This window comes from Duncaniella muris (assembly GCF_003024805.1).
Lineage (GTDB): Bacteria > Bacteroidota > Bacteroidia > Bacteroidales > Muribaculaceae > Duncaniella > Duncaniella muris.
The window spans coordinates 115,343-173,013 of sequence record NZ_PUEC01000001.1; the positions used below are offsets into that span (position 1 = coordinate 115,343).

At 51.8% G+C, this 57,671-nt stretch carries 45 protein-coding genes and 2 tRNA genes (2 of these 47 running past the window's edge); 11 read left to right on the forward strand and 36 right to left on the reverse strand.

What is annotated here, in order from left to right; genetic code table 11:
• Positions 1 to 468 carry the 3' portion of an anaerobic ribonucleoside-triphosphate reductase activating protein gene (nrdG, locus tag C5O23_RS00445; RefSeq protein ID WP_107030981.1) on the forward strand. 9 nt of this gene lie to the left of the window's left edge, so 468 of the gene's 477 nt are visible here — the last part of the coding sequence; its start codon lies off the left edge, out of view; the stop codon is at positions 466 to 468.
• Positions 469 to 513: 45 nt separating this feature from the next.
• On the opposite strand, the gene C5O23_RS00450 is transcribed toward nrdG, so the two are convergent.
• From C5O23_RS00450 to hisS, 3 genes are all read right to left on the reverse strand, one after another.
• Positions 514 to 1,296 (reverse strand): ABC transporter ATP-binding protein, encoded by a 783-nt coding sequence (locus C5O23_RS00450; RefSeq protein WP_107030982.1) that lies wholly within the window; start codon positions 1,294 to 1,296, stop codon positions 514 to 516.
• Entirely contained in the window at positions 1,293 to 2,036 is a 744-nt protein-coding gene (locus tag C5O23_RS00455; protein WP_172480175.1) for an MlaE family ABC transporter permease, read from the reverse strand. Before C5O23_RS00455 ends, C5O23_RS00450 begins: the two co-directional genes overlap by 4 nt.
• Positions 2,037 to 2,165: 129 nt before the next feature.
• Positions 2,166 to 3,539 (reverse strand): histidine--tRNA ligase, encoded by a 1,374-nt coding sequence (hisS, locus tag C5O23_RS00460; RefSeq protein ID WP_107030984.1) that lies wholly within the window; start codon positions 3,537 to 3,539, stop codon positions 2,166 to 2,168.
• Positions 3,540 to 3,677: 138 nt separating this feature from the next.
• Here hisS and nfo point away from each other — a divergent pair, with 138 nt between their 5' ends.
• Both nfo and C5O23_RS00470 read left to right on the forward strand, forming a co-directional pair.
• Positions 3,678 to 4,532: a deoxyribonuclease IV gene (gene nfo / locus C5O23_RS00465; RefSeq protein WP_107030985.1), complete on the forward strand. Its 855-nt coding sequence runs from the start codon at positions 3,678 to 3,680 to the stop codon at positions 4,530 to 4,532.
• Positions 4,533 to 4,658: 126 nt separating this feature from the next.
• Positions 4,659 to 5,978 carry an SLC45 family MFS transporter gene (locus tag C5O23_RS00470; RefSeq protein WP_107030986.1) on the forward strand — a complete coding sequence of 440 codons (1,320 nt, stop codon included), beginning with the start codon at positions 4,659 to 4,661 and terminating at the stop codon, positions 5,976 to 5,978.
• Positions 5,979 to 6,052: 74 nt separating this feature from the next.
• Here C5O23_RS00470 and C5O23_RS00475 read toward each other — a convergent pair whose 3' ends face one another.
• From C5O23_RS00475 to C5O23_RS00495, 5 genes are all read right to left on the reverse strand, one after another.
• Positions 6,053 to 7,339, reverse strand: coding sequence for an MATE family efflux transporter (locus C5O23_RS00475; RefSeq protein WP_170068188.1), 1,287 nt, complete (start codon positions 7,337 to 7,339; stop codon positions 6,053 to 6,055).
• 19 nt (positions 7,340 to 7,358) lie between these two features.
• Positions 7,359 to 9,353 (reverse strand): OPT family oligopeptide transporter, encoded by a 1,995-nt coding sequence (locus C5O23_RS00480; RefSeq protein WP_107030987.1) that lies wholly within the window; start codon positions 9,351 to 9,353, stop codon positions 7,359 to 7,361.
• Between the two features lie 17 nt (positions 9,354 to 9,370).
• A complete protein-coding gene (gene lysA / locus C5O23_RS00485; RefSeq protein ID WP_107030988.1) occupies positions 9,371 to 10,522 on the reverse strand; it encodes a diaminopimelate decarboxylase in 1,152 nt (383 codons plus the stop codon).
• 36 nt (positions 10,523 to 10,558) lie between these two features.
• On the reverse strand, positions 10,559 to 11,875 hold the full coding sequence (locus C5O23_RS00490; protein ID WP_107030989.1) for an aspartate kinase: 1,317 nt from the start codon (positions 11,873 to 11,875) through the stop codon (positions 10,559 to 10,561).
• Between the two features lie 166 nt (positions 11,876 to 12,041).
• The gene (locus C5O23_RS00495) at positions 12,042 to 14,132 is read right to left on the reverse strand and encodes a tetratricopeptide repeat protein (protein ID WP_107030990.1); all 2,091 of its coding nucleotides are present in this window, start codon (positions 14,130 to 14,132) and stop codon (positions 12,042 to 12,044) included.
• A 142-nt stretch (positions 14,133 to 14,274) separates the two neighbouring features.
• On the opposite strand from C5O23_RS00495, the gene C5O23_RS00500 reads away from it, so the two are divergent.
• The 3 genes from C5O23_RS00500 to C5O23_RS00510 all read left to right on the forward strand — a co-directional run bounded on the left by C5O23_RS00500 (position 14,275) and on the right by C5O23_RS00510 (position 16,919).
• Positions 14,275 to 14,919: a M15 family metallopeptidase gene (locus C5O23_RS00500; protein WP_240597539.1), complete on the forward strand. Its 645-nt coding sequence runs from the start codon at positions 14,275 to 14,277 to the stop codon at positions 14,917 to 14,919.
• Positions 14,920 to 15,004: 85 nt separating this feature from the next.
• Positions 15,005 to 16,582, forward strand: coding sequence for a peptide chain release factor 3 (locus tag C5O23_RS00505; RefSeq protein ID WP_107030992.1), 1,578 nt, complete (start codon positions 15,005 to 15,007; stop codon positions 16,580 to 16,582).
• Between the two features lie 250 nt (positions 16,583 to 16,832).
• Positions 16,833 to 16,919 (forward strand) — tRNA-Ser (locus C5O23_RS00510).
• A gap of 343 nt (positions 16,920 to 17,262) precedes the next feature.
• On the opposite strand, the gene C5O23_RS00515 is transcribed toward C5O23_RS00510, so the two are convergent.
• Positions 17,263 to 17,336 (reverse strand) — tRNA-Pro (locus C5O23_RS00515).
• 139 nt (positions 17,337 to 17,475) lie between these two features.
• Positions 17,476 to 18,609, reverse strand: a complete 1,134-nt coding sequence (locus C5O23_RS00520; protein ID WP_107030993.1) for an AI-2E family transporter — start codon at positions 18,607 to 18,609, stop codon at positions 17,476 to 17,478.
• Between the two features lie 187 nt (positions 18,610 to 18,796).
• Between C5O23_RS00520 and C5O23_RS00525 the strand changes: the two genes are divergently transcribed.
• Entirely contained in the window at positions 18,797 to 20,242 is a 1,446-nt protein-coding gene (locus tag C5O23_RS00525; protein ID WP_240597542.1) for an MFS transporter, read from the forward strand.
• Positions 20,243 to 20,358: 116 nt separating this feature from the next.
• Here the strand turns inward: C5O23_RS00525 and C5O23_RS00530 are convergent, their stop codons facing one another.
• The 11 genes from C5O23_RS00530 to C5O23_RS00580 form a co-directional block, all read right to left on the reverse strand.
• Positions 20,359 to 22,452, reverse strand: coding sequence for a TonB-dependent receptor (locus tag C5O23_RS00530; RefSeq protein ID WP_107030994.1), 2,094 nt, complete (start codon positions 22,450 to 22,452; stop codon positions 20,359 to 20,361).
• 158 nt (positions 22,453 to 22,610) lie between these two features.
• Entirely contained in the window at positions 22,611 to 24,284 is a 1,674-nt protein-coding gene (locus C5O23_RS00535) for a helix-turn-helix transcriptional regulator (RefSeq protein WP_107030995.1), read from the reverse strand.
• Positions 24,285 to 24,400: 116 nt separating this feature from the next.
• Complete coding sequence (gene rodA, locus C5O23_RS00540) at positions 24,401 to 25,864, reverse strand: rod shape-determining protein RodA (RefSeq protein ID WP_240597544.1); 1,464 nt, start codon at positions 25,862 to 25,864, stop codon at positions 24,401 to 24,403.
• A gap of 75 nt (positions 25,865 to 25,939) precedes the next feature.
• Positions 25,940 to 27,802, reverse strand: coding sequence for a penicillin-binding protein 2 (mrdA, locus tag C5O23_RS00545; protein WP_107030996.1), 1,863 nt, complete (start codon positions 27,800 to 27,802; stop codon positions 25,940 to 25,942).
• A complete protein-coding gene (locus C5O23_RS00550) occupies positions 27,786 to 28,307 on the reverse strand; it encodes a rod shape-determining protein MreD (protein WP_136408838.1) in 522 nt (173 codons plus the stop codon). The genes mrdA and C5O23_RS00550 overlap by 17 nt, the downstream gene beginning before the upstream one ends.
• 69 nt (positions 28,308 to 28,376) lie before the next feature.
• Complete coding sequence (gene mreC / locus C5O23_RS00555) at positions 28,377 to 29,231, reverse strand: rod shape-determining protein MreC (protein ID WP_107030998.1); 855 nt, start codon at positions 29,229 to 29,231, stop codon at positions 28,377 to 28,379.
• Positions 29,232 to 29,246: 15 nt separating this feature from the next.
• Positions 29,247 to 30,266 carry a rod shape-determining protein gene (locus C5O23_RS00560; RefSeq protein ID WP_107030999.1) on the reverse strand — a complete coding sequence of 340 codons (1,020 nt, stop codon included), beginning with the start codon at positions 30,264 to 30,266 and terminating at the stop codon, positions 29,247 to 29,249.
• 24 nt (positions 30,267 to 30,290) lie between these two features.
• Positions 30,291 to 31,838: a bifunctional phosphoribosylaminoimidazolecarboxamide formyltransferase/IMP cyclohydrolase gene (purH, locus tag C5O23_RS00565; RefSeq protein ID WP_107031000.1), complete on the reverse strand. Its 1,548-nt coding sequence runs from the start codon at positions 31,836 to 31,838 to the stop codon at positions 30,291 to 30,293.
• 334 nt (positions 31,839 to 32,172) lie between these two features.
• On the reverse strand, positions 32,173 to 32,448 hold the full coding sequence (rpsO, locus tag C5O23_RS00570) for a 30S ribosomal protein S15 (protein WP_107031001.1): 276 nt from the start codon (positions 32,446 to 32,448) through the stop codon (positions 32,173 to 32,175).
• A gap of 206 nt (positions 32,449 to 32,654) precedes the next feature.
• A complete protein-coding gene (locus C5O23_RS00575) occupies positions 32,655 to 32,993 on the reverse strand; it encodes a DNA-directed RNA polymerase subunit omega (RefSeq protein ID WP_107031002.1) in 339 nt (112 codons plus the stop codon).
• A gap of 56 nt (positions 32,994 to 33,049) precedes the next feature.
• Positions 33,050 to 33,862 carry an outer membrane protein assembly factor BamD gene (locus C5O23_RS00580; RefSeq protein WP_255201550.1) on the reverse strand — a complete coding sequence of 271 codons (813 nt, stop codon included), beginning with the start codon at positions 33,860 to 33,862 and terminating at the stop codon, positions 33,050 to 33,052.
• A gap of 149 nt (positions 33,863 to 34,011) precedes the next feature.
• Here C5O23_RS00580 and C5O23_RS00585 point away from each other — a divergent pair, with 149 nt between their 5' ends.
• A complete protein-coding gene (locus C5O23_RS00585) occupies positions 34,012 to 35,532 on the forward strand; it encodes a glycoside hydrolase family 10 protein (RefSeq protein ID WP_107031004.1) in 1,521 nt (506 codons plus the stop codon).
• A gap of 12 nt (positions 35,533 to 35,544) precedes the next feature.
• Here C5O23_RS00585 and C5O23_RS00590 read toward each other — a convergent pair whose 3' ends face one another.
• The 8 genes from C5O23_RS00590 to panC all read right to left on the reverse strand — a co-directional run bounded on the left by C5O23_RS00590 (position 35,545) and on the right by panC (position 43,461).
• Positions 35,545 to 35,769, reverse strand: coding sequence for a hypothetical protein (locus C5O23_RS00590; RefSeq protein WP_107031005.1), 225 nt, complete (start codon positions 35,767 to 35,769; stop codon positions 35,545 to 35,547).
• A 146-nt stretch (positions 35,770 to 35,915) separates the two neighbouring features.
• Positions 35,916 to 36,428 (reverse strand): NUDIX hydrolase, encoded by a 513-nt coding sequence (locus C5O23_RS00595; protein ID WP_107031006.1) that lies wholly within the window; start codon positions 36,426 to 36,428, stop codon positions 35,916 to 35,918.
• A gap of 118 nt (positions 36,429 to 36,546) precedes the next feature.
• Positions 36,547 to 38,589, reverse strand: coding sequence for a molecular chaperone HtpG (gene htpG / locus C5O23_RS00600; RefSeq protein ID WP_107031007.1), 2,043 nt, complete (start codon positions 38,587 to 38,589; stop codon positions 36,547 to 36,549).
• A 202-nt stretch (positions 38,590 to 38,791) separates the two neighbouring features.
• Positions 38,792 to 39,856, reverse strand: a complete 1,065-nt coding sequence (locus C5O23_RS00605; protein ID WP_107031008.1) for a CapA family protein — start codon at positions 39,854 to 39,856, stop codon at positions 38,792 to 38,794.
• 109 nt (positions 39,857 to 39,965) lie between these two features.
• The gene (gene folD / locus C5O23_RS00610; RefSeq protein ID WP_107031009.1) at positions 39,966 to 40,847 is read right to left on the reverse strand and encodes a bifunctional methylenetetrahydrofolate dehydrogenase/methenyltetrahydrofolate cyclohydrolase FolD; all 882 of its coding nucleotides are present in this window, start codon (positions 40,845 to 40,847) and stop codon (positions 39,966 to 39,968) included.
• Positions 40,848 to 40,906: 59 nt separating this feature from the next.
• The gene (ffh, locus tag C5O23_RS00615) at positions 40,907 to 42,241 is read right to left on the reverse strand and encodes a signal recognition particle protein (RefSeq protein ID WP_107031010.1); all 1,335 of its coding nucleotides are present in this window, start codon (positions 42,239 to 42,241) and stop codon (positions 40,907 to 40,909) included.
• A gap of 24 nt (positions 42,242 to 42,265) precedes the next feature.
• Entirely contained in the window at positions 42,266 to 42,616 is a 351-nt protein-coding gene (gene panD / locus C5O23_RS00620; protein ID WP_107031011.1) for an aspartate 1-decarboxylase, read from the reverse strand.
• On the reverse strand, positions 42,613 to 43,461 hold the full coding sequence (gene panC, locus C5O23_RS00625; RefSeq protein WP_107031012.1) for a pantoate--beta-alanine ligase: 849 nt from the start codon (positions 43,459 to 43,461) through the stop codon (positions 42,613 to 42,615). The genes panD and panC overlap by 4 nt, the downstream gene beginning before the upstream one ends.
• A gap of 201 nt (positions 43,462 to 43,662) precedes the next feature.
• Here panC and recR point away from each other — a divergent pair, with 201 nt between their 5' ends.
• A complete protein-coding gene (recR, locus tag C5O23_RS00630; protein ID WP_107031013.1) occupies positions 43,663 to 44,289 on the forward strand; it encodes a recombination mediator RecR in 627 nt (208 codons plus the stop codon).
• A gap of 46 nt (positions 44,290 to 44,335) precedes the next feature.
• Here recR and C5O23_RS00635 read toward each other — a convergent pair whose 3' ends face one another.
• The 5 genes from C5O23_RS00635 to C5O23_RS00655 form a co-directional block, all read right to left on the reverse strand.
• The gene (locus C5O23_RS00635) at positions 44,336 to 44,860 is read right to left on the reverse strand and encodes a GNAT family N-acetyltransferase (RefSeq protein WP_107031014.1); all 525 of its coding nucleotides are present in this window, start codon (positions 44,858 to 44,860) and stop codon (positions 44,336 to 44,338) included.
• A gap of 17 nt (positions 44,861 to 44,877) precedes the next feature.
• Complete coding sequence (gene trxB, locus C5O23_RS00640; protein ID WP_107031015.1) at positions 44,878 to 45,822, reverse strand: thioredoxin-disulfide reductase; 945 nt, start codon at positions 45,820 to 45,822, stop codon at positions 44,878 to 44,880.
• A 147-nt stretch (positions 45,823 to 45,969) separates the two neighbouring features.
• Entirely contained in the window at positions 45,970 to 46,584 is a 615-nt protein-coding gene (locus tag C5O23_RS00645) for a LolA-like putative outer membrane lipoprotein chaperone (protein ID WP_107031016.1), read from the reverse strand.
• Between the two features lie 39 nt (positions 46,585 to 46,623).
• A complete protein-coding gene (locus C5O23_RS00650; RefSeq protein WP_161553522.1) occupies positions 46,624 to 49,650 on the reverse strand; it encodes an FtsK/SpoIIIE family DNA translocase in 3,027 nt (1,008 codons plus the stop codon).
• A gap of 252 nt (positions 49,651 to 49,902) precedes the next feature.
• Complete coding sequence (locus C5O23_RS00655) at positions 49,903 to 53,625, reverse strand: rhamnogalacturonan lyase family protein (RefSeq protein ID WP_107031017.1); 3,723 nt, start codon at positions 53,623 to 53,625, stop codon at positions 49,903 to 49,905.
• 291 nt (positions 53,626 to 53,916) lie between these two features.
• Here C5O23_RS00655 and C5O23_RS00660 point away from each other — a divergent pair, with 291 nt between their 5' ends.
• Both C5O23_RS00660 and rpmH read left to right on the forward strand, forming a co-directional pair.
• Positions 53,917 to 54,420 (forward strand): flavodoxin, encoded by a 504-nt coding sequence (locus C5O23_RS00660; RefSeq protein ID WP_107031018.1) that lies wholly within the window; start codon positions 53,917 to 53,919, stop codon positions 54,418 to 54,420.
• Positions 54,421 to 54,563: 143 nt separating this feature from the next.
• Positions 54,564 to 54,719 carry a 50S ribosomal protein L34 gene (rpmH, locus tag C5O23_RS00665; protein ID WP_107031019.1) on the forward strand — a complete coding sequence of 52 codons (156 nt, stop codon included), beginning with the start codon at positions 54,564 to 54,566 and terminating at the stop codon, positions 54,717 to 54,719.
• Positions 54,720 to 55,442: 723 nt separating this feature from the next.
• On the opposite strand, the gene C5O23_RS00670 is transcribed toward rpmH, so the two are convergent.
• Positions 55,443 to 56,051, reverse strand: coding sequence for a porin family protein (locus C5O23_RS00670; protein ID WP_107031020.1), 609 nt, complete (start codon positions 56,049 to 56,051; stop codon positions 55,443 to 55,445).
• Positions 56,052 to 56,185: 134 nt separating this feature from the next.
• Positions 56,186 to 57,671 carry the 3' portion of a biotin/lipoyl-containing protein gene (locus tag C5O23_RS00675; protein WP_107031021.1) on the reverse strand. It continues 410 nt past the right edge of the window, so only the last 1,486 of its 1,896 coding nucleotides appear in the window; its start codon lies off the right edge, out of view; it ends in the stop codon at positions 56,186 to 56,188.

The window sequence follows — 57,671 nt, forward strand, 5'->3', positions numbered from 1 at the left end:
CTCGATATAGTTCCGGGGACGTCGGTTGACGGCCCCGGACTTCGTACGGCCATCTATGTGGCCGGTTGCTCTCACGGATGTCCAGGCTGTCACAATCCGCAGTCGTGGAATTTCGGGGCAGGGCGTGAGATGAGCATCGATGAGGTGATGCTCGAAGTGATAGAAAATGATTTCGACGTCACTCTGACCGGCGGCGATCCGATGTATAGCGCCGAGCAGCTGATACCGCTTGCCGCCAGAATAAAAGAAGCCGGAAAGAGCATCTGGTGCTATTCCGGTTTCAGCTATGAGGCTGTCATGGGCAATGAGCCTATGAGGCGTCTGCTTGAATATGTCGATGTGCTTGTCGACGGGCCTTTCATCGAGGCGCAGCGCGATGTGCATCTGCTTTTTCGCGGCTCGGCCAATCAGCGGCTGGTCGATGTGGCACGCTCTGCGGTCGGCAATGTTGTCGAGTGGGAGTGGTAAATACAGAGACTGTATAGCCTGGTTCCGTTACAGGGTGGCCGGGGTTTACTTCAGCTGCCGGTCGCTGGCGTTTGAGATTACGTAGGCGCGGACTTTCTGGAAGAGGTCGTTGGCGAAAACGAATTCGTTGAGGGCCTCGTTGGACGTCTGATAGATCTGGTGCATGTCACCAACCCATTCGCGGTGGCCCTTGTTGATGAAGATAATGTTCTCGCCGATGCCGAGCACCGAGTTCATGTCGTGGGTATTGATGATGGTGGTGATGTTGTATTCGTGGGTGATGTCACTCAGAAGTTCATCGATCACTATCGAGGTTCTCGGATCGAGACCTGAGTTTGGTTCGTCGCAGAAAAGATATCTGGGGTTGAGGGCTATGGCGCGAGCTATGGCCACACGTTTCTGCATACCGCCTGATATTTCCGACGGATATTTCGAGTCGGCACCTTTCAGTTTCACACGCTCAAGACAGAACTGCGCGCGGTCTTTGATTTCGGCCGGTGTCATGGATGTGAACATGGTGAGCGGAAACATCACGTTGCCGAGCACGGTCTCCGAGTCGAAGAGGGCCGAGCCCTGGAAGAGCATGCCGATTTCCTTGCGCAGGTCCTTGATCTGGTTGGTGTCCATCTTCATCAGGTCGCGTCCGTCGTAAAGGATTTCGCCTTTCTCCGGGCGTATGAGGCCCACGAGCGATTTGACGAGGACTGTCTTGCCCGAACCGCTCTGGCCGATGATGAGGTTTGTCTTGCCGGTTTCGAATCTGGCGCTGACATCATGGAGGATGGTCTTGCCGTCGAATGATTTGGTTATATTCTTTACTTCGATCATTGCAGTAGGAGTTTTGTCAGTACGACATCAAGCAGCAGAATCAGAATGCTGGAAGCAACGACGGCGTTGGTTGAAGCCTTTCCGACTTCAAGAGCGCCGCCTTTGACGAAATAGCCGTAGTAGGCTGAGACGGAAGTGATGATGAAGGAGAAGAAGAGCGACTTAATGAGTCCGTACCACACGTACCATTCTACGAACATGGTCTGCAGGCCGTAGATGAAGCGGTTGAGCGGGATGATGCCTGTAAAAATCGAGATCAGCACTCCGCCGAGGAACGATGTGAAAATACAGAAAATCACCAGTATGGGCATATAGACAAGGAAGCCTACTATTTTCGGCAGAACAAGGAAGTTGGCGGAATTTATGCCCATGATATCAAGTGCATCAATCTGCTCTGTCACTCGCATTGTCCCGATTTCCGACGCGATGTTCGAGCCAACCTTGCCGGCAAGGATCAGACAGAGGATGGAGTTGGAGAACTCCAGCAGGATGATCTCGCGGGTGGCAAGACCGGTGGAGTAGGAGGGAACGAGGGGAGAGACAATGTTGAGCTGCATCTGGATGGTGATCACAGCGCCGATAAACAGTGAGATCACTATCACCAGCGGAATGGAATCCACGCCAAGTTTGGTGATTTCGAAGAAGGTGCGTCTGAAAAACGTCTTCCAGCGGTCGGGAACCGAAAATATCTTGTTTATGAAGAGGCAGTATTGCCCGAAAGTGGTGAGTGAGTCGGTTATAACCATGTCAAGAGGTTGAAAATTACATTTACCTCGGCAAAGGTAAGCATTTGTCACCTGTTGCCGAGGCTGTAGTGGGGCTATTGGCCAAAATTCAGGAAAGAAGAGAGAATTTTATCCGGTTTCGGATCAGCCGAGGGCTTCTGTCAGTTTCTCGGTGCTGATTTCAGACTGTTCTCCGGTGGTCATGTTCTTGAGAGTGACAGTCCCGTTCTGGAGTTCGGTCTCTCCGATGATGGCCACAAAGGGAATGCCGAGGCTGTCGGCGCGTCCCATCTGCTTTTTCATTTTTGCAGCATCGGGATAAAGTTCTGCAGGGATTCCGCTTTCGCGCAGTTTCTTGATGATCTGAAGGCTGCGGGCGGCTTCCTTGGGACCGAAGTTGGTAAACATCACCTTGGCCGCGCCTTCGATTCCTTCAGGGTAGAGATTGAGAGTATTGAGCACATCATAAATGCGGTCGGCGCCGAATGAAATGCCTACACCTGAGACTCCGGGCAGACCGAACACTCCGGTAAGGTTGTCGTAGCGGCCGCCGCCGGTGATGCTGCCGATCTCTACGTCGCGGGCTTTGACCTCAATGATGGTTCCGGTGTAGTAGTTCAGGCCACGGGCCAGGCTTACATCGAGTTCGAGGTCGGCGCACAGACCGAGAGCCTCTGTGCCGGCCATGACTTCGCGCAGTTCGCTTACGCCCTTGAGGCCTGTCTCGCTTGAAGCAAGCATTTCTTCAAGGCTTGCGAGGCGTTCGGCATTGGAGCCGGAGAGGGTGATGAGCGGTGTGATGCGGTCAATGGCTTCGGCCGACAGTCCGCGTTCGCCGAGTTCGGCTTTCACGTTGTCGAGGCCGATCTTGTCGATCTTGTCAATGGCCACGGTTATGTCCACGATTTTGTCAGGCGCGCCGACAAGTTCGGCTATGCCTGCGAGGACTTTGCGGTTGTTGAGTTTGATTGTGATACGGATGCCGAGACGGCTGAACACATCGTCGATGAGCTGGAGAAGTTCGATTTCGTTGATCAGCGAGTCAGATCCGATAACATCGGCATCACACTGGTAGAATTCTCGGTAACGGCCTTTCTGCGGACGGTCGGCACGCCACACCGGCTGGATCTGGAAACGCTTGAAGGGGAAACTGAGATCGTTGCGGTGCATGACAACAAAACGCGCGAAGGGCACTGTCAGGTCGTAGCGCAGACCTTTCTCACAGATCTTGGCTGCGAGTTTTGCCGAATCGTCGCCGGCTATGGCCGACTGGATCAGCTGGGGATCAGCCCCGCGCAGGAAGTCGCCTGAATTGAGTATCTTGAACAGCAGTTTGTCGCCCTCTTCGCCGTATTTGCCCATGAGAGTCGAGAGATTTTCCATTGCCGGAGTCTCGATCTGCTGGAAACCGTGGAGTTTGAAAACAGTGCGTATAGTGTCGAATATATAGTTTCGGCGCGCCATTTCAGCCGGGGTGAAGTCGCGCGTGCCTTTGGGGATTGACGGTTTCTGTGCCATGTATATCTGTCGATTTGTTCTTAAATATATTATCGTTGAAAGTTAGTACGAATTATTTTGCAAAGATAGCGATTATTTGCTAAATTTGCGTCACTTTAATGCGTAAACATACTTACTCGTAAAACAGACCCGATACTTATGAAATATATAGGAGCACATGTCTCTGCCGGAGACGGTGTGAGCAATACTCCTTTGAACGCCCATCTGATAGGAGCGAAATCATTTGCTCTCTTCACCCGCAACCCGTCGCGCTGGACTTCGAAACCGATACCGCAGGCGCAGGCTGAGGCGTTCAGGGAAAACTGTATGCGCTACGGTTACAGCCCGGCGCATATCCTTCCGCATGACAGCTTTCTGATAAATCTCGGCTCGCCGGATGCCGTGAAACTCGAAAAGTCGCGTGAGGCTTTTCTTGATGAACTGCGCCGCTGCGAGCAACTTGGACTTACCATGCTCAACTTTCATCCCGGTTCCCACATGCGTGAGATGGAGACTGATGCCTGTCTTGACCTGATAGCCGACTCGCTCAACGGTCTGCTGGAAAAGACGGCGGGGGTGAAGGCTGTGATCGAGAATACTGCCGGGCAGGGAAGTAACCTCGGATATTCGTTCGACCAGATTGCCAGAATTATTGACCGCGTGGATGACAAGACGAGAATAGGAGTCTGCATAGACACCTGCCATGCCTACACGGCCGGCTATGATCTTGCCACAGCCGAAGGCTATGACAAGACCTGGGCCGAATTTGACAGCATCATCGGTTTCAGCTATCTCTGCGGAATGCACCTCAACGATACTCAGAAGGGACTCGGCTCGCATGTTGACCGTCATGCACCGATCGCAACCGCCAATCTTGACCGCGAATTCTGGTCGAGACTGATGAACGATCCGCGCTTCGATGATATCCCGCTGATACTTGAGACCCCTGACGAGGCAATATGGGCAGAGGAAATCAGTCTACTTTACTCGCTTGACAGCCGTAAATCAGACTGAAGCCTGCCGCATACATGCATCCGGCTGTATCCGGCCTGCCGATCCGCTGACTGACGGATCTTGTTTATTATATAAATGTAGAGAGATTATTTTTTTGATTATATCATCATCAACTTACACTTACCTATGGTTAAAAATAAACCGGACCAAAGTTTTCTGAATCTTTGGAACCTGAGTTTCGGCTTTTTTGGCGTACAGATCGCCTATGCTCTCCAGAGCGCAAATATTTCGCGAATATTCGCTACTCTCGGCGCCGATCCTCATTCATTGAGCTATTTCTGGATTCTGCCCCCGCTGATGGGCATTATTGTGCAGCCATTGGTTGGCGCTGCGAGTGACCGCACATGGAATCGTCTCGGCCGTCGCCTGCCTTACCTTGTTCTTGGAGCAGCTATCGCTGTTGTGGTCATGTGTCTTCTCCCTAATGCCGGAAGTTTCGGACTGACAGTTGGCGGAGCTATGATTTTCGGCTTTATCGCCCTGATGTTTCTTGACACTTCCATCAACATGGCCATGCAGCCGTTCAAGATGCTTGTCGGAGATCAGGTCAACGAGCGTCAGAAAGGTCTTGCATATTCCATCCAGAGTTTTCTCTGCAATGCCGGCAGTCTCGTCGGTTATCTTGCGCCGATCACCCTGACGGCAATCGGTGTCAGCAATCTCGCTCCGGCAGGACAAGTGCCTGATGCGGTGACCTATTCATTCTACATCGGAGCCGCTGTGCTGATACTGTGTGTCATCTACAGTTTTGTCACCATCCGTGAGATGCCTCCCAAAGAATATGCCGAGTATCATGGCATCACCGAGCAGCAGAATGAAGAAAAGACCTCGATGCTGAAGTTGCTCATACATGCTCCGCGCACGTTCTGGACTGTCGGTCTCGTGCAGTTTTTCTGCTGGGCGGCTTTCCTCTATATGTGGACCTACACGCCAGGTGCTATTGCCGATACCGTGTGGGGCACTACCGATACCAATTCGGAGGCTTATCAGACTGCAGGCAACTGGGTCGGTGTGCTTTTCGCCGTCCAGGCTGTAGGCTCAGTGCTTTGGGCAGTGGTCATTCCGCGATTCAAGAGCCACAAGACAGTTTATGTGCTCAGTCTTCTTCTCGGAGCAGCAGGCTTTATCTCCACTCTCTTTGTCACTGACCAATATGTGCTGTTCATTTCCTTCCTGCTGATAGGCTGTGCGTGGGCCGCAATGCTGGCACTTCCGTTTACCATTCTGACCAACTCGATTTCCGGTAAGAACATGGGAACCTATCTTGGGCTTTTCAACGGGACCATATGTGTGCCTCAGATCTGCGCTGCGGCTCTCGGCGGTCTGATTCTTCCGCTTCTTGGAGGCCACCAGGTAAATATGCTGGTGCTCGGCGGAGTTCTTCTTGTTGCCGGCGCGCTTAGTGTCGGACTGGTCAAGGAGACTTACGCAGAAAAGGAGAATTGATTCTATCCTGTCATATCATATGAAATAAGGTAACTGTTCAGCAGACCTGCTTGATAGTTACCTTATTATGCTTTTTAGAAAATACGGCGGCTCATGGCCGTCAGAGCCAGACCACGGGTGAGAAGATATGCCAGAAAGGCTATCCAGAGCCCGTGGTTTCCTATTATAGGAAACAGGATGTGGAGCATCACGAAGTAGATTGCGGTGGCGGTGGCCATTGAGAGCAGCATTTCTCTTGTGCGTGTAGCGCCGATGAAAATTCCGTCCCATGTGAATGCTGCGAATCCAATAGCCGGAATGGCTATGACCCAGCTGTAATATTCCTTGGCTGAAAGTCTTACTCCGGCATCATCGCTTAGGAGGCCCATGATGCTTTCTCCTCCCACAGCATAGACCAGGGTGAAGAGCAAGACCATTGCCACACTCCATCTGAACAGTGCTTTGACGCATTCACGCAGCCCCCTGCTGTCGCCACCTCCGATCAGGTTGCCGCACAGTGATTCGCCGGCAAAGGCAAAGCCGTCCATGAAGTATGAAAAAAGAATGAAAAACTGCATCAGCAGTGTGTTGACAGCCAGTATGACGGTGCCTTGAGTTGCCCCTGTGCGTGTAAACCAGACTGTTACGGCTATCAGACAGAGTGTGCGGAAAAATATATCAGTATTGACTTTGAAAAATCTTTTCAGATCGCTCAGGTGGATTATTTCACGAAGCCGTCCCGGAGCAGGGCGATATTTAACTGCCACAATGCCGAGGCCCGTGAGCGCTCCGAGCCATTGGGCTGTCAGTGTGCCGGAAGCAACACCTTCGACCTTAAGTCCGAAACCGAGCACGAGCAGCAGGCTGACGGCTATGTTGGATATGTTGACCACGAATGCCACCCACATCGGCGCGCGGGCGTTTTTCATTCCTAACAGCCATCCGGTGACAGTGAATGTGGCCAGCGAAGCGGGGGCTCCCCAGACAAGAATCGAGAAATAGACTGATGCGAGATCCCTTACCCGGTCTCTGACTTCAAGAAAGTTCAGAGTGAGATCAAGAAGTGGTTTCTGAAAGAGGATTATCAGAATTGACGCGCAGAGAGCCACTGTCAGTCCGCGGGCAAGCACCTGGGCGCAACTTTTGCTGTCGCCTCCGCCATTGGCCTGGGCTGTAAGTCCGCTTGTGCCCATCCGCAGAAAGGCGAAAAGCCAGTAAAGCATGTTGAAAATTGTTCCGCCGACTGCGATGGCGGCAATATAGTCGGCACTCCCCATATGCCCGACGATCACCACGTCCATCAGGGCCAGCAGTGGCGTGGTGATGTTCGTGATGATCGACGGAATTGCGAGCGACAAGATGTCGCGGTTGATTTCTTTCATCGGAATTTAGCAGATCCGATCAGTCTTTGAGGCGTTTCGCTTTCATCGAATCCCAGATCAGGTAGACGATGAGAAGGGCATAGACGGTAAGTCCGGCCCATTGTGTGGCGATGGTGCTGAGAGGGCTTGTGTATTCGAAACCGAGGAAGCGTGTCAGGGCGGCGAACACGCCGAAGAGGGCACCGCCGGCAATGAGGCCTGACGAGATCAGAGTGCCGCGGTCGCGACGGGCGTCATTGAGGGCTTTGTCGGTAGAACGGCTTCCTACAAACCATGCGATAGCGCCTCCGACAAGCAGCGGAGTGTTGAGCTGCAGGGGAATGAACATGCCGAGACAGAATGCAAGGGCAGGCACGCCGAGCCAGTTGAGTATCAGAGCCAGAATGGCACCGGTCATATAGAGGATCCACGGGGTGTCTCCGCCCATCATAAGCGGTTCGATCACCTTGGCCATTGCATTGGCCTGGGGTGCGATGAGGGCGTTGTCGCCGGTAAAGCCATAGACTTTGTTGAGCAGGAGGATGACACCGCCTACAGTGGCTGCCGAAACAAGTGTGCCGAGAAATTTCCAGCTTTCCTGCTTGCGTGGGGTGGAGCCGAGCCAGTAGCCTACCTTGAGGTCAGTGACAAATCCGCCGGCCATCGATAGAGCAGTGCAGACCACGCCGCCGATCACCATTGAGGCCACGATGCCTGACGATCCGCTAAGGCCGATGGCCACAAAGATGGCCGATGCGACAATCAGAGTCATCAGAGTCATGCCTGACACGGGATTGGAGCCGACAATGGCGATTGCGTTGGCAGCCACTGTTGTAAAGAGGAATGCGATAGCTGTGACCACCAGCCACGCCACCAGAGCCTGCCAGAAGGTATGGATCACGCCTATCCAGAAGAATATGAGCACGGCTGCAAGCGCGAGCGCAATGAAAAACACGATGTGTTTCATCGAAATATCTGTCTGCCAGCGCACGGTTTTGCCTTCAGATGTGTTGCCGCGGAGCTCGCGTGAGGCGAGACCTACGGCACCGCGGATGATAGACCATGATTTCACTATGCCGATGATGCCTGCCATAGCGATGCCGCCGATACCGATCATGCGGGCGTGGTCAGAGAATATGGCTTCGGGGCTCATGGCTGCGATTTCAGCTGATCCGTATGTGCCGAGAAGCGGAATCAGAATCCACCATACAAAGATTGAGCCGGCGCAGATGATGAACGCATAGTTCAGTCCTATGATATAGCCCAGGCCGAGCACTGCGGCTCCAGTGTTGCAGCTGAGCACGAGTTTGGTCTTTTCGGCCAGAGTCTGGCCCCATTCGGTGACATGAGTGTTGAGGACACCGGCCCACCATCCGAAAGTTTCCACAATATAGTCGTAAATACCGCCGATGAGCGAGGCAAGCACGAGGGTGCGGGCTTGCCCGCTGTTGCCGGCAGAGCTTTTGCCGAGACCGCTTGCAAGCACCTGGGTGGTCGCAGTCGCCTCAGGGAAAGGATATTTCCCGTGCATGTCTTTTACGAAGTATTTGCGGAACGGGATGAAGAAGAGTATGCCGAGTATGCCGCCTAAGAGCGAGCTGAGAAATATCTGCAGGAAGTTGACGGTGATTTCCGGATACTTGGCCTGAAGAATGTAGAGTGCGGGCAGGGTGAATATGGCTCCTGCAACGATGACTCCCGAACATGCTCCGATACTCTGGATGATGACGTTCTGGCCCAGGGGATTCTCTTTTTTCAGAGCGCCTGAAAGACCTACAGCGATGATGGCGATGGGAATGGCGGCTTCGAAGACCTGTCCGACCTTAAGGCCGAGGTAGGCTGCTGCCGCGCTGAATATTACGGCAAGCAGCAGTCCCATGCCGACAGAGTAGGGCGTCACTTCGGGGTAGTCACGGGCCGGGTGCATGATAGGTCTGTAGCCTTCATCCTCGGCGAGTTCGCGGAACGCGTTTTCGGGGAGTTCCACAGGATCTGCGTCCTGATAGACTTCCTTGTGGTTTTCTGTGGGTTTCATTTTGGCTTTTCAGGGAATTAGTTTTCTGAAAAATAGGAGTGGGGGAAGGGGCGGCAATTATAGCGTGAGGCCATGATCTCGCCATAGGCACCGGCAGAACGGAGTGCGAGCAGATCGCCTCGCTTTACTTCAGGCAGGGTTTCGCTTTCGCCAAAACGGTCTGAGGATTCGCAGATCGGTCCTACCACGTCGTAGTGGTGGAGTTCGCCGTTGGGGTTTGAGATGTTTTCGATTTTGTGGTGCGCGCTGTAGAGGGCCGGACGGATGAGATCGCTCATTCCGGCATCGACTATGGCGAAACGTTTGCTTGTGCCTTCCTTGATGTAGAGCACACGGGTGATCAGCGATCCGCACTGTGCCACCACTGAGCGGCCGAGTTCGAAATGGAGTTCCTGATCCGGGCGCAGGCGCAGATGGTTGTGGAAGGTGGTGAAGTAGGCTTCGAAGTCGGGGATCGGGTGGCGTTCGGGATGTGCGTAGTCAATACCGAGACCGCCGCCAACGTTGATAAGGCTGAATTTGACACCTTTCTGTTCATATTCGTCCTGCAGGCGGTTGATGGTCTCGCAGAGCATCACAAAGGGTTCTGTCTCAGTGATCTGCGATCCGATGTGGAAATGCAGACCTTTGAGGTCGATGGCGGGTAGGCTTTTGGCGAGGCCTATAATCGAGTCGAGCTGTTCAAGATTGATGCCAAACTTGTTTTCGGCCAGCCCTGTAGTGATATAGGCATGGGTGTGGGCGTCGATATTGGGGTTGACGCGGATTGCCACACGTGCTGTCTTGCCCATCTCGGCTGCAATTTCGCTGATGACTCTCAGTTCCGGTTCTGACTCTACGTTGAAGCATTCGATATCTGCTTCAAGAGCAGAGCGGATTTCAGGATCGCTTTTGCCTACGCCGGCAAACACGATGCGGTCGCCGCGGAATCCGGCTTCGATCGCTGCCTCGATTTCCCAGCCGCTGACGCAGTCCACTCCGAATCCTGCGGCCTGGATGGTGCGCAGTATGCCGGGGTTGGCGTTGGCCTTGATGGCATAGTGGACTTTGAAGCGGGGATCACGGGCGGTGCGGCGGATCTCCTTGACAGTGCGTTCGAGCAGACGCAGGTCGTAGAAATAGAACGGTGTTTTGAGGCTTGAAAATTCCTCTATGGGGAAGCGTGTCATTTTTTCTGTCTGATCTCTTTAATAGGTGTGCGGTCTTTAGCTGAAAAGTTTTTCGCTGAGGCGTTTGAGGGCCTCGACTTTGTCGCAGCTGCGGACAAGGAACGAGATGTTGTAGTTTGAGCCGCCGTAGGAAATCATGCGCACGGGGATGTCGGCGAGAGCTTCCATTGCTTTTGCCTCATAGCCGGTGTTGGTCCACTCCATGTTGCCTACAACACAGATGATGACCATGTCCTTGTCAACGGTCACGGTGCCGAACTTCTTGAGTTCGTCAATGATTTCCGGCAGGAAGCGTTCGGAGTCGATTGTCAGTGAGACGCCTACTTCCGAAGTGGCGATCATGTCAATCGGGGTGCGGTATTTTTCGAATGTCTCGAATACACGTGTCAGATAGCCGTAGGCCAGAAGCATGCGGGAGCTTTTGATCTTGATTGCGACCACGTTGTCTTTGGCTGCCACGGCTTTGATTGACGGTTCGGTGATGTTGTTGTAGATCAGAGTGCCGTGGGCTTCAGGTTCAAGAGTGTTGAGCAGGCGCACTGGTATGTTGTTGACCTTGGCGGGGAGCACACAGGTGGGGTGAAGGATCTTGGCGCCGAAGTAGGCCAGCTCGGATGCTTCTTCATAGTGGAGCTCGTTGACTGGCTTGGTGCCTTCCACGAAGCGAGGGTCGTTGTTGTGCATGCCGTCGATATCGGTCCAGATTTCGATTTCGTCTGCTTCGATTGCAGCGCCGATGAGTGATGCGGTGTAGTCCGAGCCGCCTCGCTGTAGATTGTCGATCTCGCCGGTCGAGTTGCGGCAGATGAATCCCTGGGTTACAAAAATGTCGGCATCGACATATTTGTCAAGCAGAGGCTGGAGATGCAGAGCTATGTGCTGCATGTCAGGCTCTCCGTTCTGGCCTGTTTTCATAAAGTCAAGGGCGGGGAGGGCTTCGGCGTAGAGACCGCGCTCGTTGAGCAGGATGGTCATCATGGCCACACTCATGATTTCGCCCTGGGCAAGGATGATTTTTTCTTCAGTCGGTCCGAAAGTCTCGCGCTGGGTGAACGAGCGGATGTAGTTGAAGCAGGCCTTTATCTCTTTGAGTGCTTTTTCGCGGCTCTCATGGCGGTCGTAGAGAGAGGCGATTGTCTTGAGATACTTCGATTCGAGGAGGTTGATCGTTTCCTTGGCTCCGTTGGTGTTTTTTTTGTAGAGATAGTCCGAGATCTCAACCAGAGAGTTGGTTGTGCCTGACATGGCTGAAAGAACGATGATGTTTTTACCTCTTGCGCTGACGAGGTCTGCTACGTGGCGGATTCTTTCGGCTGATCCTACAGAAGTTCCTCCAAACTTTAAGACTTTCATATTTTAAATGTTGTGTATGTGATAATTCAATAGGAGTATTTTGCGCAAATTTACAAAAAAAAATTCACATCAAAGCATTGTGATACCAAAACGGTTGCCAGACTGGCTTAGTTGCCGTAAATCATAGTGTCCGGCAAGCAAATAGGTCTGGTTTTATGCCCTTCGCTCACTTCATGCGTTTGAGAAGCGGGTAGGCGGCTACGATTCCGAGCTCGCCGGCCCGGCTGAGATCGGGGAGGGCTGAGCTTTTGTCACCGAGAGACAGATAGACGAATCCGCGGTTATAATAGGCTTCTCCGAAGACCGGTTTCAGCTCTATGGCGCGGGTGAGGGCTTCGATGGCTTCGACGTAGCTGCCGCATTCTGCCAGCAGTACACCTTTATTATAATAGGCTACGGGCATGAACGGTGAGTGGCGCAGGGTTTCGTCAAGATCGGCTATAGCTTCCATGATGCCGCTGCGCGACAGTGCTTTGCCCGGTTCGGATGTGGCTTTGACTGTCTCGTATCTTGCCTGGGCTCGCAACAGATAGGCGAGCGCAAAGTCGGGAGTGAGTCTGGCGGCTTCGTTGAGGTCGGCTATGGCGCGGTCATAGTCTTTGAGCGCTATGAGATCCATAGCACGGCCGAAGTAGTCGATGGCGCGGGGGGCATGTCCGGCCATGTAGGAGTTGTAGTAGCTGATCGACTGGCGGTGCGGGCCTTCAAGTTCATACATTGGCAGCTGTGCAGGGTGTCCGGCAACCTGTAGGACGAAGCGCAGTAGCCCCAGGGAGTTTATTTCATCGACCTCACGGATGTATTCGCTGCTTGGGTTGATTTCGTTGGGCGAGGTGTAGTAGGTCAGCATGAACGGCGGCTCAAGTTCTACGGCCATGTCTTTGTCCTGGACTTTTCCGCGAATGTCGGCTGTCGAGTAATCTTTTTCTGCTGAATAGTTGCTGCGCACGGTGGTGAGTGACGAGAATCTGCGTTTCACCTGCTCCTGTGTTTCCGTTATGGTCTCGCTTTTCGGCTGTGTGGTGCTTTGGGTTGCCGCGGAGACCTTGTCGCCGGCTGTCGAGGTGTTGGATTTGTAGGTTTTCGCGGAACCGGAATATGCCGATCCACTGAATTGCTTGTCAGGTGTCAGCTGGACGGTGGTCTTGGCCAGAGCCATTGATTTGTCGTAGTCTTTTTGGGCCGAACGGCTGTCTCCCTTGCGGCGTTTGATGTCGTATCGCAGAAAGTAGGCTCCGGCAAAGTCCGGAAAGGCTTCGATCACTTTGTCGAGATCGGCCAATGCAGCTTCGAACGACCCGATTTCTGAAAGGAGTATGGCGCGGTTGTAGAGCGTCTTGTAGTCCTCGCAGTCAAGGTCGAGCACACGAGAGAAGTCATCGATGGCACGGTTGGTGTCATGGACTTCGGCACGGAGCAGGCCGCGGTTGAATATAGCTGCGGTGTTGGCGGGTTCGAGCCCGATCGCACGATCATAGTCTTCGAAGGCTCCGTGGATATCGTCGTTCATGTAACGCAGATAGGCGCGGTTGATATAAAATCCGGCGGCTTCAGGACGCAGTTTCACGGCTTTGTCCATGTCTGCGAGGGCGCTTTTGAAGTCTTTGCCTGAATGGATGGCTATATCGGCACGTAGGAGGTAGGCGTTGACTGCATTGGAGTTGAGTGAGAGCGCGTGGTCTATGTCGGCTTTTGCTCCGATCGTGTCTTTCATCTCCAAGCGCAGGCGCGCTCGGCCCAGATAGCCTTCTTCGAATTTCGGAAAGCGTCTGATGAGATGGCTGAAGGTGGTTTTCGCTCCGACTGTGTCGCGGTTTTCATGCTGGGCTATGGCTTTATTGAAGATTATGCTGCTGTTTTCGGGCTGCATTTCAAGCGCGCGGTCATAGTCGGCTATGGCTTCGGCGTTTTTGCCTTGGTTTTGTCGAGCCACACCTCTGACTTCATAGGCTTCGGTGATGAACGGGTTGCGTTCAAGCGCGAGAGTGGCATCTTCTTCAGCTCCGCGGAAGTCATCAAGGTTGAGCTTGGCCACAGCACGGTAGAAATAAGGCTTGGCCTGAGAGGGGTTGACGCTTATGACCTGGTTGAAATATTGGATCGAAAGTACGTAGTCTTCAAAGTAGTGGGTATTGGCGCCGATCCGCAACACCTGTTCGGTGTTGATCTGTCCGCTGACGTGTGTCGTGCCTGAGATGAGCACAATGAGCAGCAGCAGGCGCCGTAGCATATGTATTTTATATGTGGTAATGATCATTCTGCAGGGTTATGACTTGCAAAAGTAATGTTTTCGCAGAAAACACGGTCATGATTTAAGGATTTTTCATATTTTTGCGGCCATGAAACAATCCGGATTTCTTAGATTTCTTATTCTTCTTATTTTTTCATCTCTGAATATCATGCAGTTGCACTCACAATCGACCCCGTCGCAGCTGACGCTCGAACAGAAACTTAAGGATCATGGACTCGTTGATGTGGCGGGCCTTGATTCGACCATATGTGTAAGTCTGATGTATGCGAGAGAGGATAATTTCACTGGCGTGTTGCTCTACACCGATGGCCTTGAGCGGGCTTATCTGCAGCCTGAGGCAGCCTCGGCGGTGGTGCGTGCACAGGCTGAGCTTGGCAGGATCAGTCCGGGTCATCGGCTGCTGATCAAGGATGCCGCCCGTCCGATGAGCGTACAGCGCAGGATGTTTCGGGCTGTACGCGGTACGCCTAAGGCAAATTATGTGGCCAATCCGGCCAGAGGCGGCGGTCTGCATAATTATGGACTGGCGGTTGATATAACCATTGTCGATCAGGAGGGGCGTGAACTTCCTATGGGAACTCCGGTTGACCATCTTGGTCCGGAAGCGAATATCGATGCCGAGGAAGCGCTGGTAAGGCGTGGCGTAATCAGTGAGACCGAGCGGCAGAACCGTCTGCTCCTGCGTCGTGTCATGACCTCGGCCGGATTTCACACCATCCGCACAGAGTGGTGGCATTTCGACCTTGTCAATAAGGCCAAAGCTCGCGCATCGTTCAGACGGCTTGATTTCTGACCCTTTTTCAGCGTCGGGAAAAACTTCTCAACTCGGAAAAAATTCGTAACTTTGCACCCGCAAAATCATAAAAAACAATAAACCCATGTCTCTTACCGACGAAATAGCCCGCAGACGCACGTTTGCAATCATTTCACACCCTGACGCAGGTAAAACAACGCTCACTGAAAAACTTCTGCTTTTCGGTGGGGCGATCCATGTGGCAGGTGCCGTAAAGTCAAATAAAATCAAGAAGACTGCGACTTCCGACTGGATGGAAATCGAAAAGCAGCGCGGCATCTCTGTGGCAACCTCGGTAATGGGTTTCAACTACGGTGATTATAAGATCAACATTCTTGACACTCCCGGTCACCAGGATTTCGCGGAGGATACTTACCGCACCTTGACAGCGGTAGACAGTGTGATCATAGTGGTCGACGTTGCCAAAGGTGTCGAACAGCAGACCCGTAAGCTCATGGAGGTATGCCGTATGCGTAACACTCCGGTGATTATCTTTGTCAACAAGCTCGACCGCGAGGGCCGCGATCCGTTTGATATTCTCGACGAACTTGAGAGCGAACTGAAGATCAGCGTGCGCCCGCTGTCATGGCCTATAAATATAGGTGCGAAGTTCAAGGGAGTCTACAATATTTTTGAGCATTCTCTGGATCTCTTTACCCCCGACAAGCAGCGTGTCAGCGAGCGTGTCGAAATTGATTCCGTCACAGATCCGCGTGTCGACGAAGCGGTAGGGGAGACTGATGCCGCCAAGCTTCGCGAAGACCTGGAGTTAATCGAGGGCGTTTATCCCGAATTCGACACCGAAGCCTATCTCGAAGGCAAAGTGGCTCCGGTGTTCTTTGGCTCGGCGCTGAATACTTTCGGTGTGAAGGAACTTCTGGACTGTTTTGTGAAAATCGCTCCTTCTCCCCGCCCGGTCAATGCCGAAGAACGTGCCATTAATCCTGACGAAGAAGGCTTTTCGGGCTTCGTGTTCAAGATTCATGCCAACATGGACCCAAACCACCGTTCCTGCATTGCTTTTGTCAAAGTATGCTCTGGAAAGTTTGAACGCAATGCTCCCTACAAGCATGTGAGATCAGGCAAAACCATGAAATTTGCTGCCCCGACAGCCTTCATGGCGCAAAAAAAGAATATTGTCGACGAGGCATATCCCGGTGACATTGTCGGTATTCCCGATACCGGCAACTTCAAAATCGGCGACACTCTGACATCCGGAGAGACTCTGCATTTCAAGGGCCTTCCGAGTTTCTCGCCTGAGATGTTCAAATATATAGAGAATTCCGACCCAATGAAGGCCAAGCAGCTTGACAAGGGCATACAGCAGCTGATGGACGAAGGTGTCGCACAGTTGTTTGTCAACCAGTTTAACGGCCGTAAGATCATCGGTACTGTCGGACAACTCCAGTTTGAAGTAATACAGTATCGCCTGCTCCACGAATATGGCGCGCAGTGTCGCTGGGAGCCCATCTCGCTCTACAAGGCCTGCTGGATCGAGAGTGACGATGCCGAAGCGCTTGCAGCTTTCAAAAAACGCAAGCATCAGTTCATGGCTGTCGACAAAGAGGGTCGCGACGTATTCCTCGCCGACTCCGGCTACGTGCTCCAGATGGCCCAGAATGACTTCCCCAAAATCCGTTTCCACTTCTCCTCGGAATTCTAAGGCGAGGAAGAAGCTGCGGACGGGCGACAATTGCTGTAAGGTATTATCAGGGCATTGAATGTGGATGATTATAACATTCAATGCCCTGATTGTTAAAGTCTACGCAGTAGGGTGAAACAAGTGGTCGTGAAAAATAAAATAAAAAAGTTGCTGCAAAATTTGGATAGTTCGCAGAAAATATCTACCTTTGCAACGCTTTAGAGAAAGTGAGACACTTTTAATCAAGTGTAAAACAATTCAACAAGCACCTGGAGAGATGGGTGAGTGGCTGAAACCACCAGTTTGCTAAACTGACGTAGGAGCAATCCTACCACGAGTTCGAATCTCGTTCTCTCCGCAAAAGAGCTGCAAATCTTAGATTTGCAGCTCTTTTAGCATATAGGGGGATTGGTGTAAGGCGGCCCAAGTCTAAAAATCCAAATATCTCGCGTAACTTTTGCCTGCCGATATGACTAGACGGTATTAGAGAGTAAGGAAAATCTGGTTTCATTTTGCAAAGATAACACTATACTCCGACATCTCCCTTCCGCCCACCGGAAAAATCCGCTGACCCGAAAAATCCGCTGACCCGTCGTTACTGTGATCCGGGCGCGGGAAACGGCGTGTCCCGTTTTTGTCCCGGCTGTTTAAAGGAAAGCAGGTTTAACTCATTGAGCTAAACCTGCTTTCTCTTGCTTTTGTCGGGGTGACTAGACTCGAACTAGCGACCTCACGCCCCCCAGACGCGTACTCTAACCAACTGAGCTACACCCCGATTATCTTTCAAAAGCGTTGCTTTGTTTCTCAAAAGCGATGCAAAGGTAGGGAGTTATTTTGAAACTTCCAAATATTTGCCGTTAAATTAACTTGTGTTAACTTAAAATTGCTGTTTTGAAGCTTAAATGTTAATTATTTTAGCATTTTGGGGCCTCAGATAGCTCTGCATCCTTCTTTCGGTTTCTGCGTTTTTTTTCATGAGGACGTATAAAATATTCTTCATAGTAGGCGAGGACGAGGGTGGTGAGGGGGAGAGCTATGATCAGTCCGATCAGTCCGAAGAGTGTTCCCCATACAGAGAGCGACAGAAAAATGATGGCCGGATTCATGCTCATGGCTTTTCCGATGATCTTCGGGGTGAGCACGAGGTCCTGGATGGCCTGCACGATGCAATAGACGGCTATCATCTCCCAAAACAATGTCCAGAAGCTGATCTCTCCGCCGACTGCCACAACTATACATATAAGAGTGGCCGGGATGAGTGACACGAGCTGGAGATAGGGCACCATGTTGAGCAGGCCGATGAACATGCCGAGCACTATGGCCATCGGCAGCCCTATTATGAGGAATCCGATGCTGAAGAGGATGCCGACGATGAAGGCCACGAGTGCCTGTCCGCGGAAATAGTGGTTCATCGAGACTTTCACGTCATGGCCGATCTTGAAGACGATGCGGCGATATTTCGGCATGACCATGCGACGGAACCCTGACGATATTTTTTCGTAATCGAGCATGATGAACACTACATAGAGGAATACTATGATCCAGCTGAAGAGGCTCATGACAAGCGAGATCGAGCCGGTGATCACCTGCCAGGAGGCTGAGAAGCCCTCTTCGATCATTTTCATCCATTCCTCGTGGGAGAGTTTCCGGGCTATAAGTTCGAAGTTTACGTTTTTTCTGAGGAATTCATGAAGTTCTTCCGGCACGAACGGTATTTTGAGGTCTGTGGCGGCATAGGCTTTGATAAGTCCGGCCATCTGGCTTGACTCTCGTACAATCATCGGGACCAGCAGATAGCAGAGCACGATGAAGAAAAAAGTCATTTCGAACAGAGTGACGAATGTTGCTATGGTTCGTCCTTTGAGATTTAGCAACTGACGGTTGAACTGGACGAACGGCTCAAGCAGGTAGGCTATCAGACAGCCTACGCAGAAGGGGAGTAACACTCCTTTAAGTATGTTGACCAGCCAGATCAGTCCGACAAACAGTACACAGTTGATCAGAAGTCTGACTGTCCGGTCGAGATCGTAGCGTTGACGTACAAGCATAGTTGGGAATTAGGGTTGTGGTGGTAAAACGTGTGTAGGATATTTTGCCACGAAATTACAATTTAAATTCTGATTTCCCATTATTTTGCGTAATTTTGTAATGCTTAACATGCGCTTTCGTTGCGGCCTGCCTGGGCTGTCAGTTGCGCCTGAGGCAGACAATTCAATTAAAATCACATATTTATCAATGGAAAATTTAAATCAAAATGTCGTTCAGCCTGTGCGTCAGCTGCTTTCTGACAAAGCATGGGCACGATGGACAGCTCTGGCGCTTGTGGCGTCGATGATGCTGTTCGCCTACATGTTTGTCGATGTGATGTCGCCACTGCAGTCGCTTGTTCAGACCCAGCGCGGATGGTCGCCCGACGCATTCGGCTATTATGCCGGAGCCGAGTACATCCTCAACGTCTTCGGTTTCCTGATCCTCGCCGGCATCATCCTCGACAAGATGGGAGTCCGTTTCACCGGTACACTTTCAGCCTCCCTCATGGTGATCGGAGCTTTCATCAAGCTCTATGCCATCAGCGACGCATTCCAAGGCACAGCTCTTGACCAGTGGCTCGGTTCATGGTGGACCGCTATGCCCGGCAGCGCCAAGCTTGCCGCTCTCGGCTTCATGATCTTTGGCTGCGGCTGCGAAATGGCCGGCATCACCGTTTCCAAGACTCTTGCCAAATGGTTTGAAGGCAAGGAAATGGCTCTCGCAATGGGCCTTGAAATGGCTATCGCGCGCGTGGGCGTGTTCTTCATCTTCACCATCTCGCCCCGTCTGGCCGACTGGTCAGTGCCTCCTACAGTGGTAGTGCCCGTGGCGTTCTGCTCGGCTCTCCTCTGCATCGGTCTGCTTTGCTTCATAGTGTTCACCTTCATGGACTCGAAACTCGACAAGGAAATGGGTGCTGCCAAGGTTGAAGAAGCCGCTTCCGATGAAGAGTTCAAACTCTCTGACGTGGGTGCCATTTTCGGCAGCAAACTTTTCTGGATCATCGCCATGCTCTGTGTGCTTTACTACTCAGCCATCTTCCCCTTCCAGCGTTATGCGGCCAATATGCTTCAGTGCAACCTCGGCATCTCCGAGACCCAGGCTTCCGATATTTTCCGCTGGTTCCCCATCGGGGCCGCTGTGCTCACTCCCTTCCTCGGCTATTTCCTTGACCGCAAGGGTAAAGGCGCGAGCATGCTCATTCTTGGCGCGATACTGATGATTGTCTGCCACCTGACTTTCGCATTTGTTGTCCCGACAACTCAGAGCGAACTGATAACCTACTCGGCCATCGTTGTTCTCGGCATTTCGTTCTCGCTTGTGCCTGCGGCTCTGTGGCCCTCAGTGCCCAAGATCATGGACAAGCGTTTCCTCGGCAGCGCCTATTCTCTGATTTTCTGGGTGCAGAACATCGGTCTGGCATTTGTTCCCATCATTATCGGCAAGGTCATCACATGGTCCAACCCCGGCATCACTGATCCATTGCAGTACAACTACACTGTGCCGATGTGTTGCTTCGCTTCACTCGGCGTACTTGCACTGATTTTCGGTATCATTCTCAAATCAATGAACGCCATACACCACTACGGTCTCGAAGACCCCAATATCAAGGAAGACTTCGAAGATGTCCGCATTGACGGCGAGGCATAAGCCTTTTGGTTATTAGAAAATACAAATAAAACGAGTCCCGCAGACCGGCCGACTTTCGGCTTTGAGTCTGCGGGACTCGCTTGTTTTGTGAAGAAGCGAAGAGGATCTGCCGGATCTTATCGGCTGCCGGCCGATGACTGATCTACGTTGGCATCGGCGTTGACAATCTTGCTGGCGCCGCGTTTCTGATGTCCCCACTGGATATTGTATCGCACCTGGATGAATGGCATCGGCGCCATGTCAAGCCTGATGTGGGTCGAATTGGTATTGTATTTGTTCAGCGATTTCGAACCGCGGTCATACTTTGTGAACGGGCATATGGCTCCGGCAGTGAATTCCCACTTGCTCCATTCATAGCTCAGCGCGAGTATTGACAGAGATTCGCCCCAGGTGATGGATTCTCCCCAGAGATCACGCTGTGCTCTCTGATACTGAGCCGTGAGGGTGAAGTCCCAGTGCTGCAGCATGGCTGTGACATCGCCGCTCCAGTCATGGTTGCGGAGCCGGTAGTCGCGTCCGCGCATCTGTTCGGCGCGATATTGTATTGTTCCGCTGACATTCAGCCATTCCGGTATGATTTCCACTTGCGGCGAGAGATAGAAACTCAGATTTTTCAGGCCGCGGCTGTTTTCGTATGACTTTATCAGACGGTCTTCGCTCCATTCAAAGCAGGGAGTGATAGCGTCAGGGCTTGTGAAGGCTCTGATGCCGAAGGTGCCCATCACTTTCGGGAAAGTGAAATTATAGCGCAGCGTCAGCATGTATGACGACGAGGTCTTGAGGTGTGGATTGCCTACGAGCCACTGGAAGCCGTCAATCTGCTGCGGAGCCACGTTGGTCTGCGCGAGAGTCGGAGCGGATTGCCAGGTAGTGAAATTCAGTCTGAACTGTGAGCTTTCATTGAGCCGGTAAGTGGCTGTGAACTGAGGCCTCAGGTTCCAGCTTGAGTTACCCTGGTCTGTTTCTTTGAAGAGAAACGATGTGTATTGGGCGCCGAGACCGGCTGTAAGGGTGACGTTTTTGATGCGCTGGAAATACTCTCCGAAGAAGTATACCTTGTCTTGGCTCTGGTGGAAGATGGCTCCGCCGAGATTTTCATAGGTTGAGCGGTTGCGGTTGGCCGTATATGAAACTCCGGCTGTCAGGCGTGAATTTTTCCAGTTTTTGATATAGTTAGCCTCGATGCCGTAGGCTTGGTTACAGTCGCGTATCCGAGTGTTGACATCAGTAAGCTGATTCTCTGTGGCAGCATTGCGCTCGTTGTAGTTGTGAGTGGTGCGGCCGTTATAGAGAGAACCGTTGAAGTCAATGGCAATGAGTTGGCCACGGCCGAAATGCTGCTCAAGATAGGCTTGGAAACTTGGTGTGAAACCCTTTTTTGAGTTGTAGTCATGCAGCAGTATGGCATCTGGAGAGTTGCTGAGAGAAAGCAGCCCTTCATAGAGGCTGGTCTCAGGCCATTCCTTGTAGCCGTGGACTGCCACCCACAGTACTGTCGTGTCAGGCTTTATGTAGCTGTAGTCAAGCTGAAGGCCACCGAAAGTGGCGTCCATATATCCGCGGGTAGGCGTTTCAGTGCGTGTCAGAGTCTGGCCGTCGGGGTAAGTGAACACTTCGTGATATTCGCGGTGCATTTCCACCTTGTTGGTCAGCTTGAAATTGGCGCTCATCCCGAATTGCGATCGGCCGTTGTTAAGCTTTAGGCCGGCATTGTATTGTCCCCACGAGCAGTTCAGCGCCGGCATCGCCTGGGTCATAAGCGAACCGCCGGCAGAAGGGTTTATCACTATGAAGTTGAGCACAGCGTTGGCTCCTTTGTATCTCAGTCCGGGATTATCTATCCATTCCACCCGCTTTATAGTCTCAGGCAAGAGATTGCGTACCTGATCAAGGCTTGCCTCGCGGCCGTTGATCCGGACCTGAACGCTTTGGCCTGATGATGTCACGCTTGAGAGAGCCTCATTGACGGTGAGTGTGGGGATCATCAGATTTTTAAGCATCTGCAGGCCGTTTTTTGAATGCTCGATGGCGCTCACTGACGGATAGAACACATCCATATCTGATTTGCGCACCACTTTGGGCGCCTGGATGACGATTTCCTGCAACTCCTGGGTGGCGATGGTATCTGTACTTTCCTGCGCGAGGGCGACAGCAGGAAGCATAAGTGCGAACACCGCCGTCATGATTTTTTTGATGATTGTCGATCTCATAGAGCGATATACTTTTTAGGATTCATACTGCAAAATTAGTGCTTATCCAGTCTTAACGTCAAATGTAAAAGTCTTAATATTGCTTAGCTAATGTGTTGATTGTCAATAGGGCTTAGACCTAAAAGTCTTAATAATGCTATTGACAGTCTAAATGAGTCTTAATCATCGGTTTCCTGTCGTAAAAAAGCCACAATATCTTCTTTTTCTGGGACACCGAGTTTCTTCCTTACCGAAGATTTACGGACATAAATAGTGGCGGCGGACTGGCCCGTGATGACACTGATTTCCTTTGTGGAAAATCCCGCGACCATTAGAGCGATAATCTGTTCCTCTTTTTCGTTAAGCACATTTCCATGACGATTGTGCAACCGGGAATGGAAACCGGAATACAGATTATCAATCATGTCATATACATTTTCCCAGTTTACAAGAGAACCGTCTGAGCCATTTTCAACCGAGGATATCTTGCGGAGCATATCCCTGTTCTGTTCCGTCGGAGTCTCTGCAACCATCTTGATTATACCAAGCTGCTGAAGCATTGCGCGACGCAAGGATTCATGTTCGGATGACAATGTTTTCGAAGCACTTAGCTCATCTACCATCTTTTGCAGCGCTTCAGCCCTTTCCTCGGCTTCAATAGTCTTTCGTTTTCGTTTCTGGATATTCCATAGAGCTACCAATCCGATGATAATGGCCCCCAGCAGACAAATAATCAGGATGGCAGTCTTTCTTTCATTCTGAGCTTTTAACATCAGCACTTTGTTTTCCTGCCTAAGCGCGTTTTGCTCGGTATCCAGCCGCGTATATTCAAGTCTGTTGAGCAGATCCCGCTGGCTGTTATTAAGCGTAGCCAGTTGGCTAAGCCGAATTTTGCCATTTTGCCTGTATTCAAGGAACTCCCTGAGCGGACCGGCAAAACTTTCATAATAATTATAGTCAACATCAGTTCTGCCCTGGGCACAGCTGTCAGCTATAGCCAGTTCTCGTGAAGAACTGTCATAACTTCCCATATTGAAGTAATTCAGGGCCTTCCAAAAGTATAAATACGGTAAGGCTGAATTATGTGGCGCGTTTTCCAATACATAATCTGTCACCTGGTTACTTTCGTCATATCTTCCGAGTTCTTCCAAAATCCCAATTTTCTCATAGGTATATTTGAACTGGTCATTTCCAAGGTGATTGGCATATGCGTAATCAATCAAATCGTTGATTATAATCAATGCGGAATCACCGTTATTGGCATACTGATAATTCTCACATAATTGATATAAATATTCAATTTGATTCGCAGAATCCTTATCCAGTTTTTGTAAGTATCTGATATAGCTGATATTATTTTTGCAATCAAATTCAGCTCCTCCCACCCCGATTCTTGTTTGAAGCAACTCAATCATAATACTGTCACAGATATCAGGAAGCGAGATTAATGAATCAAGCAACATCAGGGACTTTTTACCATTAGACGACCAAAACAGGTGCAGTGCATATAGATTACCGCTCCTGAGAAATCGGTTGTAATTATGGCTTTTATAATATTCAAATGAAAACCTGATAAAAGAATCCGGCACCATAGAACTTTCATTTACCTTATGCGCCAAAGCTTTTACCAGATAGTAGAATGCTTTTAGAGAATCCTCATTTATTTCAGAAACATCAATATCATTTAGTAAAGCCAAAGCGCTGTCCGGATACTCGTCAGCTATCCTTTCAGCGTCAAAAATAGTTTGAGCTTGCTGCCTGGAATGGGAACATGACACGATTATACTTGCCGCGATAAACGCGACAAGTATAAGTAATATCGGGCATCTATATAATAGCTTGTTTGTAACCATATTCAATGTCAGGGCATAGCGAAGTCCTTTTAAGCTACAAAGTTACAAAAAATCGACATGGTAAGAGCAAGCCCAAAGGCATCCATGCAGCCTGTTTTAATGTTTTTAAGCAACTTCTAAAACGAGCGTTCGCGGCGTGAGGCATCAATACGCAGCAATATAAAAAGGAGGAAAGTGAATCCCCACAGCGATGAACCTCCATAGCTGAAGAAGGGGAGCGGAATGCCGATGACCGGACACAGCCCGATGACCATGCCAATATTAATCGATATGTGGAAAATCAGATAGCTCGCCACACAATAGGCATAGACGCGCCCGAACACCGTAGGCTGCCGCTCTGCAATATTAATTATCCTGAGAATCAGTATAAGGAACAGAAGTATCACTGTTGCCGATCCCCAGAGGCCTTCCTCTTCGCCCACGGTGCAGAAAATGAAGTCCGTGTGCTGTTCAGGCACATATTTTAGCTTGGTCTGTGTACCGTTAAGGAAACCTTTGCCCCACAAGCCGCCTGAACCGATGGCTATTTTCGACTGATTGACGTTATAGCCGGCTCCACGGAGATCTTCTTCCATGCCAAGTGCCACCTTGATTCTCATCTGCTGGTGGCGCTGGAGGATGGAAGTGAAGGCATAATTCACGGAAAACAGAAATACAATGGCGGACAGGGCTGTCGCCACTGTTATGACAAGTTTGCGGGCTGTGGTTTTGAACATCAGCAGCACGCAGTAGGCCAGGGCCGCCATGATCACAGCTATGAAAAAGATTGTACCCGGAACTTCCACCCCGCATATCTCAAGCACGGTGACTGCGATGCCGGTGCCTGCAAACCAGAGAAACACATTGCGGGCAGCTGTGAATTCCTTGCAGTAGACAGCGAGCATAGCCACTATCAGCACCATGATCATGATGAAGACCGCTGCCTGACCTGAGGGAATGCCGAGGAGCATGGAGCCGGTGAACTTCACCGCTACCACGAAAAATGTAACCGCACACAATGCAGCAAGCAGCACCAGTCCGCTCATTCCCTCGCGGTAGAGTACAAAAAACAATGAGAGATAGACCAGCGCCGATCCGGTTTCGTTCTGGGCAAGAATCAGGATCACGGGCATGAATATTATCATCAATGCGAGCATATAGTTCTTACGCGAGGCATTGAGGACGAAGTTGTAGCTTGAAAAGAGTTTGGCAAGGCACAGAGCAGTGGAGAATTTGCCGAATTCAGCCGGCTGCAGACTCATCGGGCCGAGCACAAGCCATGAATGAGATCCCTTTGTGTTAGGCGCTATGAATATGGTGATCAGCAGCAATAGCAACACTGTGCCGTAGATGACATAGGCATAATTCTCATAGACTCTGACATCTATCAGCAGCAGTACGAGACCCAACACGAGCGAGAGCCCTATCCATCTAAACTGCTTGCCGGAAAACTCGGTGAAACTGAGCATATTCGCATGGTCGAAATCATAGCTCGCGGCATAGATGCTCACCATGCCTGCCATTACAAGTATTAGATATAGGATGACTGTGAACCAGTCAACCTGTTTCAATACCGAACCGCTGTTTTCCTTTTGCTGCACCTTGGTCTATTTTTAATAGTTTATTGAAAATATGTGGATATGGTAAGTGGTGGGATATGTAGAGCTGCCGGTCGATCAATGCTTTTTGGTGCCGGCAAATTGAATGGTGTTGGACTGCAGCATGCGTTCCTCAAGATATTTGCGCTCCGGAGGAATGTAGCCGCGCAGATAGCGCTCCATGACGAGCGAGCCGATCGGCACACCGAACGTGGCACCGAATCCTGCGTTCTCCACATAGACCGCAATGGCGATCTTCGGGTCGTGATAAGGAGCGAAGCCCATGAATGCCGAGTGGTCGCGTCCGTGGGGGTTCTGAGCCGTACCGGTTTTGCCGCAGACTTCGATGTCAGAAAGGTTGGCTATGCGGCATGTACCGCCGGTGACGGCCATTCGCATACCTTCGGCAATGTCGTTATACCAGTGGGCTGCGATAGTCGGCGTATGCTTTTCAAGATACTGGGCGGGCATCACAGTGTCCTGTATCTCCTTGACTACATGGGGCGTGATGAAATGACCGCGGTTGGCTATGGTGGCTGCAAGGTTGGCTATCTGCAGCGGTGTTGCAAGGATCTCTCCCTGGCCGATAGAAACCGAGATAATAGTGTTGGCGCTCCAGTGACCTTCACCGTAATATCCGTTATAGGTTTTGGAATTTGGTATGTAGCCTCGGTATTCGCCGGGCAGGTCAATGCCGAGTTTGTAGCCGTAGCCCATTGAGACGAGGTGGTTTTTCCAGATTTCGAATGCATTGGCTGACGAGCCATATTTGCTCCGCTTGTCGATCATAGCCTTGAACCCCCAACAGAAATATGCGTTGCACGATGTCTGGAGAGCCGGTTTCAGAGGCAGGGGAGAGCCGTGGCCGTGGCAGCCGACTCTAAGACCTCCTGAAATGAAACCGTGGGCACAAGGAAACATTGTTCCGGTGGTGATGATGTTCTCTTCAAGTAAAATAAGACCCTGTGTAGGCTTGAAGGTAGAGCCCGGAGGATAGACGGCCTGGATCGCGCGGTTGAAAAGCGGTTTGTCAAGGTCGCGCATCATTTCGTTGTAGTTCTTTCCGCGCTCGCGGCCAACGAGCAGACGCGGGTCGTAAGAGGGTGCTGACACAAGACAGAGGATCTCGCCCGTTGAGGGCTCGATCGCCACCACGGCACCTTTTTTGTTGACCATCAGAGATTCGGCATATTGCTGAAGTTCGATGTTGAGCGACAGTTTGATGTTTTTTCCGGCCACGGCATCGCGGTCGAGCGCTCCGTCTTCGTAGCGTCCCTGAATTCGTCCGAGAGCATCGCGCATCAGCACCTCGGCCCCTTTGCTGCCACGGAGATATTCTTCATAAGTGTGCTCAATGCCGATGTCACCTATATAGTCGCCGGGCATGTAATACGGATCTTTGTCAATGTCTTTCTGCGCCACTTCGCGGATGTTGCCCAGCACATTTGCTGCTGTGCGGTAATTATATTCGCGCAGAATTCTTTTCTGGATATAAAAACCCGGAAAGCGGTAGAGTTTTTCCTGCAGGCGTCCGTATTCCTCGGCGCTGAGGTGGGTAAGAAGCCGTTGCGGCGAATATGACGAATAGCCCGGATTGCGGCGCTTGTCTTTCATGTCGATGAAGCGTTTGCGCAGATCTTCGGGCGTGATGTTGATGGCGCGGCAGAAATCGAGGGTGTCGAACTCCTTGACGTCACGCGGAATCATCATCACATCATAGGCCGGCTGGTTGTAGACCACCAGGCGGCCGTCGCGGTCATAGATTATGCCGCGCGATGGGTAGACCGCCTTGCGCAGAAATGCGTTGGAGTCGGCATATTCTTTATATTTCGAGTCCAGTACCTGCAGACTGACAAGACGTGCTATGTATATAAGGGCTATAACCACGATAAAACCGCTGATGATATAGCGCCTTTTTTCGAGATTATAATCTTTTCTCACTTTGTGGTGTCATGAAACTGTCAATCCCGATCATGAGAGCCATTGAGAGAATGGTGCTGAAGACTATGCGCAGCAGCAGTCTGACGGGATTGAAGAATGTGAATGCTTCGATAAGGAATATGAGGCTGCAATAGAGCAGCGTCAATGTGAGCAGATATTTCAGGTATGTGGCTGTTCCGAGAGAATACATCGAAGGTTCAGGACGGGTGAGGTCTTCCTCGCGGGGCACATAGAGACGCAGGATCGGCTTGCGCATCATTGCCTCGATAGTGCAGGCGAGGGTATTCATTCCGTATGTGTCGGAGAAGATGTCGACTATCAGGCCAAGGAAAAATCCGATTGTAAGCATCCAGTTGACCGACAGGGTGATAGGCAGTCGCACCAGCAGGTAGATGAATACCAGCGGCACAGCCACGTTGAAAAGGCAGATGTGGTTGAACACTATCACCTGCGCCAGCACGAGGATGAATCCCAACAATATGAACTGAAGCACCGTTTTGCTCACGTAGCGCTTGTTTTTTTATGAAATTCCTCCGCCGGATTCTCTGAAACGGGGGAATCCGGCGGCGGTTTTTCAGTTGACGTTTTTGATTTCAAGTTCTTTCTCCACGGTCTTGAGCTCGTCTTTCATCTTGTCGCGGATAACGCGGACGGTAGAGAGGGTGGAGAAGTCTGTGAACAGTTTGATTCGCAGTGTGTAGAAGTTGTCCTCGCGGTCGCGCGATCCTGATAGGATCGTGCCTACGGGAACTCCTTCGGGGAACACCGAAGAGTAGCCTGAGGTGACAATAGTGTCGCCTTTCACGAATTTGGCGTGTTTGGGCAGCTCTTCGAGTATCGCTTCGCCCGGATCGCGTCCGTCCCAGACCAGCGAACCTACCTGATCCTCGCCTTTGACCTTGCAGGAAAGGCGCAGATAGGGGTTGAGCACTGAGATGAGACGCGCCGTGTGATCGCCCACAACGTTGACAATCCCGACAATGCCGTTCTGGTCCATGACTCCCATCTCCGGTTCCACTCCGTCAAGCCGTCCTTTTTCTATAGTTATATAGTTGTGGGAGTGGTTGATGGAGTTGTTGATCACGTGGGCGATCAGGAACTGATAGCGGGTGAGGGCTGAGTCAACGGTCATCGTGTCGGCATAGATCTGCTGCTGATAGCCGCGTATCACTTCCTTGAGTTTGTAGATTTCAAGCTCAAGGTCGGAGTTGCGGTGCTGCAGATCTTCGTTGATGTCGCGCAGAGAGAAGTAGGAGGTGACGTTGTTGGTCGTCTTGTAGACGGCCGAAGCGATCGAGTTGGCCGACGACAGATAGACATGGTGCTGATAGGGGTTGCGCGAGAACAGTAGTGCGCAACCTGCCACCAGATAGGCGGCAAACAGGAACCATGAACTGTATTTGACGAAAAACTTTAGTAGCTCGCTCAATTCTTCTCAGTCTGTTTAGCGGATCAGGAAGGAGAATGTCTCGATATTCTTGAGTGCCACGCCGGTTCCCTTGGCCACTGCGAGAAGCGGATCTTCGGCAATGTGGAACTGGATACCGATCTTGTCGGTGAGGCGCTTGTCAAGACCGCGGAGCATTGCGCCGCCGCCTGCAAGGAAGATGCCGTTCATGACAATGTCGGAGTAGAGTTCCGGCGGAGTCTCGTCGAGAGCCTGAAGTACGGCGGCCTCGATGCGCGAGATTGATTTCTCGATACAGTGGGAGATTTCCTGATAGCTGACGGGTACTTCCATCGGAAGGGCGGTCATCTTGTTGGGACCGTGGACAATGAAGTCTTCCGGCGGATTTTCAAGTTCGGTGAGGGCTGAGCCTACGTGGATCTTGATCTGCTCCGCTGTACGTTCGCCCACCTTGACGTTGTGAACTCGGCTCATGTGTTCCATGATGTCGTCTGTCAGGTCATCGCCTGCCACCTGTATGCTCTTGTTTGAGACGATGCCTCCGAGCGAGATGACGGCGATTTCGGTTGTACCGCCGCCTATGTCGACGATCATGTTGCCCTGGGGGGCGAGCACATCGATGCCTATACCGAGGGCTGCTGCCATCGGTTCATAGATCATGTAGACGTCGCGTCCGCCGGCGTGTTCCGATGAGTCGCGTACGGCGCGGATCTCAACTTCAGTCGAGCCTGAAGGAATTCCGACCACCATCTTCATGGAGGGGGAGAACCAGTTGCTCTTGGAGCTTGCTTTCTTGATAAGGCCGCGAATCATCATTTCCGCAGCGTTGAAGTTGGCTATAACGCCTTTGCGGAGCGGGCGGATGGTCTCTATGCCGTCATTTTCTTTACCCTGCATGAGTTTGGCTTCGCGTCCCACAGCTATGAGCTTGCCGGTGCGCTTTTCCAACGCTACGATCGAGGGTTCGTCAATGACAATCTTGTCATTGTGTATGATAATCGTATTGGCCGTTCCGAGGTCAATCGCGATTTCCTTGGTGAATGAAAATAATCCCATGTGTTGTCAGTTGTGTCAGTCTGATTAGTGCTTGAAATGGCGGAATCCGGTGATGGCCATTGCGATTCCGTGGGCGTTGCAGTAGTCTACGCTCTCCTGATCGCGGATCGAGCCGCCGGGATGTACGACTGCTGTCACACCAGCTTCGCCGGCAATCTCCACGCAGTCGGGGAAGGGGAAGAAGGCGTCAGAGGCCATGACTGCACCGTGGAGGTCAAAGCCGAACGAGCGCGCTTTTTCGATGGCCTGCTTGAGGGCGTCGACACGTGAAGTCTGGCCTACGCCGCTTGCCAGAAGCATGCCGTTTTTGGCGAGCACGATTGCGTTGCTCTTCGAATTCTTGACGATCTTGTTGGCGAAGAGGAGGTCTGCAGCCTGTTCGGGGGTGATGGCTTTCTCTGTAACCTGCTTGAGATCTTCAACAGTCTCGATCTTAAGGTCGCGGTCCTGCACGAGGGCGCCGTTGAGGATAGAACGGAACTGGCGGGTTGTGTCAAGAGGCTTCTTGATGATCAGGATGATGCGGTTCTTCTTCTGCTTGAGGATTTCGAGCGCGTCATCTGTATAGGCGGGGGCTATGATGACCTCGAAGAAGATTTTGTTGATTTCTTCAGCTGCGGCAGCATCGACAGTGCCGTTTGTGATGAGCACTCCGCCGAATGCGCTGACAGGGTCACCGGCAAGAGCGTCTTTCCAGGCTTCGGCTATGGTAGGACGGGTTGCGAGACCGCAGGCGTTGTTGTGTTTGAGCACTGCGAATGTCGGTTCGGTGAATTCTGAAATCAGAGTTACGGCTGCGTCAATGTCGAGAAGGTTGTTGTAGGAGATCTCTTTGCCGTGGAGCTGGGTGAACATTGCGTCGAAGTCACCGAAAAATGTGCCTTTCTGATGGGGATTCTCGCCGTAGCGCATCTGCTTTGCGTCGTCAAACGCTATGCGGAGTTCATCGGTGTGTTCGATCGGCGATTCAACTTCAGTCGATGCGAAGTAGTTGAAGATATCGGTGTCATAGCCGGAAGAGACTGCGAATGCCTGAGCGGCGAACCAGCGGCGTTCAGCAAGCGATGATTCGGCTTTGCCGTTGCGCTTGAGCATTTCGGCCAGAGGTTTGTATTGGGCTTTCGAGGCTACGATGATGACGTCGTTATAGTTCTTGGCGGCTGCACGGATGAGCGAGATTCCGCCTATGTCGATCTTTTCGATGATGTCGGCTTCGGGGGCTCCGGATGCAACGGTGGCACGGAAGGGGTAGAGGTCAACGATCACCAGGTCGATTTCAGGAATTTCATATTGGGCTATCTGGCCGCGGTCTCCTTCGTTGTCGCGACGGTTGAGGATGCCTCCGAATACTTTGGGATGGAGTGTTTTTACTCGACCGCCGAGTATCGACGGGTAACCTGTGAGGTCTTCGACTGCTTCACACTCGTAGCCTAAGCCTTCGATGAATGAGCGGGTGCCGCCGGTTGAGAGGAATTTCACGCCGTCAGCGTGGAGTAATGAAAGAATTTCTTCCAGTCCGTCTTTGTAAAAGACTGAAATGAGTGCGGTTTTGATACGTTTGTTGTCAGACATGACTGATTTTATTCTTATCTGATTTAAAATGATAGAACTGATTTCGGTTTTGAAAGTGCAAAGTTAGTGAAAATTACTTAGCAATGGAATTAAAAATAATTATAATTTATTCCGGATGTCTAATTTCTTTGTTTTGCTTTGTTTTGCTTTGTTTTGCTTGTCGGCTTTTAATGGGCGGTCTGTTGATATGTGTGTGGTAGGGATGGAGCTGCAAGATTTTTTTTGGGGGGCTGCGCGGTGATATGGCAAAGTTGTATATAAAAAAACTGTCCGTCTCCTTGGGAGTCGGACAGTTCTTGTAATCTTCAAGTTGATTTTCTCTGTCAGGAGAAAATTACTTTCTGATACCGAGTTCTTTCTGGGCGATGATGGCACGGTAGCGGTTGATGTCCTTGCGGATCAGGTAGTCGAGAAGACGACGACGCTTACCTACCAAAGCCTTAAGAGCTCGTGCGGTCGTATAATCTTTATGATTTGACCGAAGATGTTCAGTCAAATGAGCGATACGGATAGAGAATAATGCAATCTGCGCTTCAGGCGAGCCAGTGTCAGTCTTGCCCTTACCGTACTTCTCAAAGATTTCTACTTTTTCATCAGAGTTCAAGTGCATTGATACAGATGTTTAAAAGTGGTTAATGAATATAAATTGTCTCAAAAGAGCGCACAAAGGTAAGAATTAAATTTAATATATCCAACCTTTGCGACGCTTTTCTAAGCGTTTTTTCTTTTATCCTCACTTTTATCCTCATTTTATCCTCGGATTTTGTCTCTGTCAGCACTGTCTTGTGCCGAGGTGAGATCAAAACCTGTATGTGATCAGTCGAGGTTGTTGAGGTTGTCTTTCGCAGGGTTGCGGAAGTGGATCTTGTGGTCGAGATATTCCTGGGTTGCGATAAGGGTGGGTTTGGGCAGACGTTCGTAGAAGCGTGAAATTTCGATCTGCTCGCGGTTTTCTGAGATTTCTTCGAGGTTGTCGTTGAGCGATGCGAATTCCTGAAGTTTCTTTTCGAGGTCGTGTTTCATCTCGCCGGCGATCTGGTTTGAGCGCTTTGCGATGATGCAGACTGTTTCATAGACGTTTCCGGTGTCCTCGCTCATTGAGATGAGGTCGCGGGTCTGGGTGTTGAGAGGTGCGTTGGTCTTCTTGTAGTCCATTATATCTCTGTTGTTTACGTTGTTTCCTTTTCTGTTGTTTTTGTGGAGCCTGCGGCTTATTCTTTGACGTAGCGCTGGGCGATCTTGAAAATGTTGTCGGCTTCCTCGCGGTTAGGGGTGTCGGGGTAGTTGTTGATGTATGAGTAGTACTCGTCGATCACCTCGCGGAAGCGGTCGGGTTTCTTTTCGTCGATACTTTCGCGGGCTTCCTGGTAGCGGGCTTTGAGTATCAGGAGTTCAAGGTCTTCCTTATATTTTGAATAGGGATAGTCTTTGATGGCGTTGCGTGCTACGATTACAGCACTTTCGTAGTTGTTGCCCATGTAGGTTCCGAGGTTGTAGTAGAGCTGGGCGTTTTCGAGCTGTTTGAGGGTCAGTTTGTCCTGAAGCTCGAAGATGGCATTCTGGGCGTTGGCCACTTTGTCGCTTTTGGGGAAGTAGTCGAGAAAAGCCTGGAGTTCCTGAATGGCGTTGATTGTACCGCTCTGGTCAAGCTGTGGCTCAGGAGAGTCGAGATAATAGCCGTAGCCGGCATAGTAGCGGGCGAGCTCGGTGTACTTTCCTTTCGGGAAGCGGGTGTAGTAGGTCTTGAAGAATGAGCCTGCAGTTTCGTAGTCTTTGTTTTCGTAGTTCGAAAGGGCAAGGAGGTAGAGCGAGTCTTCGGCCTTTTCCGAGCCTTTGAACTGGGTGACGATGTCTTCGAGCACGGTGGCTGCCTGGGTGTATTTTTTCTGCTCGAACGCGCGCTTGGCGAAGTCGAGCCTATAGTCGGCGTCATGGCTTTTGAGCACCTTCTGATACTCGCCGCAAGAGGCGAGAAGCATTGCTGCGCCAAGCATGACTGCGTATTTTCTGAGTGATCTGATCACGGTTTTCGGTGGTCTGTGTTCGTGAATGAATTGAGAGTTTGTTTTCAACTTGCAAAATTAGCTATTTTTTCGTGATATTTCACAACTGTGGAACGATTATTTGCAAAAAACACTTAAATTTGTGGCTCAAAATTCCCTTTTGATCCTTCATGAAATCACATTTTATACGTTTCGAGATATTCGTCATGCTTCTGACAGTCTTGTTTAATTCTTCCGATCTGTCCGCTGCCGGGCCGAAGCGGGAGATGAGAGGTGTGTGGCTCACCACAGTATGGGGCATTGACTGGCCATCGGTCACCGGCTCTTCTCAGAAGGTGTGCCGACAACAGCAGGACGAACTGAAGGCGCTGCTTGACAGATGTCAGGCCGCTAATCTCACATCTGTCTTTTTTCAGGTGAGAGGTATGGCCGATGTCATGTACGAATCATCGCTGGAGCCGTGGTCGGCCTTCGTGTCAGGCAAACGCGGTGTGTCGCCGGGCTGGGACCCATTGAAATTCGCTGTCGAAGAGTGTCATCGCCGCGGTCTGGAGTGCTATGCGTGGGTCAATCCGTTCAGGTGGAGTTCCGGCACAGACTACAACAGTGTGCCTGACCGCCGCTGGAAAGAGCAGGGGTGGTTGCTGACCTATGGTAAATATACCGTTTTTAACCCCGGCCTTGAGGCTGTCAGACAGCATGTGGTCGACATTTGCCGCGAGATTGTCAGCGGTTATGACATAGACGGTCTTGTCTTTGATGACTATTTTTATCCAAACCGCATTCCGGAAGACAGTTCGGCTCCCGACTATGATCTATGGCAGGCGGAAGCACCCTGGATGGCCTTCGGAGACTGGCGCAGGGCCAATGTCCACAAAACCGTGGCCGATGTCCATGCTTTGGTCTCAGATCTGAAACCGGGCTTGCGTTTCGGCATCTCGCCTGCGGGGATAGCCGGGAAAAAGCACACTTCGGCGCCGAAGTGGGGCATGACCGGCTGTGAGGTCAAGGGTGACGACTGGCAATATTCCGAAATTTATTCTGATCCTCTCGGCTGGCTCTATCAGGGAACTGTGGATTTTATATCGCCACAGATCTATTGGCCCACCACTCATGCCGTGGCTCCTTACGAGCCTCTTGCGCGCTGGTGGAGCGAGGCTGCAAATTTCTACGGGCGGCATTTCTATGCAAGTATCACTCTGGCTCCGCTTGACAAGCGCAATACCAACAGTGAGCGTCAGGAATTGCTGCGTCAGATAGGAATCAACCGTGATTCAAGCCTCGATGGTGATCAAGGCACGGTGCTCTATAGTGCCAAGCATTTATATAAACTGGCTTCCGATCTGACAAAATCGCCGTTTGGGCTGAAGTCACTGACTCCGCAGGTGCGTCGGGGATCATCGCTCGATCCGGTTGAGGCTCCGACGGCACTAAGGTTAAAAGGCGGGGTTCTGTCGTGGCATGGGAAAGGCAATGCGGCTGCTCCGGTGCGCTATGCGGTCTATGCTTTTCCGAAAAATCTGCCTCATGATGAGCTGGTTGAGGAGAATGGTGACGGCCTGCGTGCCTGCTATCTTCTCGGCGTGGTCTATGGTGAGGAATTCAGAGTCGGCTCACCGGGCTCATATTCATATGCGGTGACAGCTCTTGACGGTTTTTCAGCTGAATCCGAACCGGTTTTTCTGAAATAGTACCCAGTTGTTTTAACTGACGTTTGCCAGATTCCGGCGGTGACGGGCAGTGTCTTGAGTGACATAGAAGCGTATCACAGCATAGATGATGCTCTGATTCGGAGTAAGCGTGTCTTCCGGATTCTGTCCGAGAATGAATTCCATGCTCAGAGCATTGCTGATAGGTGTGCGGTCGGCGCTTGAAAGAGAGTTGATGGTGTCGATTACGCGGGGTGAGATAATGACTGATGAATTCATGGCAGGAATTTGTTTTGAGTTTGAGAGTTGTAGAGAATGAGTGTGTGAATTGGAAGTGATATGCAAATGTAGTGTTCCTGATGGGCGATAATCCTGCACATGTAGGTTAAAATAAGTTGCGGCTTGCTCTGTCTGTCACTTGGCTTTCAATCTTTCATCTCTCCGAAAAGCATAATGTATTCCTGCTCGAAGTTAGGAGTGAATATTCCGTTGCCGATTCCTGCCAGAATCTCCTCGCGCGGCCAGAAGCGGCCTCCGTCAAGTTCGTCAGAGGGTTTCGGTTCGTGGCAGATCACAGTGCTGAATGCATTGACGAGCTCTTTTTCGCGATCGGATTCAAATACATATCGCTTCAGAAATGTCGGCTCGAAATCGTCTATGCCAAGTTCCTCGCGTGCTTCACGGTGGAGCGCTGTGACTACATCCTCGCCAAAGTCGATGTGTCCGCCTACAGCTGTGTCCCATTTCCCCGGCTGGATGTCTTTCCATTCAGGCCTTTTCTGAAGATACAGACTCCCTTGCTTATCAAAGACGTGGAGATGGACTACCGGATGCAACAGTCTGCTCCCTGAATGACATTCGCCGCGGGTGGCGCTTCCGATTACTGTTCCTTCTTCATTGACCACCGGGAATATTTCTTTTGAATTGTCGCTTTTCATGTTGTGGCATGTTATGGATATAATAAAAAAGGTAACGCCGACCTCTGAAATTGTTCGGCAGTCGGCGTTACCCCGCTTACATAAAATGTAGGCTGATTTCTTAGAGGTTGTTGGACAATCAGAGCATAGCGGTAGAACGCTTGATGAATTCGCTCAGATCGCGGCCGCGGAGAAGTCCGTTGGAAAGAAGCGCAAGGTCAATAGCTTGTTTCACAACAGGTTTTTCAGCGGCATAACGGCCTATGATCTCGTCTTTTTCCTTGCGGGCTTTCTCCACGCTGTCAGTCAGGCGCTGCTCTTCGGCTTTCTGCTCGTCGGTCGGCTTGTTGTCTTTGATCTCAGCGCGCAGGGTGGTGATCTTTTCGTTGTCAGAGTCTATAGAAGCGCTCAGAGGTGTGAGTTTGTCGGCCAAAGCTTTCTCTGCTTCGTCAAGAATCCGAGCAACCACAGGCTGTGAGGTGTTGACGATGAGATTGTAGCTGTCAGGCAGTTCGGCGTAGAAACTCATGCCGGCCTGAGTGGCGGCCATGTCTTTCATGCGGCGCATATACTCGTTCTGGGTGATCAGAATCGGGCTTGCTGCCGGATCGAGCGACTCGAACGATACAAGGAATTCTGCTTTGTCGACTGCCGGAATCTGGCTGCGGAAGAGTGGGGTCAGCAGTGAAATCTGATCAGCGTTCAGACCGCTGTCCTTGCTGTCTTCTTTCGGGATCAGCTTTTCAGCTACTTCGCTGTCAACTCTTACGAAGCGGGTCTTCTCAAGCTTGCTTTCAAGCATCGAGATGAAGTGACCGTCGAGCTGTCCGTCCATGAGCAGCACATTGTAGCCCTTTTCGTTGGCGGCGTTGATGAAACTGAACTGTCCGGTCGGGTCGGTTGCATAGATGTAGACCACGTTGCCGTCTTTGTCGGTCTGAGCGCTCTCAACGAGTGCTCGGTATTCTTCGAGTGTGAAATATTTGCCTTCGGTGTCGCGCAGGAGCACGAATTTCATGGCGGCGTCACAGAATTTTTCATCGGTCAGCATACCGTATTCGATGAAAATCTTGATGTCGTCCCATTTCGACTCGAAGTCGGCTCTGTTTTCCTTGAAAAGTTCTTCAAGGCGCGAGGCCACTTTCTTGGTGATGTAGCCGGAGATTTTTTTGACCGCTGTATCGCTCTGCAGATAGGAGCGCGACACGTTCAGCGGAATGTCGGGCGAGTCGATCACGCCCTGAAGCAGGGTCATGAACTCAGGCACCACGCCTTCAACAGAGTCAGTGACAAACACCTGGTTGCAGTAGAGCTGGATGCGGTCTTTGCGAATATCGAGATTGCTCTTGATCTTTGGGAAGAAGAGGATACCGGTCAGTGTGAAAGGATAGTCTACGTTGAGGTGAATCCAGAACAGCGGATCTTCCTGGCCGGGATAAAGCTCGCGGTAGAATTTGCGATAGTCCTCGTCAGTTAGTTCCGACGGCTTTTTGGTCCATGTGGGTTCGGTGTCATTGACTACCTTGTCTTTGTCGGTATCCACGTATTTGCCGTCTTTCCATTCCTGAACCTTGCCGGAGATTACGGGCACGGGCAGGAAGCGGCAGTATTTTTTGAGCAGGGTGTCGATGCGGGCCTGTTCAAGGAATTCTTTGTTGTCATCGTCGATATAGAGAACTATGTCTGTGCCGCGTTCGGCCTTGTCAGCGGGGCCCATACTGTATTCGGGGCTTCCATCGCACTCCCAGCAGACGGCTTCAGCATCTTCCTTATAGCTGAGCGAACGGATCTCAACCTTCTTTGCAACCATGAATGCCGAGTAGAAGCCGAGTCCGAAGTGGCCTATGATGGCATTGGCGGTGTCTTTATATTTGTTGACGAATTCTTCAGCGCCTGAGAAGGCTATCTGATTGATATATTTGTCTATATCTTCGGCTGTCATGCCGATGCCGCGGTCACTGACTGTAAGTGTCCCGGCTTCCTTGTCGACTTTGACGCGCACGTCCATCTCGCCGAGTTCGCCTTTGAATTCGCCGAATGATGCGAGAGTCTTGAGTTTCTGAGTGGCGTCAATCGCGTTTGAAACTAATTCGCGGAGAAAAATTTCGTGGTCGGAGTAGAGAAACTTTTTGATGACCGGAAAGATGTTCTCGGTCGTTACTCCAATCTGTCCTTTTTGCATGATATATTCAGTTTTGTTTGATTTTTGTTATATTATATAATGTGGTGACTCGCTGACGGCGGGTGCATACACACATATAACACTACAGCAAACAGAATGCCAGACTGCAAAACTGACAAATCTTGTTAAATAATATGCAAAAATGACAGACCGCTGGGCTGAGCGGATTTTTGAAATTCATGTCAGGATTGGCAGGGCAGAATCAGAGTTTGATTTCTGTGGTGTCACGCGGCACATTGATATTGTACCGGTCAAAAATCCATACGGCATTTCTCACGAAGCCGTTGCGATAGGTGTCCATGCTCTTGTGCAGGGCTTTGCTTTCAGCCGGCAGCAGACGGAATTTGCCGTCGGAGCTGCCTGGCTCTGTAAACACAAGCTTGTAAGTGGCTTCCTTGACATAGGCCCGACCGAAGATGTCGCGCGCAAGTTTCACTCGTGCCATAGACCCGCCACGGGTGTCGGTGGTGCGCATTGCCGATATGAAATTGCCGAGCGAGTAGACTGTGAAACAAGGACGTCCGGTCTTTTCGTTCAGCCGGAGTTCCATAGGCTGTATCACGTGAGGATGGCCGCCGATAATCAGCTCGACGCCAAGATCGCGCAGATATTTGGCAAGGTTTTTCTGAGCGCTGTTGGGCAGCAGTTTGTATTCTTCGCCCCAGTGGATGCAGACGGCTATCAGTTCGGCACCCTTCTCACGGGCTTTTTTTACGTCAGAAGCAATCAGCTGGCGGTCTATGTAGTCAATCTCTATGTCAGAGGTCTTGTTGATGCCGTTTGTTCCATAGGTATAGTTCAGGAATCCGACTTTGAAGCCGTTGATGACATGGATCATGGGCAGTATCGAGTCGCGGTGGGCTCGGTTGCGGTAGACTCCGAGATAGGGCACGCCTTTTTTCTCGAAGGTGCTGATGGTGCGTCTCACTCCACGGTCGCGGCGGTCGAGGATGTGGTTGTTGGCCGAGAGCATAAGATCGAATCCAGCTTCTGTAAGTGCGTCTACATAGTTGTCATGCGCGCAAAACATCGGATAGCCTGAATAGGGCGCGCCGCCAAGAGGTGTTTCGAGATTGACCACTGCGAAGTCGGCCGATTCAATGTAAGGCCTGAGGGCTGTGAAATAAGTGCCGTAGTCCAGCGAGCCGTCAGCCAGGCGCGCGGCATCGATCTGACGCTGGTGTTGCATGGCATCACCGGCGAATACTATCTCGGCGCTGTCTTGTGGAATCAGCATCGAGAGCAGCGACAGAAATACTGAAATCATGCTCACGGAGGAGGGTGCTTGGGTTGTGAGTGGGAGTGAAAAAAATAACCGGTCTGCAAAAGGGAATCAGTTAGGACCCCTACCTACAGACCGGTCGGAAATATTTTTGTTAATTGTAGATCTCTTTCTTTGCGGCAAGGAGAGTGTTGCGCATGAGCGAGCAGATGGTCATCGGGCCTACTCCGCCTGGAACAGGGGTGATGAATGCGCACTTTTCCGCAACATTGGCGAAATCAACGTCACCGCTAAGACGGAAACCGCTCTTGCGGGTGGCGTCAGGCACACGGGTGGTGCCTACGTCGATGATTGTGGCGCCGGGTTTGACCATGTCGGCGGTGACGAACCCCGGACGGCCGAGGGCGGCGATGATGATGTCTGCTTCAGCGCATGCTTCCTTGATGTTGGTCGACGCGCTGTGAAGCACTGTCACTGTCGCGTTGCCCGGTTGGGCTTTCTGCATCATAAGGTTTGCCACCGGCTTGCCGACGATGTTGCTACGGCCGAGAACCACACATTTTGCGCCACGTGTTTCCACGCCGTAGCGTTTCAGGAGTTCCATGATGCCGGAAGGAGTCGCTGAAACGAAGCATGGCAGTCCGATCGACATGCGGCCCACGTTGACCGGATGGAATCCGTCGACATCCTTGCGGTAGTCAATCGCCTCGATAATTTTCTGTTCCGAGATGTGGCGAGGAAGGGGGAGCTGCACAATGAATCCGTCGACTTCCGGATCTTCGTTGAGTCGGCTTATGGTTTCAAGCAGTTTTTCTTCGGTCACATCGTCCTCATAGCGGATGAGGGTCGAGCGGAAGCCGCAGGCTTCACAGGCTTTCACTTTGTTGGCTACGTAGGTTTCGCTGCCTCCGTCGTGGCCGACAAGGATGGCTGCGAGGTGGGGGCGGCGTTTGCCCTGAGCCACCATTTCTTCGACTTCAGCGGCAATTTCGCGCTTGATGTCGTCGGCAGTCTGTTTTCCGTCTATGAGGGTCATAGTCTTTGTGGTGTGGGAATAGGGGGTGAGATAATAATCGGTTTCCTTCAGCCGGCAGTTCAGCGGCGCATACCCTTCATGCCTCTCATAAGGGCCATCGGGTTTTTGATGCCTGAAACGGCCTTCATCATCTTGCGGGCATCGTCAAACTGCTTTATGAGGCGGTTGACTTCCTGGATATCTGTGCCGGAGCCTTTGGCTATGCGCTTGCGGCGGCTGCCATTGATGATTTCAGGATGCTGGCGCTCCTGTTCAGTCATTGAGCGGATGATAGCCTCGATGCCTTTGAATGCGTTGTCGTCAATGTCGATGTCCTTGATGGCTTTGCCTACACCGGGTATCATTGATGCAAGTTCCTTCAGATTACCCATTTTCTGAATCTGCTGGATCTGCTGGAGGAAGTCGTTGAAATTGAATTGATTTTTGGCAATTTTGCGCTGGAGTTCGCGGGCCTGCTTTTCGTCATAGGCGTTCTGGGCCTTTTCAACGAGCGATACGATGTCGCCCATGCCGAGAATACGGTCGGCCATACGCGAGGGGTGGAAGAGATCAAGGGCATCAAGTTTTTCGCCTGTACCTACGAATTTGATGGGCTTGGTTACTACAGTGCGGATAGAGAGGGCCGCGCCGCCGCGTGTGTCACCGTCAAGTTTGGTGAGGACAACGCCATCGAAGTCCAGACGGTCGTTGAATTCTTTGGCAGTATTGACGGCGTCCTGACCGGTCATGGAGTCGACCACAAACAGAGTTTCCTGAGGCTTGACTGCTTTCTTGATTGCCGCGATCTCCTGCATCATCTGTTCGTCGACGGCAAGACGGCCGGCGGTGTCGATGATCACCAGATCAAGATGGTTTGTTTTGGCGTAGCGGATAGCGTTTTCTGCAATCTCTACCGGATTCTTGTTGCCGTCCTCTGTATAGACGGGAACATCGATCTGGTCGGCGAGCACTTTCAACTGGTCAATAGCTGCGGGACGATAGACGTCGCATGCCACGAGGAGCGGACGTTTTCCCTGCTCTGACTTGAGCTTGCGGGCGAGTTTGCCGCTGAAAGTGGTCTTACCGGAACCCTGCAGACCTGACATGAGGATGACGGTCGGATTGCCTGACAGATTTACCTGGGCTGTCTCGCCACCCATAAGCCGTGCCAGCTCATCGTGGACAATCTTGACCATGAGTTCGCCCGGCTTGATGGCGTTGATCACATTCATGCCCAGAGCCTTGGCTTTTACCTCGTCGGTAAACTGCTTGGCTACTTTGAAGTTGACGTCGGCTTCGAGGAGCGCGCGGCGCACGTCCTTAAGGGTTTCGGCTACGTTTATCTCGGTGATCTTGCCTTCACCTTTGAGTATCTTGAAACTTCTTTCAAGTCTTTCGCTTAGATTTTCAAACACGTTGGGTGGCTGGGGATTGAGGGTTTATAAAAGTTTGTTGGTACGGGTGTCGGGGAAGAGCACCACGGGCTTGTGGGTGCGGGCTTCCTCCGGGGTCATCTGTGCGTAACACATGATGATTACTACGTCGCCCACCTGCACCTTGCGTGCGGCGGCGCCGTTGAGGCAGATGACGCCTGAACCCGGCTCGCCTGCAATGGCGTAGGTGTCAAAGCGTTCGCCGTTGTTATTGTCGACAATGTAGACTCTTTCGCCTGGGAAAATTCCGGCGGCTTCCATCAGCTGGCTGTCAATGGTGATGCTTCCTATGTAGTCGAGCCGTGCTTCTGTCACGGTGACACGATGGATTTTGCACTTGAGTAGTTCGAGTGTCATTTCCTTGCGGGGTATTTTATGTTGTCGATCAGGCGGACTTCGCCGCAGAACACGGTGGCGCATCCTACGGGGCTTTCCGATTCGGCCCAGTCTGTGATTGGCTGCATGCTGAGCGCGTCGACAATTTCGTAATATTCTACTTGCAGGTGAGGAAGAGAGTTAAGTTCATCGATCACGTAGCGTTTGGTCTGCTCAACGCTGTGGTCACGCGCCCATGAAAGGCTGCCTTCAAGAGTACGGTGGATGGCGGGGGCTATGGCGCGCTGCTCGGCGCTGAGGCGGACGTTGCGTGAGCTCATGGCCAGACCATCGGCCTCGCGTTTGATCGGGCAGTCCACTATTTCGAGGTCAAAGCCTTCAATCTCGACCATTCTGCGGATCACGGCTATCTGCTGAAAGTCTTTTTCTCCGAAATAGGCACGGGTCGGACGGGTGAAGTCAAAAAGTTTGCTGACTATCTGGGCCACTCCGTTGAAATGGCCCGGACGCATAGCGCCTTCCATCACTTCGGCCACCGGACCAAGATCAAACACGCGGGTGTCTTTCTGAGGATAGATTTCCTCTACCGAGGGAATGAAAGCTACATCGACTCCGGCTGATTTCATCAGCTCGCAGTCAGCCTCCTCGGTGCGGGGATAGGTGGCAAGGTCTGTTGGGTTGTTGAACTGTGTGGGGTTGACGAACACGCTTACCACCACGAAATCATTTTCGCGGCGGGCGCGCTCGATCAGTGACAGGTGGCCGGCATGAAGTGCTCCCATCGTGGGAACAAGTCCGACGCTTCCAGACTTGCGGGCGGTGTCAAGCTTGGCTTTTAATTCTGCTACAGTGCGAATTATTTCCATTTCTTTCTGTATATGTCTGAAAATTTCAGAGTGCAAAATTACACATTATGTATTAAATTTCCCAAAAAAGTTTGCAGGTTTCGGTCTCCGGATGTCGATTGACGGGATTTTTTAGTAATTTTGATGTGAATTTCAAAGCCTGTCAAGGTCTATGGTATTAAAAAATGGCGCTTGACCTCGCCTTATTATCCACACTGCAAAATGCAACAGGAATTTGCCTCTAAACTCCTTGAAGGAGCCGTCACAGAACTTTCACGCCTGCCCGGCATCGGGCGGAAAACCGCTTTGCGTCTCGCGCTACACATTCTTCGCTGTGATGAAGGGGCGGGAGTGGCTCTTGGCGAGTCGATCATCAGAATGAGGCGCGGTGTGCGTTACTGTTCGATCTGCCACAATATTTCCGAGACCGAAGTTTGCCCGATCTGTGCCGACTCGCGTCGTGACCGGTCAACGGTCTGTGTGGTGGAGAGTGTCAAGGATGTCATGAGTTTTGAAAATACTCGCCAGTACGGTGGCCTTTATCACGTGCTCGGAGGAGTAATTTCGCCGATGGACGGCATCGGCCCCGACCAGCTTGAAATCGACTCTTTGGTAGAACGTGTGGCTTCCGGAGAGGTGAGTGAGGTGATTCTTGCTCTCAGCGCCACGATGGAAGGGGAGACCACCAATTTCTACCTCTATCGGCGCCTTGCTCCCTATGCCGACGTCCGCATCACCCAGCTTGCACGTGGTGTGTCGGTCGGCAACGAAATTGAATATACCGATGAGATAACCCTCGGTCGTTCCCTGCTCAACCGCACACTCTTTTCAGATTCAATCCGCCGCTGAAACTTCGTCACGCGTCTCTTCTATTGTGTGAAATGTGGTGGTATGATCACAGGAATTTCTGGCAGATGTAGGCATCAGAATAGCTGTTGCCTGACATAAGCCACGATTTTAAACGTCCGCTGATTCTGAATCCGGCTTTTTCGAAAAGCCGGCGTGAGGCAGCATTTTCTTCTCCTACAATGCAGTAAAGTTGATGAAGCGAAAGCCTGCCACGGCAATAATCAGCAGCAAGGTTGAGTGCTCGCAGGCCGTAGCCATGCCGACGTGCGTCGGAATCAATCAGGATTCCTACGCCGCAACGCGAATTGGCAGGATCAAAGTCATAGAGATCGAGAGTGCCGATGGTCTGAGTCATACCTTCCGCATTGATGAGGTCTATCATCAGCCGGAGTTGGCGTGCGGCGTAGATATCACCGTCATAGTTATTTACATAGTCCCACAACTGTTTGCGCGAGTATGGTGCAAGTGTGAGGCCGACACCCCACACCGCCGGATCGTTTTCCCAGCGGTAAAGGGTGTCGACATCAATAGGTTCGAGTGCCCTGAGGCTTATAGTGCCGTCTGTCAGCATTCTATAGGCTAATTTTTTTAGAGGCCCTCTTCGTTGAGGAAACGTTCGGCTTCGAGCGCAGCCTTGCAGCCTGAGCCGGCAGCCACGATGGCCTGACGGAATACGGGGTCGGCAACATCACCTGCGGCAAAGACTCCGGGGATGTTGGTCTGCATTGATGAGCCTTTGACCTTGATATAGCCGGCTGCATCGCAGTCGATGTACTGGCGGAAGATCTCGGTGTTGGGATTGTGGCCGATGGCGAGGAAGAATCCGTCGATGGCGAGGTCGTAGTGCTGTTCGTTCTGTGTGCCTACGTTTTCCACGAGATGTGCGCCTTCGAGATATTCTTCGCCATAGAGTCCGGTGGTGTTGGTGTTGAAGAGTACTTTGATATTGCTCTTTTCAAGCACACGTTCCTGCATCACTTTAGAGGCGCGGAGGTGGGGTTTGCGTACGATCAGGAACACATCGGATGCCAGATTGCTAAGATAGAGGGCTTCTTCGCATGCTGTGTCACCGCCGCCTACAACTGCCACGCGCTTTTTGCGGTAGAAGAATCCATCGCATGTGGCGCAGGCAGAGACTCCGAGACCTGAATATTTTTCTTCGTCAGGCAGACCGAGATAGCGTGCTGATGCTCCTGTGGAAATGATCACTGTGTCGGCGAGAATCTCCAGACCGTTGTTGGTCACTGCCTTGAACGGGCGCTTTGAAAAGTCGACTTCTGTCACAAGACCCGAACGGATGTCGGCTCCGAATTTGAGTGCCTGAGTGCGAATGTCTTCCATCAGCTGCGGACCGGTGATGCCGTTGGGCTGTCCGGGAAAGTTCTCTACCTCGGTTGTGATGGTCAGCTGGCCGCCGGGCTGGAGGCCTTCGATCACGAGCGGCGAGATATTGGCGCGTGAAGCATAGATTGCTGCGGTGTAGCCTGCAGGGCCTGAGCCGATGATGAGGCAACGGGTTTTGATTTCTGCCATAAGTCTCTTGTTTTTGAATTGATGTTTTTGAACGGTTAGATTTTAAGTTGGTCAGACAATTTTAAGTTGTTCAGTCTATTGAACCATACCTATTATATAATGTATATTTTTTCTGATTGTTCACTCTTTTGAGCGTCTACGCGGGCTTTAACGCAGGTCTACCACCGGCAGTCCGGGATGCTTTGCGGCATCATAGCGGAAAAACGACACCGGGAGTGCCTCGCCGGGCTTCACGGAGCTGACAGTGATGCCGACGCTGCGGCGATTGGCCATGTTGAGCACTATGCGGGTCGGGTAGAGGGTAGAGGCGTTGAGGGTCAGATCCACGCTATGGATATCGCTTCCTGCCTGCGTGGCTGTCAGCCTGATCTTCTTCTCTCCGGCTGCTGATTTGAGCATGGATGCGCGGTAGTGGGTCTTGAACGAGTTGATGATCGCAAACGGATTGACCTGCTGAAGCTCTTCCGGACTTGGTTCGGTGATGTTTACTTCGCCTACATGGGTCGAATAGGTCCACTGTGTGCGTCCGTCGTACCACGATGAGATCTGCGGAGAGACAATCGTGAAGCGGTCACCCGAAATGGTCAGTGTGCCGCTGTTGCTCTGCCCGTCAGCGGTGATTGTGTATGATGCCGAGAGCGATTTCGATGCTCTGATCTTCGCAGCGGCTTTGTCAAGCACGGCTGTGGCTGATTCCGCCGCATGGAGCGGCAGAAGGCAGCAGAGAGCGAGGATCAGAAGTATGATGTTTTTTGTCAGCATGGTCGTGTTTCTTATCGGTGTTTTTGAAAGGTGGGATTATCAACGGTTTTCGAGGATATGTTCGAGTGTCACTGGGTCTACGAGTACCTGGCGTGGCTTGCCTCCCTGCGAGGGGCCTACGATTCCTGCGGCTTCCATCTGGTCCATGATCTTTCCGGCGCGGTTGTAGCCTATTGAGTAACGGCGCTGCAGCGATGAGGTCGATGCGGTGTCAGTCGATACCACCAGACGGGCACATTCATCGAACAGTGGGTCGCGGTCGCCGAGAGTTGCGCCGCAGATGTTGCCACCTTCGCCTTCCGGAGTATATTCAGGCAGTTCGTAGGGCGACTGGTAGCCAACCTGCGAACCGATGTTCTCGCAGATGGCACTCACTTCCGGGGTGTCTATGAAGGCACACTGCACTCGTTCGAGCTTGCCGTTGATGGAGAAGAGCATGTCGCCGCGGCCTATCAGCTGATTTGCACCGAGCTGGTCGAGAATAGTGCGGGAGTCATTGCCCTGGATCACACGGAAGGCTATACGTCCCGGAATGTTGAGCTTTATGCCACCGGTGATCACGTTGACCGTTGGACGCTGGGTTGCTATGATCAGGTGTATGCCTGCCGCACGGGCCACGGCAGCCAGACGCGACACTGGATTTTCAATTTCTTTGCCCTGACGGATGATCAGGTCTGCGAACTCGTCGATGATCAGCACAATGTAGGGGAGGAAACGGTGTTTCTCCGGATTGAGCTTGCGGGCAATGAATTTGTCGTTGTATTCCTTGATGTTTCGTGCTCCGGCCTGTTCGAGCAGCGAGAGGCGGTTGTCCATTTCGATACAGAGAGAGTTGAGCACGGTGACCACCTTTGACATATCGGTTATAATGGCGTCTTCGCCGGGGAGCGATGCGAGATAGTGGCGCTCCAGCTCGCGGTAGAGACTCAGTTCAACTCGCTTCGGGTCGATGAGCACGAATTTCAGTTCCGAAGGATGTTTTTTATAAAGAAGCGAAGTGATGATGGCGTTGAGGCCTACCGATTTACCCATACCGGTGGCGCCGGCCACGAGCAGGTGGGGCATTTTGGCGAGGTCGGCCATGAAAATGTCATTCGAGATAGTCTTGCCAAGTGCCATCGGAAGCTCCATTTTGGAGTTGCGGTAGACTTCGCTGTCAAGTACTGAACGCATCGAAACCACCTGAGGGTCTTTGTTAGGCACCTCGATGCCGATTGTGCCTTTGGCAGGTATAGGTGCGATGATGCGGACACCTTCGGCTGCAAGCTGCAGTTGCAGGTCATCGCCGAGACTTCTGATCGAGCGTGTGCGCACACCCTCGGCCGGAATGATCTCATATAGGGTCACTGTCGGGCCGATAGTGGCTTCGATCTTGGAAATTTCCACTCCGAAGGTGCGCAGAGTTTCTGTCAGGCGGCGCTTGTTGAACTCCATTTCCTGGATATCCACACTTGGGCCGTTGTCTTTCGCAGGACGCAGAAGATCTACGGAGGGGAAGCGGAAAAGAGAAAGTTCGGCGCGTGGATTGTAAGGCTCCGAGGCCAGAACCTCTTCTGCTGTGGCCGGGCGCACTGTAGTAGGCGCGAGCGGAGCCTGAAGAGCTGTCTGAGCAGATGGGTCTGAGTTTCCGTGCTGTTCTGTCTCATCATTAGAGTCATTGTCGCTGTCGGCAAACAGAGGAGTGTTGAAATCAGCCTCCTCTTCTTCTGCATTCTGCACGCTTGCGGTCTCTGTGCTGTCTGCGGGAGTTTCGTCGTCAGATTCAATGTCGTTGGAATCATCACGGCTGTAGCTGTCTGTTATGTCGCTGTCATCTCCGGCAAAAAGCGGGCGCAGCAGGCTGTCTTCACGGCTACCGGCTGACTGAAGATGGTCTGAGTCCGGGCCATTGTCCTCGAAATCGGTAACTTCGATCTCTGCAATCTCTTCATCGGTTTCTTCAATGATGTCGCCGCTGCTATTTCCGGGGTGATCCGGAGTGTGATTTTCAGCATGACTTTCCACGGCATTTTTTGTCATAGCCGGCTGCATGGCTGCCTGCCGCTGTGTTTCGGCTTCAACTGCTGCACGGCGCTGAGCCTCGGCTGCTTCAGCAGCTTTGCGCTCGGCTTCTTCGGCAGCTTCGCGGGCAAGGCGTTCGGCCTCTTCGGCCTCGCGTATGCGCTCACGTTCGGCGCGGCGCTGTGCCTGGCGCTCATTGTAGGCACGGATGCCCTGTGAAGCCACTCCGTAGATGCGCTTCAGTTCTGTCAGATAGAGGATGATGACAAGGCCGCCCATGATAATGCTTATGCCCAGTGCTCCCCAGATGCCGGTCAGGGTGATCAGGCGGTCGTTGAGCAGATGGCCGTGGCGTCCGCCCCAGTAGACTGGCGAGGCGAATTCATATGTCACCAGACCGCAGACAATCGAAAGTGCCACTGCTGTCAGCAGGCATCGCATGGTCAGCGGCCAGAATGACGGACGGTAGACGCGCAGCATTGACAGTCCGCAGGCGGCCAGATAGTAGATAAGCAGAAACGATCCTATTCCGAGCCAGTTGTAGAGAAGTGTATGGGCTATCCATGCTCCTGCCGGACCTCCGGCATTGCGTATCATAGTCGGGTCGAAATCGCCATTGAGCATCGCGCTTTGGTCTGACCCTATATTGGCGAAGTAGGAGATGGTGACTATCAGCATATAGCCGGCAAGGATAGTGAAGACCAGTCCGATGAACATCACGGTGCGTGAGTCGCGGATCAGTTGCAGCGTTTTTGCCACTCCGGCGCGCGGACGGCGACGGCTGACGGCTGTCTGCTCCGGGACAACGGTGGTTCCTGTCGTGGAGCCATAGCCGGGCTGATTACCCTGGGGGGCATAGGTTGTCTGTCGGGAAGGGGTGGCAGAGGCTGTCTGCCTGTTGTTGCCGGCATAAGGTGATTCGTCATAAGGTGATGCAGCTGGAGCATCGTCAGGCTGCGGGGTCGAGTCGCGGCGGTCGGAGCGATGTCCGTTGAGCATCTCTTCGGCATCGAAAGTTGTATCTGTGAACGAGGGTTCGTCAATCGGGGAGTATGATGTGGACATATATGTATAATCAGGGTGATCGCTTGGTCGAGATCGCTTATTGGAATTATCTTGAAATTATCGCTGTGTTTTGAGTAAGTGTGCTTTTGATGTGACAAAGCCTAAACAGATAGCAAAATTACAATTTTTATTTCACAAATTCAACTCGGCAATTTTTTTTGGAGTAAAAAAAGCAACCGCCCTCCCGAAGCCGGGAAAGCGGTTGCCGTTATTGGATCTTATATATGATATATAAGGTGCGGGATGCTTGTCTTATCGTTTTACGAACTTGAATGTGCGCATTGACTTGCCGTCTTCAACCACGAGGACGTAAACGCCTGCTTCAAGAGTGTCGATGATATCTTCGCGGTCAGAACCTACGGCTGTGCGGAGGATCATGCCGCTGAAGGCGTTGACCACAGTGTAACGGGCGTTGCCGCCGTTGGCGATGATGTCTTCGATCTCTGAGAGGCGGAGGAGGTTGAAGTGTTCCTCTACTTCTTCAGCCGAGAGTGCCTTGGGATATACGATGAATTCGTCAATGGCTCCGCCGAAAGTGCGGTGTCCGCTTTCGTCATCACCTCCGATGAAGATGAGTTCGCTTGCCGAGAAGTTGATACCTCCGGTTTTCACACCTGTGAGGGTTGCAGCTTCCTTACCGTCGATATAGAGGGTTGTTGTTTTTCCTGCAAAGTTGCGCACACAGGCAATGTGGTGCCAGTTACCGTCAAATACGTAATCGGCGTTTTCAATCTTGCAGTCTGATTTATCAGCATTGTCGTCAATTGAGAAGCTGAGGTAGCCGTTCTTGCGTTCGAGGCCGATCCAGTTGCCTGTGCCACCTTCCACGTTGGTGGTGTTGTGAGTGCCGATGCAGAAGAGATAGCCGTCATCGTCGGTTGATTTCACCCAGAGTTCGGCAGTGAAATCGCCTTCGCCTACGTTGATCGCATCATAGATGGGCTGGGTGAAGTATTCGGCATTGTCAAATTCAACTGCTCCGGCCTTCACGCCCTGAACGGATGCGATGCCTGCGGTTGCGGTGGCCTCACCGTGGGCGAGGTTGGGAGTTGTCTCGCCGATTTCGTCCATCGGGAAGTAGAGGATGTAGTCGCCGGCCTGTGATTCGTAGTGTTCCTTAACCTTGCTTGCGCTCATCACTCCGCGGTAGAGTGAGAGTTCGTCGAGTTTGCCGTTGTAGGAGTTGTCAAATGCGGTCACGTCGCCGATGATGAGGGGTTCGTCATCGCTGATGATCTCTCCGGTGGGATCATCGCCTGAGGCTACGAGTTCGCCGTCAACATAGAGATTGAGTAATTTGTTGACAACGTCGCGGGTGGCAACGATGTGATGCCACTCGCCGTCAAAATATTTGTCGGCGCCGGAGACTTCGATCTGCTTCTTGGTCACGTTGTCGTCAATAGCGAAGCGGAGTTCCTTTGTGCCCTTGTTGTCTTTGTATTCGATGCCATACCAGTTGCCGGAGCCGTTATTGGGAGAAATGACACCCTTGTTGAGCAGGTAGCAGTTTTTGTCAACAGCGGTAGAATTCATCCAGAGTTCAATGGTGAATGAGTTGCTGCCGAAGTCAATTAGGTCATAGCTTTCCTGAACGTAACGATTCAATCCGTTGAGGCTGAGAGCATTGCCGCGCTTGCCTTTTACGGCTTCGCCGTTCCCGCCGTTGGCGGTGGCGATTTCACCAAGGATTGAATTGGGGGTGGTTTCGCCTACTTTTTCGAATGGGTAGTGGGCCACGAGTTCGATCGAGGTGTTCATGCGCACCTTGATATTGCCGGTGATGGTTGCATTCTGGTCTTCTTCAGCACCGGTAGTGGTGATGGTGAATGTGAATTCGCCTTCGGCATTGGGTGTGCCTGAGATTGTGCCGGTGAGGGTGGCGGGGTCGAAGCTGTAGGTCATGCCTTCGGGGAGGCCTTCGATTTTTACGCCTGTGGCGCGGATCACGGTGAAGCCGATAGTCTGGATTTCATCGCCAAGATAGATCACCTGGTTGAGCGCGCCGCCGTTGACGGTGATTGCACCCACGGTGTTGAAGGCTTCCTCAAGGTTATAGCTGAGGTGGGGAGGCTGGTTGTAGCCGCAGTTCTGCCATGCTATGGCCACGCGATACTGACGGTCCTGCATCAGAGTGTTGACTCGGTAGTCGGTCGGGATGGTGGTTGAGAAAATGAGCAGATCGGATTCGGTTTCCTGATCGTGGAGAATGATTTCCTCGCGCCAGTCGCCGAAAAGGTCAGCCTGAAGATTGGGAGTGGCTTTGGTTCCGTTGGTGGAGCCTGCGTTTGAGTAGTCGGAGAATGCCCAACTTGCCGCTGTTCCGTTGAGGTTTTCACTGCGTTTCTCGATGATAGGATATGACTTGCCTGCACTGGAATTGTATTTTCCGTCAAAAAGTTCATCGAGCAGATCGCCGTCCCAGTAGATGCGGAAGTTTGACGAGGGAACTTTGCCGTCGATAGCGATCTCGCCTGTGCAGGTGAATGTCTTGTTGGCACGTGAAGTGTCCGAGCTATTTGCATACCATGCACTGGGCCATACTTCGTAGCCACGGAATTTGGATGAAATGTTCGCTGCGAGACCGCGGCCGATGTCGTGGGCTGACTGGGGATTGCCCCAAAGAATTTCGCCGGTGCGGGCATCGCGGAAAGTTGCATCCCACTTATAGGGAGATTTCTTTTCTTCGTGGACCATGAAGATTTCAAGGCCTTCGCGGTCGGGGTCCATGTCAGCGAGGTGGAGAGCATCGCCGTGGCCTGCACCTGTGCGCAATACTTTTACGCCGTCATGGTCAAGGATGGCAGATCCGTAGACAATTTCGTCAAAGCTGTCGCCGTCACAGTCGCCGATTGTCAGAGAGTGGGCGCCTTCGCCATAGAGGCCCTGGCCTGAAGTCTCTGATTTGTGGAGCCATTTTTCTGTGAGCTTCTGTCCGTCGAAGTTCACAGCCCAGACATAGGCGGCGGTGTAATAACCGCGGCAGAAGATGGCCGACGGAGTTTTGCCGTCAAGGTAGGCCACGCCTGCGAGGTAGCGTTCGCAGCGGTTGCCGTTGCTGTCGCCCCACTGGCTGTTTGTGCGGATTGTGCGTGGAGGATTATACTCGATGGTGTGAATTTCGGCTCCGGTCTCGCCGTTGAATACGGTAAGATATTCGGGACCGGCTACGACTATGCCGGCATGATCGTTCTTGTCTTTCTTTCCGTTGGACTTTGTGCGGTGATCGTCTGTCACTTTGGCATCGCCGAGAAGCACTGCTTTGCCCTGTCCGTCAATGGTACCGGGAGCTGTCTTGCAGATGAGTTCTGCCTTGCCATCGCCATTGAAGTCGTAGACCATGAACTGGGTGTAGTGGTTGCCTGAGCGGATGTTCTGGCCGAGGTCTATGCGCCAGAGCTGGGTGCCGTCGAGCTTGTAGCAGTCGAGGATGGTGTTACCGGTGTAGCGGTATTGGTCACCGTTGTCTGCCTGGTTGGTCGGGAACCATTTTACAATGAGTTCCCATTCGCCGTCGCCATCGACATCGCCTACGGAAACGTCGTCAGGAGTATAGGTATAGTTGCGCATCTCTCTATAGCCACCTTCGGGCGATGTGCCACCTTTGGGACGGTTCAGATGTACGCGCAGGAAATTTTCAGCCCAGGCAGCTACTTCCTTTGAGGTCTCGATGTCGGTGCCGTTGAGGATGGCTTTGACCTGATACTTTGCTCCGGGAGTTCCGGCGGGATCAGTGAAGTTAGTTACTTTGAGGGGAGTTTCGTTGATCTTGCTGCCGTCGCGGTAGACGTCAAAGAGCAGATCTTTCGAATCGCCGAGCAGCGAGCGCCATGAAACGAAGACGCCATTGTCGGCCTTTACGGCTATGACTCCGCGATCAAGCTTTTCGGCCTGGATCGTGTGGGAGTACTTGGACTGCTGCGCCGACATTCCGAGCGACATCAGCAGCGCCATGCACGATAAAAAAGTTTTTTTCATGCTAACAAGTTAAAGTAAAAAATTGATAAGTTTTCTGATATTATGGTTATTGAATAGTTGAACTGGTTCCGAAGTGCATGGACAGAAGCTTAGAGGAAGAGGGCCTTTCGCAGGATTCCGCCTCATGATGCCACTGCCGGTTAAGTTTTGATGGTATCAAGTGACAAAATTAATGATTTTTAGCCAAAAACGCAAATCCGGACGGCGGTGGCGAACAAATTTTGCATAACTTATGTTTATATTTCATAGACGTTCACGTCTGTTTTGTGGATAATTTAAGATAAATATATAATGAAAAAGATTGGTATATTTTACGGAACCACCACAGGTTCGACTCTCGAAGTCGCTGAAATGATAGCTCGCGAACTGAATGTATCTCCTCAGGATGTGCATGACGTGGCCCGGACGGCGCCGTCAGACGTAGCTGGCTATGATGTGATAATTCTTGGCGCGAGCACCTGGGGGGCAGGCGATCTTCAGGAGGATATGGCCGGTTTTCTCGATGGTCTGCAGTCGCTTGATCTTGAAGGCAAGGAAGTGGCGATTTTTGGCTGTGGCGATGAGTCGATGGCTGATACTTTCTGCAATTCGGTAGGGGAGATCTATCATCGTCTCCATGACACGAAGGCTATGTTCATAGCTCCTTTCAGCAATGATGGCTACCACTACGATCATTCCGCCAGTGATGTCAATGGTATGATAGTGGGACTTTGCATTGATAATGTCAATCATCCGGAAAAGACCGAGGCGCGTGTCAAGGCATGGTGCGAGGAAATCAAAAAGGAATGTGAGTGAGAACGGGATGGTCAAGAATGGACAAGGAGGTAAATAGCACGGAAAAGTGTTATAAAATGTGAAATTTGTTTGATCGTATCAATGTTTTTTCTTAAATTTGCACCTCAAAATGCAGAATAACGAAAAAATAAAAATATACGGCAATGAAAAGAACATTTCAACCTTCTAACAGAAAGAGAGTTAACAAGCATGGTTTCCGTGCCCGCATGTCTACCCCCGATGGACGCAAGGTCCTCGCCCGTCGTCGCGCCAAAGGCCGCGCTCGCCTGACCGTTTCTGACTCTATCGCCGGAAAGTAATCAGCTCTCACTTCTGAGAAAAACATAAGCCGGTCTCCACAAGGAGGCCGGCTTGTTTTGCATACAGGAATAGGGGCGGTGGTGTTACTCTAACAAATCAGCAGCAAAAACCGTAAAGGGTGGCAGCGGATTCAGAGGATAGCCTAAGCAAGATTCATGGGCCCCTGCAGGTGAGATTCAGACAGCGATGTCTCAAAGGCATTTAAGAAAGCTACGATCTCATCCGGAACGCTCCTTGTCGGATACCCGCCGCTCGTGGGGCCTTCCGTGGTGGTAAATCGGTGTCCTTCCGGACACCACATTTGCTTGAATGTCTTCCCCCCCGACACCTACGCGCTGAGCGCTACGGTGTCGGGGGCTACGAATAAAACGGTGTCCTTCCGGACACCCGCTGCCCGTGGAGCCGTTCGGAAAACGTATTGTCGGACTTGTCGTTGCCTGCGGATTTGTCCGGGTTACGCTGCGTTGAGGCCGGACGGTGATGTCAGACAGGACATCGATTTACTCGTAGCCCGTGACACCTGCGCACAGCGCGCAGGTGTCACGGGTCTGCGCCCCCCTACATGTGGAGTCCGGCAGGACACCGATTTACCGCTCCGGATGGAGTGCCCTCCTCTAAAGTCCACTTATAAAATAAAAGCCCGTGGCTTTTGCGCTTTTACGCAGTAACCACGGGCCTATGTGATTTCAGAGGACTTTGCAACACCCTCTGTTGCTCAGAAATCAGAATAGGTAAGCTGCTGTGATGGTCCAGTAGCGGTTTTTGCCTTCAATGCCGGCTTTGCCGTATTCGTCGTCAGTAGCGCGGACGGCTTTAGTGAGGCCGAGGCCGTAGCGGGCGTTGATGTCGATGTGGCTTAGGAAACGCAGACCGAAGCCGAAGTTAAGAGCCCAGTCAACCGAGCGGTTGCGGTAGGCATCGTGGATATTTTTGCGACTGGTGAGGAATGACACACTCGGACCAACACCGAGGTAGGGAACAACGACTTTGCTGATAAGCGGCAGCGAAAAGTTGTATCTAAAGTTCAGCGGCAGCTCGATGTAGCTACGGTTGTCCTTGGATATTTCCTGCTCGGCAAGAAATTTGGCATTGCGGCGGACATACATTGCTGAAAGGTCAGCTGAGATGCCGATGACGGGAATAGTGAATTCACCCATCACACCTGCGGTCCAGCCGGTCTGGTTGTCGGCATCGAGCACGCTTTTGTTGAAGTGCATGTCATTGACGGTAAGTCCAACTTTGGGTCCGAAACGGAACTGCGCGTCAGCAGTGAATGTGGTTGCGCTGACAATGAACGCAAGCACCAGCATGATTGCTTTGATAGATTTCATGAATTGTGATTGTGTGATAAATTAAATTGTATATGATTGGATCGCTGTAAAAAATATGGTATGCCATGAAACACATATATAGGACCTGCCTGGTGGTCAGGTCCTATATATGTGGATGTCGTATTTTTAGCCGGTCAGTTTTCAAATTCGATCAGAGGGGTGTCAGTAGCCACCTGGTCGTCTACGCTAACAAGTACTCGCTTGACTATGCCGCTGATTTCGGATTCAATATCGTTTTCCATCTTCATGGCCTCATAGACCAGCACGGTGTCTCCCGGCTTGACTTCCTGACCTGGTTTTACGTTGATTGAAACGACTCTGCCACTCATCGGGGCTGCGATCACCGGACCGGTGATGGGCTCGGCAGTTTCGGCGGGAGCTTCTTCGGCTGCGGGAGCCTTGACTGATTCTTCGGCTTCGAATTCTTCTTTGCGGCGTTTACGGAGGAATCCGTTGGCCACAGATGGCAGGAGTTCGAGCAAGAGATACTCTTCGGTGTTCGATGCGAGTTTGCGTCCGCCGAGTTCCGGAAGCTCTGGATTTTCAGGCTTGCGGTAGGCGCTGACGTCATAGGGCTTTTCTTCAGGGTTGCCGGTGATTTTCTCACGGAATGCGGGATCTATGGCCACCGGGGTTTTGCCGTATTCGCCTTTGACGAGTGAGATGAATTGGTTGGATTTGTTGGTATAGTCCGGCTTGCCGTTTTTGCGGTCGAGGGCCACAAGCACTGCCTGGCTGCCCACTATCTGGCTGGTGGGGGTGACGAGGGGGATCAGGCCGGCATCGCGGCGCACCATCGGGATAAGGCGCATGGCATCTTCAAGGAGATCTTCGCTCTGGAGCTGCTTGAGCTGGGCCACCATGTTGGAGTACATGCCACCGGGAACTTCTGCGGTCTTGACGAGCTCGTTGGGTTTGGGGAAGCCGAAGTAAGCTTCAATCTTGTGGCAGGCATCAAGGAGGGCTGCTTCGTCTTTGGCTTTGGCGAATTCGATGGCACTGTCGAAGAGGGCGAGGACTTCTGGGGGAAGTTTGTCGGTCAGCGGATCGAACGGACGCGGCATGTTGTCTTTGTTAAGATCGAACTGTGCGAGCTCTTTGCGGGCTTCGAGAAGTCCGGTGCGGATACGGCCCACGGCTTCCATATTGACTTCAACTTCGACTCCCATGCGCTGACAGAAGATCCAGATGAGTTCGATGGCAGGAGCTGCGGAGCCTCCGCCGAACCACCAGATGTTGGTGTCGAGTATGTCGACTCCGTTGATGATGGCCATGAGCGATGATGCCAGGCCGTAGCCGGGAGTGCAGTGGGTGTGGAAGTCAACGGGGACTTTGACTTCGCGTTTGAGGGCTGAGATTATTGATGCGGCCCGGAGGGGGTTGACCAGTCCGGCCATGTCTTTCAGTGTGATGATCTTTGCGCCGAGCGCTTCCATCTGCTTGGCTTTGCTGACGAAGTATTCGTCAGTGAAGATCGGAGTCGGGCCTTCTTCACGTGATCCGAACATTGCTTTGAGCTTGCCGAAGAAGCCTTCGGGTTTGGCGGGAGCTTCGGGCTTGGGATCGACGGTGTAGCATACGGCTCCATCGGCTATGCCGCCGAGTCGATTGATGAGGCGG

What these genes read in the sequence shown, in the direction of transcription:
- panC (WP_107031012.1), bottom strand. Translation starts at nt 43,461, where the DNA reads ATGGAAATAATTCGCACTGTAGCAGAATTAAAAGCCAAGCTTGACACC.
- C5O23_RS00645 (WP_107031016.1), bottom strand. Translation starts at nt 46,584, where the DNA reads ATGCTGACAAAAAACATCATACTTCTGATCCTCGCTCTCTGCTGCCTT.
- hisS (WP_107030984.1), bottom strand. Translation starts at nt 3,539, where the DNA reads ATGGCACAGAAACCGTCAATCCCCAAAGGCACGCGCGACTTCACCCCG.
- C5O23_RS00500 (WP_240597539.1), top strand. Translation starts at nt 14,275, where the DNA reads ATGCAGTTGCACTCACAATCGACCCCGTCGCAGCTGACGCTCGAACAG.
- C5O23_RS00535 (WP_107030995.1), bottom strand. Translation starts at nt 24,284, where the DNA reads ATGGTTACAAACAAGCTATTATATAGATGCCCGATATTACTTATACTT.
- C5O23_RS00605 (WP_107031008.1), bottom strand. Translation starts at nt 39,856, where the DNA reads ATGATTTCAGTATTTCTGTCGCTGCTCTCGATGCTGATTCCACAAGAC.
- C5O23_RS00475 (WP_170068188.1), bottom strand. Translation starts at nt 7,339, where the DNA reads ATGAAAGAAATCAACCGCGACATCTTGTCGCTCGCAATTCCGTCGATC.
- nfo (WP_107030985.1), top strand. Translation starts at nt 3,678, where the DNA reads ATGAAATATATAGGAGCACATGTCTCTGCCGGAGACGGTGTGAGCAAT.
- recR (WP_107031013.1), top strand. Translation starts at nt 43,663, where the DNA reads ATGCAACAGGAATTTGCCTCTAAACTCCTTGAAGGAGCCGTCACAGAA.
- C5O23_RS00590 (WP_107031005.1), bottom strand. Translation starts at nt 35,769, where the DNA reads ATGAATTCATCAGTCATTATCTCACCCCGCGTAATCGACACCATCAAC.
- purH (WP_107031000.1), bottom strand. Translation starts at nt 31,838, where the DNA reads ATGTCTGACAACAAACGTATCAAAACCGCACTCATTTCAGTCTTTTAC.
- C5O23_RS00525 (WP_240597542.1), top strand. Translation starts at nt 18,797, where the DNA reads ATGGAAAATTTAAATCAAAATGTCGTTCAGCCTGTGCGTCAGCTGCTT.
- panD (WP_107031011.1), bottom strand. Translation starts at nt 42,616, where the DNA reads ATGACACTCGAACTACTCAAGTGCAAAATCCATCGTGTCACCGTGACA.
- C5O23_RS00450 (WP_107030982.1), bottom strand. Translation starts at nt 1,296, where the DNA reads ATGATCGAAGTAAAGAATATAACCAAATCATTCGACGGCAAGACCATC.
- C5O23_RS00505 (WP_107030992.1), top strand. Translation starts at nt 15,005, where the DNA reads ATGTCTCTTACCGACGAAATAGCCCGCAGACGCACGTTTGCAATCATT.
- lysA (WP_107030988.1), bottom strand. Translation starts at nt 10,522, where the DNA reads ATGACACGCTTCCCCATAGAGGAATTTTCAAGCCTCAAAACACCGTTC.
- trxB (WP_107031015.1), bottom strand. Translation starts at nt 45,822, where the DNA reads ATGGCAGAAATCAAAACCCGTTGCCTCATCATCGGCTCAGGCCCTGCA.
- rpsO (WP_107031001.1), bottom strand. Translation starts at nt 32,448, where the DNA reads ATGCACTTGAACTCTGATGAAAAAGTAGAAATCTTTGAGAAGTACGGT.
- folD (WP_107031009.1), bottom strand. Translation starts at nt 40,847, where the DNA reads ATGACCCTCATAGACGGAAAACAGACTGCCGACGACATCAAGCGCGAA.
- C5O23_RS00470 (WP_107030986.1), top strand. Translation starts at nt 4,659, where the DNA reads ATGGTTAAAAATAAACCGGACCAAAGTTTTCTGAATCTTTGGAACCTG.
- C5O23_RS00655 (WP_107031017.1), bottom strand. Translation starts at nt 53,625, where the DNA reads ATGAAAAAAACTTTTTTATCGTGCATGGCGCTGCTGATGTCGCTCGGA.
- C5O23_RS00480 (WP_107030987.1), bottom strand. Translation starts at nt 9,353, where the DNA reads ATGAAACCCACAGAAAACCACAAGGAAGTCTATCAGGACGCAGATCCT.
- C5O23_RS00575 (WP_107031002.1), bottom strand. Translation starts at nt 32,993, where the DNA reads ATGGACTACAAGAAGACCAACGCACCTCTCAACACCCAGACCCGCGAC.
- C5O23_RS00490 (WP_107030989.1), bottom strand. Translation starts at nt 11,875, where the DNA reads ATGAAAGTCTTAAAGTTTGGAGGAACTTCTGTAGGATCAGCCGAAAGA.
- C5O23_RS00530 (WP_107030994.1), bottom strand. Translation starts at nt 22,452, where the DNA reads ATGAGATCGACAATCATCAAAAAAATCATGACGGCGGTGTTCGCACTT.
- C5O23_RS00670 (WP_107031020.1), bottom strand. Translation starts at nt 56,051, where the DNA reads ATGAAATCTATCAAAGCAATCATGCTGGTGCTTGCGTTCATTGTCAGC.
- htpG (WP_107031007.1), bottom strand. Translation starts at nt 38,589, where the DNA reads ATGCAAAAAGGACAGATTGGAGTAACGACCGAGAACATCTTTCCGGTC.
- C5O23_RS00595 (WP_107031006.1), bottom strand. Translation starts at nt 36,428, where the DNA reads ATGAAAAGCGACAATTCAAAAGAAATATTCCCGGTGGTCAATGAAGAA.
- C5O23_RS00520 (WP_107030993.1), bottom strand. Translation starts at nt 18,609, where the DNA reads ATGCTTGTACGTCAACGCTACGATCTCGACCGGACAGTCAGACTTCTG.
- C5O23_RS00650 (WP_161553522.1), bottom strand. Translation starts at nt 49,650, where the DNA reads ATGTCCACATCATACTCCCCGATTGACGAACCCTCGTTCACAGATACA.
- C5O23_RS00560 (WP_107030999.1), bottom strand. Translation starts at nt 30,266, where the DNA reads ATGGGATTATTTTCATTCACCAAGGAAATCGCGATTGACCTCGGAACG.
- C5O23_RS00585 (WP_107031004.1), top strand. Translation starts at nt 34,012, where the DNA reads ATGAAATCACATTTTATACGTTTCGAGATATTCGTCATGCTTCTGACA.
- C5O23_RS00635 (WP_107031014.1), bottom strand. Translation starts at nt 44,860, where the DNA reads ATGCTGACAGACGGCACTATAAGCCTCAGGGCACTCGAACCTATTGAT.
- C5O23_RS00495 (WP_107030990.1), bottom strand. Translation starts at nt 14,132, where the DNA reads ATGATCATTACCACATATAAAATACATATGCTACGGCGCCTGCTGCTG.
- rpmH (WP_107031019.1), top strand. Translation starts at nt 54,564, where the DNA reads ATGAAAAGAACATTTCAACCTTCTAACAGAAAGAGAGTTAACAAGCAT.
- C5O23_RS00660 (WP_107031018.1), top strand. Translation starts at nt 53,917, where the DNA reads ATGAAAAAGATTGGTATATTTTACGGAACCACCACAGGTTCGACTCTC.